Origin of the sequence: Shewanella sp. NKUCC06_TVS, assembly GCF_019345515.1 — a bacterium.
Taxonomy (GTDB): Bacteria; Pseudomonadota; Gammaproteobacteria; order Enterobacterales; family Shewanellaceae; genus Shewanella; species Shewanella oncorhynchi.
In genome coordinates this window covers 1-57,671 of sequence record NZ_JAHKQX010000010.1, presented here as the reverse complement: position 1 = coordinate 57,671, position 57,671 = coordinate 1, and the positions used below count along the sequence as shown (strand labels likewise).

55 protein-coding genes, 1 tRNA gene, 1 rRNA gene and 1 riboswitch are annotated in these 57,671 nt (G+C 45.5%); of the genes, 28 read left to right on the top strand and 29 right to left on the bottom strand.

Annotated features, from left to right (window positions below; all coding sequences use genetic code 11):
* The first annotated feature begins 304 nt into the window (after positions 1-304).
* Positions 305-469 carry a hypothetical protein gene (locus KO531_RS12535; RefSeq protein WP_219251328.1) on the top strand — a complete coding sequence of 55 codons (165 nt, stop codon included), beginning with the start codon at positions 305-307 and terminating at the stop codon, positions 467-469.
* 38 nt (positions 470-507) lie between these two features.
* Here the strand turns inward: KO531_RS12535 and KO531_RS12530 are convergent, their stop codons facing one another.
* On the bottom strand, positions 508-1,248 hold the full coding sequence (locus tag KO531_RS12530) for an EAL domain-containing protein (protein WP_028759552.1): 741 nt from the start codon (positions 1,246-1,248) through the stop codon (positions 508-510).
* Between the two features lie 230 nt (positions 1,249-1,478).
* Between KO531_RS12530 and KO531_RS12525 the strand changes: the two genes are divergently transcribed.
* The 4 genes from KO531_RS12525 (at position 1,479) to KO531_RS12510 (ending at position 6,494) form a co-directional block, all read left to right on the top strand.
* Positions 1,479-2,198 (top strand): hypothetical protein, encoded by a 720-nt coding sequence (locus tag KO531_RS12525; RefSeq protein ID WP_211085937.1) that lies wholly within the window; start codon positions 1,479-1,481, stop codon positions 2,196-2,198.
* A 23-nt stretch (positions 2,199-2,221) separates the two neighbouring features.
* Positions 2,222-2,710 carry a CS1 type fimbrial major subunit gene (locus KO531_RS12520; RefSeq protein ID WP_198572499.1) on the top strand — a complete coding sequence of 163 codons (489 nt, stop codon included), beginning with the start codon at positions 2,222-2,224 and terminating at the stop codon, positions 2,708-2,710.
* A gap of 104 nt (positions 2,711-2,814) precedes the next feature.
* Positions 2,815-5,283 carry a CS1-pili formation C-terminal domain-containing protein gene (locus tag KO531_RS12515; RefSeq protein WP_219251327.1) on the top strand — a complete coding sequence of 823 codons (2,469 nt, stop codon included), beginning with the start codon at positions 2,815-2,817 and terminating at the stop codon, positions 5,281-5,283.
* Complete coding sequence (locus tag KO531_RS12510) at positions 5,280-6,494, top strand: hypothetical protein (protein WP_219251326.1); 1,215 nt, start codon at positions 5,280-5,282, stop codon at positions 6,492-6,494. Before KO531_RS12515 ends, KO531_RS12510 begins: the two co-directional genes overlap by 4 nt.
* Before the next feature lie 2 nt (positions 6,495-6,496).
* Here KO531_RS12510 and KO531_RS12505 read toward each other — a convergent pair whose 3' ends face one another.
* A complete protein-coding gene (locus tag KO531_RS12505) occupies positions 6,497-7,135 on the bottom strand; it encodes a response regulator transcription factor (protein ID WP_168826430.1) in 639 nt (212 codons plus the stop codon).
* 163 nt (positions 7,136-7,298) lie between these two features.
* On the opposite strand from KO531_RS12505, the gene KO531_RS12500 reads away from it, so the two are divergent.
* Positions 7,299-10,658, top strand: a complete 3,360-nt coding sequence (locus KO531_RS12500) for a transporter substrate-binding domain-containing protein (RefSeq protein WP_251068940.1) — start codon at positions 7,299-7,301, stop codon at positions 10,656-10,658.
* A gap of 40 nt (positions 10,659-10,698) precedes the next feature.
* Here the strand turns inward: KO531_RS12500 and KO531_RS12495 are convergent, their stop codons facing one another.
* The 7 genes from KO531_RS12495 to moaA all read right to left on the bottom strand — a co-directional run bounded on the left by KO531_RS12495 (position 10,699) and on the right by moaA (position 15,643).
* Positions 10,699-11,802, bottom strand: coding sequence for an ABC transporter ATP-binding protein (locus tag KO531_RS12495; RefSeq protein WP_219251324.1), 1,104 nt, complete (start codon positions 11,800-11,802; stop codon positions 10,699-10,701).
* Positions 11,783-12,463, bottom strand: coding sequence for a molybdate ABC transporter permease subunit (gene modB, locus KO531_RS12490; protein WP_105251087.1), 681 nt, complete (start codon positions 12,461-12,463; stop codon positions 11,783-11,785). Before modB ends, KO531_RS12495 begins: the two co-directional genes overlap by 20 nt.
* Complete coding sequence (modA, locus tag KO531_RS12485; protein WP_219251323.1) at positions 12,463-13,266, bottom strand: molybdate ABC transporter substrate-binding protein; 804 nt, start codon at positions 13,264-13,266, stop codon at positions 12,463-12,465. Before modA ends, modB begins: the two co-directional genes overlap by 1 nt.
* A 79-nt stretch (positions 13,267-13,345) precedes the next feature.
* Positions 13,346-13,813 (bottom strand): molybdopterin synthase catalytic subunit MoaE, encoded by a 468-nt coding sequence (moaE, locus tag KO531_RS12480; protein ID WP_131525126.1) that lies wholly within the window; start codon positions 13,811-13,813, stop codon positions 13,346-13,348.
* A 1-nt stretch (position 13,814) separates the two neighbouring features.
* A complete protein-coding gene (gene moaD, locus KO531_RS12475) occupies positions 13,815-14,066 on the bottom strand; it encodes a molybdopterin synthase sulfur carrier subunit (RefSeq protein WP_006079756.1) in 252 nt (83 codons plus the stop codon).
* 23 nt (positions 14,067-14,089) lie between these two features.
* Entirely contained in the window at positions 14,090-14,566 is a 477-nt protein-coding gene (gene moaC, locus KO531_RS12470; protein ID WP_006079755.1) for a cyclic pyranopterin monophosphate synthase MoaC, read from the bottom strand.
* A 96-nt stretch (positions 14,567-14,662) separates the two neighbouring features.
* A complete protein-coding gene (gene moaA / locus KO531_RS12465) occupies positions 14,663-15,643 on the bottom strand; it encodes a GTP 3',8-cyclase MoaA (protein ID WP_219251322.1) in 981 nt (326 codons plus the stop codon).
* Positions 15,631-15,764, bottom strand: a riboswitch (molybdenum cofactor riboswitch). It overlaps the preceding gene by 13 nt.
* A 247-nt stretch (positions 15,765-16,011) precedes the next feature.
* Here moaA and KO531_RS12460 point away from each other — a divergent pair.
* Both KO531_RS12460 and KO531_RS12455 read left to right on the top strand, forming a co-directional pair.
* Positions 16,012-17,661, top strand: coding sequence for an electron transfer flavoprotein-ubiquinone oxidoreductase (locus KO531_RS12460; RefSeq protein ID WP_105251081.1), 1,650 nt, complete (start codon positions 16,012-16,014; stop codon positions 17,659-17,661).
* 348 nt (positions 17,662-18,009) lie between these two features.
* Positions 18,010-19,926, top strand: a complete 1,917-nt coding sequence (locus tag KO531_RS12455) for a methyl-accepting chemotaxis protein (protein ID WP_168826417.1) — start codon at positions 18,010-18,012, stop codon at positions 19,924-19,926.
* 76 nt (positions 19,927-20,002) lie between these two features.
* Here KO531_RS12455 and KO531_RS12450 read toward each other — a convergent pair whose 3' ends face one another.
* The 4 genes from KO531_RS12450 to KO531_RS12435 all read right to left on the bottom strand — a co-directional run bounded on the left by KO531_RS12450 (position 20,003) and on the right by KO531_RS12435 (position 23,853).
* Positions 20,003-20,359, bottom strand: coding sequence for a DUF4870 domain-containing protein (locus tag KO531_RS12450; protein ID WP_173242674.1), 357 nt, complete (start codon positions 20,357-20,359; stop codon positions 20,003-20,005).
* Positions 20,360-20,395: 36 nt separating this feature from the next.
* Positions 20,396-21,091 carry an MOSC domain-containing protein gene (locus KO531_RS12445; RefSeq protein WP_198572493.1) on the bottom strand — a complete coding sequence of 232 codons (696 nt, stop codon included), beginning with the start codon at positions 21,089-21,091 and terminating at the stop codon, positions 20,396-20,398.
* 135 nt (positions 21,092-21,226) lie between these two features.
* A complete protein-coding gene (locus tag KO531_RS12440) occupies positions 21,227-22,687 on the bottom strand; it encodes a diguanylate cyclase (RefSeq protein ID WP_105251077.1) in 1,461 nt (486 codons plus the stop codon).
* 314 nt (positions 22,688-23,001) lie between these two features.
* Positions 23,002-23,853 (bottom strand): PfkB family carbohydrate kinase, encoded by an 852-nt coding sequence (locus KO531_RS12435; protein WP_105251076.1) that lies wholly within the window; start codon positions 23,851-23,853, stop codon positions 23,002-23,004.
* 361 nt (positions 23,854-24,214) lie between these two features.
* Here KO531_RS12435 and KO531_RS12430 point away from each other — a divergent pair, with 361 nt between their 5' ends.
* Positions 24,215-24,397: a hypothetical protein gene (locus tag KO531_RS12430; RefSeq protein ID WP_105251075.1), complete on the top strand. Its 183-nt coding sequence runs from the start codon at positions 24,215-24,217 to the stop codon at positions 24,395-24,397.
* A 39-nt stretch (positions 24,398-24,436) separates the two neighbouring features.
* Here the strand turns inward: KO531_RS12430 and KO531_RS12425 are convergent, their stop codons facing one another.
* Positions 24,437-24,832, bottom strand: a complete 396-nt coding sequence (locus KO531_RS12425; RefSeq protein ID WP_198572490.1) for a hypothetical protein — start codon at positions 24,830-24,832, stop codon at positions 24,437-24,439.
* A 348-nt stretch (positions 24,833-25,180) separates the two neighbouring features.
* Here KO531_RS12425 and ovoA point away from each other — a divergent pair, with 348 nt between their 5' ends.
* A complete protein-coding gene (gene ovoA / locus KO531_RS12420) occupies positions 25,181-27,295 on the top strand; it encodes a 5-histidylcysteine sulfoxide synthase (RefSeq protein ID WP_198572489.1) in 2,115 nt (704 codons plus the stop codon).
* 141 nt (positions 27,296-27,436) lie between these two features.
* Here ovoA and KO531_RS12415 read toward each other — a convergent pair whose 3' ends face one another.
* Positions 27,437-29,392: a methyl-accepting chemotaxis protein gene (locus KO531_RS12415; protein ID WP_105251072.1), complete on the bottom strand. Its 1,956-nt coding sequence runs from the start codon at positions 29,390-29,392 to the stop codon at positions 27,437-27,439.
* Between the two features lie 357 nt (positions 29,393-29,749).
* Here KO531_RS12415 and KO531_RS12410 point away from each other — a divergent pair, with 357 nt between their 5' ends.
* The 8 genes from KO531_RS12410 (at position 29,750) to glnG (ending at position 37,141) form a co-directional block, all read left to right on the top strand.
* A complete protein-coding gene (locus KO531_RS12410; RefSeq protein ID WP_063884943.1) occupies positions 29,750-30,061 on the top strand; it encodes a pyrimidine/purine nucleoside phosphorylase in 312 nt (103 codons plus the stop codon).
* 279 nt (positions 30,062-30,340) lie between these two features.
* Positions 30,341-30,937 carry a TetR/AcrR family transcriptional regulator gene (locus KO531_RS12405; RefSeq protein WP_219251321.1) on the top strand — a complete coding sequence of 199 codons (597 nt, stop codon included), beginning with the start codon at positions 30,341-30,343 and terminating at the stop codon, positions 30,935-30,937.
* A gap of 172 nt (positions 30,938-31,109) precedes the next feature.
* Entirely contained in the window at positions 31,110-32,267 is a 1,158-nt protein-coding gene (locus KO531_RS12400) for an iron-containing alcohol dehydrogenase (protein WP_219251320.1), read from the top strand.
* Positions 32,268-32,326: 59 nt separating this feature from the next.
* Entirely contained in the window at positions 32,327-33,019 is a 693-nt protein-coding gene (locus KO531_RS12395) for a type 1 glutamine amidotransferase domain-containing protein (protein WP_219251319.1), read from the top strand.
* A 133-nt stretch (positions 33,020-33,152) separates the two neighbouring features.
* Complete coding sequence (locus KO531_RS12390) at positions 33,153-33,779, top strand: glutathione S-transferase (RefSeq protein ID WP_219251318.1); 627 nt, start codon at positions 33,153-33,155, stop codon at positions 33,777-33,779.
* A gap of 204 nt (positions 33,780-33,983) precedes the next feature.
* Positions 33,984-34,490: a DUF4124 domain-containing protein gene (locus KO531_RS12385; protein WP_131525137.1), complete on the top strand. Its 507-nt coding sequence runs from the start codon at positions 33,984-33,986 to the stop codon at positions 34,488-34,490.
* Between the two features lie 153 nt (positions 34,491-34,643).
* Positions 34,644-35,690, top strand: a complete 1,047-nt coding sequence (gene glnL, locus KO531_RS12380) for a nitrogen regulation protein NR(II) (RefSeq protein WP_105251067.1) — start codon at positions 34,644-34,646, stop codon at positions 35,688-35,690.
* A 38-nt stretch (positions 35,691-35,728) separates the two neighbouring features.
* A complete protein-coding gene (glnG, locus tag KO531_RS12375) occupies positions 35,729-37,141 on the top strand; it encodes a nitrogen regulation protein NR(I) (RefSeq protein ID WP_219251317.1) in 1,413 nt (470 codons plus the stop codon).
* A 137-nt stretch (positions 37,142-37,278) separates the two neighbouring features.
* On the opposite strand, the gene KO531_RS12370 is transcribed toward glnG, so the two are convergent.
* From KO531_RS12370 to KO531_RS12355, 4 genes are all read right to left on the bottom strand, one after another.
* A complete protein-coding gene (locus KO531_RS12370; protein WP_219251316.1) occupies positions 37,279-37,830 on the bottom strand; it encodes a porin family protein in 552 nt (183 codons plus the stop codon).
* Positions 37,831-38,039: 209 nt separating this feature from the next.
* The gene (locus tag KO531_RS12365) at positions 38,040-38,492 is read right to left on the bottom strand and encodes a hypothetical protein (RefSeq protein ID WP_219251315.1); all 453 of its coding nucleotides are present in this window, start codon (positions 38,490-38,492) and stop codon (positions 38,040-38,042) included.
* A 14-nt stretch (positions 38,493-38,506) separates the two neighbouring features.
* A complete protein-coding gene (locus KO531_RS12360; RefSeq protein WP_219251314.1) occupies positions 38,507-39,397 on the bottom strand; it encodes a cation diffusion facilitator family transporter in 891 nt (296 codons plus the stop codon).
* A 51-nt stretch (positions 39,398-39,448) separates the two neighbouring features.
* Positions 39,449-39,958 (bottom strand): Spy/CpxP family protein refolding chaperone, encoded by a 510-nt coding sequence (locus tag KO531_RS12355; protein WP_105251062.1) that lies wholly within the window; start codon positions 39,956-39,958, stop codon positions 39,449-39,451.
* 294 nt (positions 39,959-40,252) lie between these two features.
* On the opposite strand from KO531_RS12355, the gene KO531_RS12350 reads away from it, so the two are divergent.
* Complete coding sequence (locus KO531_RS12350) at positions 40,253-40,939, top strand: response regulator (protein ID WP_105251061.1); 687 nt, start codon at positions 40,253-40,255, stop codon at positions 40,937-40,939.
* A complete protein-coding gene (locus KO531_RS12345) occupies positions 40,927-42,312 on the top strand; it encodes an ATP-binding protein (protein ID WP_251068939.1) in 1,386 nt (461 codons plus the stop codon). Before KO531_RS12350 ends, KO531_RS12345 begins: the two co-directional genes overlap by 13 nt.
* An 84-nt stretch (positions 42,313-42,396) precedes the next feature.
* Here the strand turns inward: KO531_RS12345 and KO531_RS12340 are convergent, their stop codons facing one another.
* From KO531_RS12340 to KO531_RS12325, 4 genes are all read right to left on the bottom strand, one after another.
* Entirely contained in the window at positions 42,397-43,377 is a 981-nt protein-coding gene (locus tag KO531_RS12340; protein WP_131525142.1) for an MDR family oxidoreductase, read from the bottom strand.
* Between the two features lie 174 nt (positions 43,378-43,551).
* The gene (locus KO531_RS12335; RefSeq protein ID WP_105251059.1) at positions 43,552-44,070 is read right to left on the bottom strand and encodes an ankyrin repeat domain-containing protein; all 519 of its coding nucleotides are present in this window, start codon (positions 44,068-44,070) and stop codon (positions 43,552-43,554) included.
* Positions 44,071-44,247: 177 nt separating this feature from the next.
* Positions 44,248-45,768 carry a catalase gene (locus KO531_RS12330; RefSeq protein ID WP_275956703.1) on the bottom strand — a complete coding sequence of 507 codons (1,521 nt, stop codon included), beginning with the start codon at positions 45,766-45,768 and terminating at the stop codon, positions 44,248-44,250.
* Positions 45,769-46,050: 282 nt separating this feature from the next.
* Positions 46,051-47,952, bottom strand: coding sequence for a sigma-54-dependent Fis family transcriptional regulator (locus KO531_RS12325; protein WP_219251313.1), 1,902 nt, complete (start codon positions 47,950-47,952; stop codon positions 46,051-46,053).
* A gap of 380 nt (positions 47,953-48,332) precedes the next feature.
* On the opposite strand from KO531_RS12325, the gene KO531_RS12320 reads away from it, so the two are divergent.
* Positions 48,333-49,853, top strand: a complete 1,521-nt coding sequence (locus tag KO531_RS12320; protein WP_219251312.1) for an aldehyde dehydrogenase family protein — start codon at positions 48,333-48,335, stop codon at positions 49,851-49,853.
* A gap of 165 nt (positions 49,854-50,018) precedes the next feature.
* On the opposite strand, the gene KO531_RS12315 is transcribed toward KO531_RS12320, so the two are convergent.
* Together KO531_RS12315 and KO531_RS12310 are read right to left on the bottom strand one after the other, a co-directional pair.
* Positions 50,019-50,522 carry a hypothetical protein gene (locus KO531_RS12315; protein WP_219251311.1) on the bottom strand — a complete coding sequence of 168 codons (504 nt, stop codon included), beginning with the start codon at positions 50,520-50,522 and terminating at the stop codon, positions 50,019-50,021.
* An 83-nt stretch (positions 50,523-50,605) separates the two neighbouring features.
* Positions 50,606-51,070, bottom strand: coding sequence for a DUF2809 domain-containing protein (locus tag KO531_RS12310; RefSeq protein ID WP_219251310.1), 465 nt, complete (start codon positions 51,068-51,070; stop codon positions 50,606-50,608).
* 216 nt (positions 51,071-51,286) lie between these two features.
* Between KO531_RS12310 and KO531_RS12305 the strand changes: the two genes are divergently transcribed.
* From KO531_RS12305 to KO531_RS12275, 7 genes are all read left to right on the top strand, one after another.
* Positions 51,287-51,874, top strand: coding sequence for a cytochrome b/b6 domain-containing protein (locus KO531_RS12305; RefSeq protein ID WP_219251309.1), 588 nt, complete (start codon positions 51,287-51,289; stop codon positions 51,872-51,874).
* A gap of 53 nt (positions 51,875-51,927) precedes the next feature.
* Positions 51,928-52,374 carry a DUF1924 domain-containing protein gene (locus KO531_RS12300; RefSeq protein ID WP_219251308.1) on the top strand — a complete coding sequence of 149 codons (447 nt, stop codon included), beginning with the start codon at positions 51,928-51,930 and terminating at the stop codon, positions 52,372-52,374.
* A 103-nt stretch (positions 52,375-52,477) separates the two neighbouring features.
* Positions 52,478-53,041, top strand: a complete 564-nt coding sequence (locus KO531_RS12295; protein ID WP_219251307.1) for a diheme cytochrome c — start codon at positions 52,478-52,480, stop codon at positions 53,039-53,041.
* Entirely contained in the window at positions 53,034-53,300 is a 267-nt protein-coding gene (locus KO531_RS12290) for a PepSY domain-containing protein (protein ID WP_011787607.1), read from the top strand. The genes KO531_RS12295 and KO531_RS12290 overlap by 8 nt, the downstream gene beginning before the upstream one ends.
* Positions 53,300-53,959 (top strand): response regulator transcription factor, encoded by a 660-nt coding sequence (locus tag KO531_RS12285; protein ID WP_006079718.1) that lies wholly within the window; start codon positions 53,300-53,302, stop codon positions 53,957-53,959. Before KO531_RS12290 ends, KO531_RS12285 begins: the two co-directional genes overlap by 1 nt.
* Before the next feature lie 4 nt (positions 53,960-53,963).
* The gene (locus KO531_RS12280) at positions 53,964-55,280 is read left to right on the top strand and encodes a sensor histidine kinase (RefSeq protein ID WP_219251306.1); all 1,317 of its coding nucleotides are present in this window, start codon (positions 53,964-53,966) and stop codon (positions 55,278-55,280) included.
* A gap of 102 nt (positions 55,281-55,382) precedes the next feature.
* Positions 55,383-55,859: a GNAT family N-acetyltransferase gene (locus KO531_RS12275; RefSeq protein ID WP_219251305.1), complete on the top strand. Its 477-nt coding sequence runs from the start codon at positions 55,383-55,385 to the stop codon at positions 55,857-55,859.
* A 97-nt stretch (positions 55,860-55,956) separates the two neighbouring features.
* On the opposite strand, the gene KO531_RS12270 is transcribed toward KO531_RS12275, so the two are convergent.
* The 4 genes from KO531_RS12270 to rrf all read right to left on the bottom strand — a co-directional run.
* The gene (locus KO531_RS12270; protein WP_006079715.1) at positions 55,957-56,154 is read right to left on the bottom strand and encodes a hypothetical protein; all 198 of its coding nucleotides are present in this window, start codon (positions 56,152-56,154) and stop codon (positions 55,957-55,959) included.
* A 411-nt stretch (positions 56,155-56,565) separates the two neighbouring features.
* Positions 56,566-57,078 carry a DUF1993 domain-containing protein gene (locus KO531_RS12265; protein WP_063885021.1) on the bottom strand — a complete coding sequence of 171 codons (513 nt, stop codon included), beginning with the start codon at positions 57,076-57,078 and terminating at the stop codon, positions 56,566-56,568.
* A 379-nt stretch (positions 57,079-57,457) separates the two neighbouring features.
* Positions 57,458-57,534: transfer RNA gene (locus KO531_RS12260), tRNA-Asp, on the bottom strand.
* A 36-nt stretch (positions 57,535-57,570) separates the two neighbouring features.
* Positions 57,571-57,671 (bottom strand): 5S ribosomal RNA (rrf, locus tag KO531_RS12255); the annotation flags it as partial.

Below are 57,671 nucleotides of genomic sequence, written 5' to 3'. Positions count from 1 at the left end.
CAACAGAACCTAAATCGCTGATAAGCCAAACACTAAATCATTTTGTGGCTAATGTGTAAAGTCTACCTAATACCAGCTTAAACACCGATGGAAACAAGATTAAGCTTTGATCATCTGAGGATTTTTAAACATGACATTTTCAGTGATAACCCTCAATTTCGCCATTTAGAATCAAGAGGATTGAATTTTAGCGGGTATTTTAGTCTATCTGTGTCATTAAAAAGTGGGATTGGCAAATAAATCGCCCTCGACTAAAGTCAGATAACTTAGCATCAGGTAACGGTATTTTTTAATCGGAGCGAAAATGAAACCAGTCATACGATGGATAAGCTTAAGCTTGTTATTAATAGCAGCATTAAGCGCTTATGCCTATGGCAGCGCCACCTGTGCATTGGTGTTCATCATCTTAGGCATGCTATTGGAAGGGACATTTTGGATTGGATTACTCGGTAAGCGAAAAACGAAATAAACAGCCTCAGTTAATTTGCAGCTAGTGCGTGATTCGTCCTAACTATCCCAGTGTGAAATCGGCGCAGGCATAGCATGGGCATACCCCTGTTGATAATCGCATCCCAATAAGGTTGCCACATCAATGTGCGTCAAAGTCTCCACACCTTCACAAACAACCTGCATTCCTAATCGCTGTAAATACTCAACTAAGCTCGTCAACATACGCATTGAATGTGAAGAGCGACAAGCTTGCAGCAAAAGGGAACGGTCTAACTTGATGACATCATAGGGCAATACCATCATACGTAAGAAATTACATTCTTGGGTGCCAAAATCATCCAGTACGATGCTGGCTCCTCGTGCCCGTAACATTTCAATCAATTCATGCTGTTTATCGTCTAATAAAGTGTGTTCTAACACTTCAAACCAAATTTTGATGCACAGCACTTTTGCTTGAAGTAACAGCATTTGTAATAAATTTTGATAAGTCACACTATATGGCATGGGATTTAAATTAATGGACAGTATGCCAACGCCTTGATCGGCTAATCGAGGTAAGTCTTTGATAATCGACCTCAACATCCATATATCAATATGCAAAGAAGCATTTTTATCTAACAATAAAAAATCAATACCTGTATATGCATGACACTTGGCATCCCAACGGCGTGCAAGTGCTTCATATCCTATAACGGTTTTATCAACCCCGATAATAGGCTGATAAAAAGGCATAACCACATCAGACATAATGCAGCTTGCAATATCTTCACTCACTTTTTTACGCTTAACTGACAGCATAGATACCTACAGAATATTAATATATCTGACTTATTTTTAACTAAATTGGCACTCGCTTCTATCAGATAAATCCTAAAAACAAAAAATCACTGCACTTTAATTATAGGACTATTCCTATTAACGCATAAAAATCACCCATATAAAATACAGCTAAAATGTTTTTCCAATCTAACAGCAACATCAACCAAAAATGAAATCAAGGCAACTCAATACAAGGTAACTCAATAATAATGCGATTATATTTAGCGCTTTTTGGTATTATTTTTTATAGCTCTCAAGTTTATGCTGCGGCAGAAATAAGCATAGGCACCTTATTTGACTATATGCCTAGCAATAAAACCACTTATTTGAAAAAAATAATGAACATGGGCGATTCAACTGCATTTATTAAAATATCGATTAACGAAATAAAATATGATGAAAATGGCCTGCCCTATGAAGTACCTGAACAAGAGACAGAAAACCGCGCCTTGATAGCTAGCCCGTCTCGCTTAATTATTCCAGCCAAGGGAGTACAAGCAACGAGATTGTTATTCTTAGATAAAAAAGACACAGAACGTTACTTTAGAGTTCGCTTTGTACCAGTGCAGCCAAAAAACAATGATGGATTTGATGAGCAAAAAACTGAAAAAACGCATGAAGAACTCACTGCCGGAATACAAATACTAACAGGTTATGGGGCATTTTTATTTATCACCCCAGAAGAACCTAAATACTCGACTGAAATAACGGAAGACACAAATAACGCAGAAATAAAAAATAACGGGAATACAACTATTATTTTAGATTTTTTTGAATCATGTAACAAAAAAACCAAAGAGTGTTCCACAGCGACCAAATTGCACATCTTACCCGGTTCAAAAAAACAACTGGTAAAAAATAGTAACGAAAGCTATCACTTTCAATTGATTGAAGGTGATAAAACCAAAAGCATAGTTATTGGTAACTAATGCATCCCTAAAAGGAGACTGTAATGAAAATATGGAAGGCGGCCCCAATAACCTTATTAGTGGCCATGAACTCATTTGCGGCTGAAAAGATTGAACATCAAGTCACTGTGATTGCACAAATTCCGTCAGAGAACTTTTTTGTGCAACCAACAGGCAATGATAACTGGATCAACAGCCAGCAAAAGTTAGCATATAACGTCCATACAAAAAAGCTAGATCAATTAAATAAGCAACTAGAAGTGAAAAGTACCATTGGTGCTATTACGGGTTACTTATCAAACCCAGCCATTATCGCCAGTGGCAATGATAATATTGCACTAACAGTTAAAGTGGGCGGTATTGAACTGAAGACATCTGCGACAGAATTAGTCGATGTCGACAATGCTAAAACGGGTAAAACCCTTGCACTAGAGATCATTCCAACTGTCCCAGCAAGCGGCTATGTCGCAGGTAACTACCAAGGTATGGTCAATATGATTTTCGAATCTGAAACACCACCTAAAAAACCATAGAGATTTATTAAGTTAAATTTCAAAAAAGCTCCCGCAAAGGGAGCTTTATTAATTTTCAAGTTAACGACTCATGCTTTTCATTTTTTCGATATGAGGCAGCACACTTGTCATCTTTGATCCTGACGATTCTGATCGCAACGCTAATCTTTAGCTCTTGCTCTTTAGCTAATAATACGCCATCAGACTCACTCAAGCTGCTAAAGCAATATCAAGACTTGCCTGATGGATTTTATGAGCATTTTTTTAATGCCCCATTAACAGTAAGAATCACCATCGATAATAAATTGCTTGGCGAAGGTGAAATAGTGTTAGGACTCGATACCAGTGTGCAACTATTAAAACTCGTTGACGTGAGCGAAAGCGAGCTTGACGAACGTCAGCAACAATTATGGATAGCGCAATTAAACCAAAAACATAAGTTGGGTTTGTGCCCAAAAGGCTGTCAGGGCGGCATATTAGCGATTGAATATAATTTGGAGAACTCTCAATTATCTATTTTAACGGCCAATATCGAAAAACAACCATCAAGCTCGCACTACTATGCCTTGCCTGAACAGGGAAGCTACGGCGCGCTATTTCGACAACAACTCAATTGGAGTCAATCCAATGAGAGCGATTACGCAGGCCGTTATAATTTGCAAGCCCAAGCAAGTTTAGGCCAGTGGACCACACTGCTTGAAGGTGAAGTCACTCAAAATAACGATCAAGCACTAAACTCGGCTATTCAACAGTTGTATACAGAACGTCAAAACGAAGGACGCTTCTATCGACTCGGGTATTTCTCCCCTTATGCCCAAGGTTTAGTTCGTCAGCCCATCATTTATAGCGGCAGCTCACAAGCTGTGATGGGGGTGATGTTGGGTGACTCTAATCAGTTATTGGTCGATCAAGCCTATGCCAGTGCCACACCCATTTATGTCACTCCGAATCGTGCAGGTATGGTAGAAATCTACCAAAATGGGCAATTGATCAACTCGCAACAGATTAACGCAGGCTTACAAGCCATTGATACTAAAGTATTACCATCTGGCATATATGAAGTTGAAATTCGGATTCTAGAAGATGGCCAAGTCACTGAACGTCGTCGAGAAATCATTAACAAACCCATTCAATGGCAAAACACTGAAGAACCCTTTCGGGTGAACTTGTTTGCTGGAGAAAAGTTACAAGAAATAACGAATTGGGATGATGAAAGCAGACGCGGACTCAGCACGGGGGTACTCGCAAACTACTTATTAACACCGGCGATCATCCTTGGCGCTGCAGCTCAATTTATGGATAAAGGTTGGCACTACAGCATTTCGGCTGATTGGGACTGGAACCAACAACTGCGCTTTTTTGGTAATTGGGTGATGAATGAACAACAGGGCAGCGATTTTGATTTGCAAGCAGTTTATAGCTACAGGCAAGGTAGTTTTGTACTTAGCCATCAGCAACAACTCAGCCAATCGCAAAGCAGTGATATTACGAACTCTAATCCCAAAAAGACGAGTGCATCTCTGCAACATAACCTAGGAAGAGGTCACTCTATTTCCGCCTATTTGTCACATCAATCCGAGCAAGGTCAAGGTATTGACTTAGGTTGGCAGTACAACGGCAAACTCTGGGGACGCCAAATGAGTTGGAGTTTAAATGCGTTCGATCGTCCCGGCAGCATTAACACTTCAGGCCAGCGCGACCAAGGCGGAGCACTTTATTTCAGTATGAACTTAGGCGATCAAACGCGTCGAATGGGTGGTGGCTTAGGCAGCAGAACTTCACGTTCTGGCGGGCAAGAACAGCATGCCTATGTTGATTACCAACAGCAACTAGACTGGCGTGGCATTGAAACCATAGGGATGGGACTAAACACGGATAGCTATGGGGTTGGCGCAACCGCCAATAGCCGCTTTAGCAACAATATTGTTAGCGGGGATGCCTATGCACAGTCATCGTCCTATAACAGCGGCATCACCGGCGGTATCAACCTCGATAGTATGGTTGCACTAGGGCAACAGGGTGAACTCAGCATCTCAGGCCAAAGCCAAAACCACGATGCGGGCATGATAATCGATGTCATGGCTGATACCCCAGACATCCTTTTACAAGCAGAAGATGAGCACGGTGGCAGTGTCACCTTAAAGCCTGGGCGCAACTTAGTGCCAGTGACCGCCTATCGCAGTGGTAGCGTACAGCTCGCCATACAGGACTTTGATGACACACCTTCAGTTATCCAACCGAGCGTATTGCATTACCACCTCAATAAGGGCGGCGTCAGTTACCAACAAATCAGAGTCATGAAGACTGTCACTGTGATTGGCCGCTTAGTGAATCAACAGGGATTGCCGCTTAAAGGCGCGCTCATAGCCAACCATGCGGGGCGCAGCTTGAGTGAGGCCGATGGCTTTTTTGCCGTTGAAATGAGTGAACACCATCCGAGCTTGCAAGTGGAGTATCAAGGTATACAAGAGTGCAACCTTGAACTCGACTTACACCGAGTGAAACGTGAACAGAACCTATTGCTATTAGGCAATATCACTTGTAATACCCAAACATGGGCACAACAAACATTAACAGAGAACCTAGCCAAGTGAATTATCGTTACGCTTTATATGTTTTGATGGGATATCTACTACTCAGCCCATTAACAGAGGCCGCCACCATTCAGGTTACTGCTGAATATAAACCTGCACCCTATGATATTAATGGTAGTAAGTTTATTAATACCACCCCTTGCTCAGTATCAACAAACAGCTCAGGTCCTGAATTTTGGTGTAATGGCACAGCATCTTTAGACAAAGAACAAGCAATAAAAGTAGAGACTAAAATATTAGAAAAATTAATAAAGAATGATCAAAAACTCGAACATGCTATTACCTATCAGAAGTTTTCTGGTGAAAAAACAGTAGAGCTAATAAAAAAAGGGAGCAGCACAACACATAAAATGAAGTTCAAACTAACACAAATTGGGGCATCTCAAACTCCGAATGCAGTTAAAGAAGCTGGAAATACAGGATCATATTGGTTGAATAGCGTTCAAGGCGATTGCAATCTTAGATTGGAAATATGGGCAAGCATTGGTATTTTAGATTATTTTTATGATATAAAAAATGCTAACCAACAGTCTGGAGGCATTTGTTACAACAATAAATTTAACCCGAAATTCACATCATCAAAGAATGTCACCCTTCAAAGGATTTATATTGGTTATAAACTGCAACCTCCCGATCCTTTAAAAATGGAAAATGGCACTTATAAGGGCAGCTTAACCTTGAGCCTTGGACGCAATAAAGATCTCGACTTTGGTGATGCAACCTATTCAGACTCAAACGTAACCATAGAATTTACCTTAAGGGTCACGCATCAACTTAAGGTTGAGTTCCCTGCTGGTAGCAATAAAGTGATCTTGCAACCACCCAAAGGTTGGGCACCATGGATTAACAGCGGTAAAACACCCACCAACTTGAAAGCTGAATTGCCGTTTAAGCTTTGGTTTAGCGCACCATTTGATGTTTCATTGAGTTATTGCCAATATCAAAACAATGGCCAGTGCCAACTTAAAAACATTAAAAACAGTCACAAAACAAATATAGAAATCAGTTATATAAATGGTATAGGAAAATCAGTGCCGCTATCGACATCAAAGTACCATTTTACAAATACAGATGGGGAATATATCAATGTTGCAAGAAAGCTATTGTTTGAAATTAACAAAACCAACTTAACTGAAATGATGAAATATCCAGGAAGCACTTACCAAGGGGATGTAACTATTATGTTCGAGGCTGAAATCCCTCCATTTTAACATTAAAATAATCCCTGTTGCTGTGCATAATGAAACAATTCACTGTCACTTTTTAAACCGAGTTTTTGCATCGCATTGGTTTTTTGGGTACTTATGGTTTTTACACTGCGGTGTAAATAGCTGGCAACTTGAGTCACTGACATGCCGTTTGCCAGTAAACGTACCACTTCTATTTCTTTCAGTGAAAGTTCAACTGGGATGGTATATTGATTAATACCTTGTTCATTTAATAATTCACGGACAGTTTCGCCAATGTAAACAGAACCTAATAATACTTTTTTAACTGTTTTCTCTAATTCGGCAATGACTGATTTTTTTAATAATAAGCCTTGTATTCCAATCTGTAACAGCGCTTGTAATACACCTAAATTATGTACTTGGGTCAATACTATTATGGGTAAATTTGGATATTTTCGTCTTAGCTGTTTAATCATGGCCATACCATCGACATTGTCATCATTAGGCATACTAAAGTCTGTGATCAATAAGTCACATTCATGTTGTTCTAATGTACGCCATAATTCGGAAACATTATTTGCTTCAGCAACAATGTCACAACTTGGCTGCATTTCAGCCATCAAACTACGCACGCCAGTGAGTATAATAGGGTGATCGTCGGCAAGGATGATCTTAAAAGCCATATATAACTCCTCGTGATAATGTGAACTTATGGATGCCTTATCTATACTACTTGGCATCGGTGTTTTTTTCGAGACTTAATACACTTTGGTCATAGAGATGAGTGCGACTCAAAAATTGCGTTACCAACTTCTTTGCATCTTCAGTTGCTTATCCCTGCTATGCATGACTTTTATCACTCATGCCGAACAGCCCAAAACCACAACAATTAGAGTAGGCGTACTCGCCAATGGCTGGGGACCTTTTCAACAAATTAATGACCAGATAACAACGGGATTTAGTGTCGAACTCATACAACTGCTCGCCAAAAATCTTAATTACCAAATTGACTGGAAGGTTTATCCCAATTGGATGAGCCTCTATTCTGCTGGTTGTAATGGGGAAGTCGATGTCTTGCTTGACGCTTTTCGTACTGTTGAACGTACTCAATGCCTTATGTTTAGCCGCTCATACTACACCTCCCCCACTGTTGTCGTTATTCGTTACGACAGCCGATTTTTTCGCGATGTGAGTGAATTTGGCCAAGCTCGGATTGCCGTTGAAAAAGGATTCTCGACGGAGAAATTAGTCAAATTGCATTATCCAACCGTAACAGAAGTAACATTTTCTAATACAGAACAAGCACTTTCCTCCGTCATTGATAAAACGACCGATGCCTATATCGGTAATCTTCATGTTGCTAACCAATACATTAGCGCACACCCTGAACTTCTTATCGTTGCCCAAGCCCCCCTGATGATGGAAAACTTACATTTAGGGATCACGAAGAACAATAGCCTGCTTGTAACACAACTCGATAACGCCTTAATGGCTCTGAGTGTAGAAGAGCGCAATGCTCTCGAAGTGACTTGGCTAGGTATGGGCGATCTTCATTTTTTAGGCCACAGTAATTTTCTACTTAGACCCAATGAACGCGAATGGCTGGCAGGTTTACCTTCACTCAGAGTCGGATTTGTAAGTCATTGGATGCCATTCTCTTCGGTTAACAATAAAGGCATCTTGGTTGGTTTACTTGCTGATTATCTTGAACAGTTCAGAGAAAAACTAGGGCTTGATTATGCGGCACAAAAAACCAGAACGTGGGATGAAATCCAAAGCGCACTCGTTAATCATGAGATTGATCTCGCCATTATTCCAACACGATTGAAAGCACAATATCCAGACTGGCACATGAGCGAAGTGTTTACGTCTTTCCCTATTGTTATAGCCACTGCCCGCAACAGTCCGCGAATCGCGGGGCTGTCAGAACTGAACTTTCAACGCGTGGTCATCACAGATAATCTACTGCTGCCAAGCATTAAAAAAGCCTATCCGAATATCGATGTTGTAGTTTCAGCCAATCCTGACGAAGGTCTGACCTTAGTCGCAAAGGGCAAAGCAGCGGCTTACATAGGTAATTTGGCCGTTGTGACTATGCTCATCGACGACAAATTTGACGATGAATTACGAGTAGCAGCACCAACGCCTTATAAAGATGAACTCGCTGTTGCCGTTCGTGAACCTTATTGGCCACTTATCCCATTAATTAACCGTGTTTTCTCCAGTATGAGTGAGAAAGAAAAACAGCAGATCCGCAATACTTGGCTAGCCGTAAATTACAGCGAAGGCATCTCTTGGCACACCTTACTCAAAACACTACTGCCGATTGCGATAGGTTTACTGCTTTTCATTGGCGGCTTAACCATAGCCTATTTAAAACTCAGGCAAGAAATCAATAAACGGCGCATCGTCGAAAATGCTCTAGCCATCGCAAAAGAAAACGCCGAGCAAGCCACTAAAAGAAAAGCTGAATTTCTCGCAGCCATGAGCCATGAGATCCGCACGCCCATGAATGGACTCGTGGGTATGGCAGAGCAACTCAGCTTTACCCCTCTTGGCATAGAACAAAAACAAATGGTGCAAATCATTAGTAATGGCGCGGAAGAAATCCTCCAAATCATTAATAATATTCTCGATTTTTCTAAAATAGACATGGGAAAAATGCGTCTAGAATCGACACCAATACTATTGCGTGAAGTTCTCGATAGTACGCTTAATATGGTCATGAATGATTTACGCACTAAAGGCTTAAGCCTCTACTTACACGTTGACCAAGGCGTAGCAGCACGGGTAACAGGAGACAGTCTTCGCATAAAGCAAATCCTATTCAACTGGGTAAATAACGCCATTAAATTCACTGAACGCGGGTTTATTGAAGTCTCAGTCAAGCTTGAAGCCGAACAAGAAGGTCAACAATTACTGCTCATTGGCGTACAAGATACGGGTATCGGCATGAACACTGAGACTCAAGCGCGAATATTCAATATTTTTGAGCAAGCTGACGTCTCGACAACACGTAGCTATGGTGGTGCAGGTTTGGGCCTTGCCATTAGCCATACACTCGCCGAAATGATGGGCGGCGACATCATCCTGAATAGCGCCCCTCATTTAGGCACATTTATTGGTTTACGCATTCGCTTACCTGTGGTGGCTCAGAATGAATTTGATGAGCAATTACAGGGATTAAAAGCATATATCGCCATCGGCGATATAAAACTACGTCACACTTTATCTTGGCATTTAGCTTCATTAGGCATTGTATTAACAGAGAATAAAGCCAATGCAGACCTGTTGTTTACTGATAATGCTTCGGATGATCGGCAACACATACTCTGCACTCACTTTAATGAAGCACTGGGTTATAGATATCAAAATGAGCAATGTTTATTGAATGCTAACCCCTTAACATCGCAAGCTGTGAAGGATGTTTGTTACATCAACATGGGGTGGATTGATACTATCGTCTCAACCCCGCAAAGGGATATTCAATTTAAGTTTAACTGGCCAGAATGCAAAATATTATTAGTTGAAGATCATCAACTTAATCAGATATTGGTGCAGCGACAGCTGAAACAGTTACGCCTAACATGTGATATTGCAGATAACGGTGCCCAAGCGCTCGCCCTCATGCAAAAGACTCAATATGACTTAGTGTTATGCGATTGCCGCATGCCAGTGATGGATGGCTACACTTTTTGCCAACAAGTGAGATCGCAGGAAATCGAGGGGCAACATATTCCCATCATCGCACTCACGGCCAACGTGCTAAATGAGCAGAAGCAAAGGTGCATCGCAGTTGGGATGGATGACTTACTGGCAAAACCACTGCACTTAGATGAGCTGTATGAAATGCTTTTGAAATGGCTACCGTCTGCAAAACCAGCACTTATCGATATAAAAATATTAGAGGATGCCTTTGGTCGGGAAGAGACATTAAGCAAAATGCTATTAATGTTTAAAACTGAGCTCGAAACCTCACTTCAGGATATTCAACTTAAAACACCTCAACTTGCGGATAAGATCCATAGATGTGCAGGAACTATCAGTATGTTAGGGCTCACATCAATAGCAGAGCACGCTTGGATACTCGAAGAAAAAATGAGGCAACAGGGAAATAATAATGCTGAAGCGGAATTGGCTCAATTTCAAACGACAATAGCCCAATTGATAACTGAGCTAGATGCGATAATGCGAAATCGCACCTAAATGGTGGCTGGTTTACTCAGAGTTATCATGGTGGACTAAGCTATTCCAAAATATGAATTTGTTCGGATTTGAGTGCCACCGTAGTTTGCATCCCCTTAGTAAGAGCAAGCTTTTGGGCAAAATGCAGCGAGACTTCGGTGTTAAGTTGTAATGGGGTGCCAGTGACGTAGCAGATAAGCCGAACGGATTCGCCCATCACCAGCATAGCGTCGATCGTGACATCTAATTTATTAAAACTGCGGCATAAACGCCCTTTGGAAATCGAATTAAAACGAATACCTTGATTGGGGATAACCCAACGGACTCGACTTCCCACAGGGCGCTCTTTGCCATAGTCACAAGCAATAAGCTGCTCACCAAATTTAAGCCAAGTGAGATTTTTAGTGCTGTCTTGAAATACCACTTCACCATCAAAAATATTTCTTAGCCCCATCTGCCTAGCCACAGCTTCATTTCGTGGCCGCGACAATACCTCGAAAGGTGCACCTTGCTGTAGCATCTTGCCTTGGCTGATCAAAATCATCGAATCAGCCAGCAGTAAGGCTTCATTTAAGTCGTGGGTGACCATAATCACTGGGCAGAGTAACAGCTCTTTGAGGCGCGCAAGCTCAAGGTATAATCGCTCACGGGTTTCCCTGTCCACCGCAGAAAAAGGCTCATCCAGCAACAAAACCGACGGTTCACGGGCAAGCGCTCTGGCAAGCGCAACGCGCTGGCGCTGGCCGCCCGATAAATGCGCCGGTAATCTATCGGGTAATCCCTGTAGATTGACCCGTTCGAGCCAATCTTTCGCGCGCGGTATGCGCTCCGATTTGGGGATATGGTCAAGTCCAGCGACTACGTTTTCTAAGGCAGTGAGATTCGGAAATAAGCCAAAATGCTGCGGCATATAACCGATATGGCGTTGCTGCGGGCTTAAGGCGATACGCGCTTTATCATCAAACCAAGGCCGATCGCCAAAGTGGATTTGTCCCGTATCGGGATGATTTAACCCAGCGATCATCCGTAGCAGCGTGGTTTTTCCACCGCCAGACGGCCCTACCACAGCAAGTACTTCACCCGCTTTACAGCGAAAATCGGCGTTGAGTTTAATGTGTTTATGATTTTGGATCTGACACTGCAGATCAGCGATGATTTGCGCCACGCTGACCTCCTAAACGCCGCGATAGACTGGTTGTTAGTGCTAACGCCGTCACGGCAAACAGCAATAAGACTAATGACATAGTGCCAGCGGCATTAAAATCGAATGATTGCACACTGTCATAAATTGCAATCGAAATCGTCTTAGTCTCGCCAGCAATATTACCTCCCATCATCAGCACAACGCCAAACTCCCCAAGCACATGGGAGAAGCACAGAACTAATGCCGTTAGCACACCCGGCCACACCATAGGCAATTCAATTTTAAGTAGAATTTTAAGTCGACTCATACCGCAACAAGCCGCTGCGTCGCGAACATCATTAGGTACAGTTTCAAAGGCGCGTTGTATCGGCTGCACAGCGAAGGGAATATTGACTAAAACGGAGGCGATAACCAGACCAGAAAAGTGAAACACGAGTTGCTGACCCATGACTTGCTCAATCCATTGTCCGAGCCAACTTTGACTGCCAAGCCCCACCAGCAAGTAATAACCAATCACAGTTGGCGGTAATACTAAGGGCACCATGATCAGCGCCTCGACCCAAGATTTGCCGACAAATTGACGATAGGCTAATGCCCGTCCAGCCAATATAGCTAGAGGAATCAACACTAAAACTGTGATGCCACTCAGCTTGACCGATAACCAAAGTGCCTGCCAATCCATCATGGTTGCTCTGGCAATGAAAAACCATAATCGGCCAAAACACGACAAGCACTATCGGCTCTTAAATAATCGTAAAAATGCTGAGCAGTTTCACCCGCCTTGGCCATTAATGCCATACGCTGAAACAGTGGACTATGCATTTTTGCTGGCACTATGGCGTAATCGCTATGTTTGGCAAAAGTAGGAGACATAGCTAAAGAGAGCGCAATAATCCCGCCCTGGGTTGAACCACTAATCGCAAACTGCCCTGCTTGGGACACATTTTCCCCAAGGATCAATTTAGGTTGAATCGCATCCCACAACTGCACAAACTGCAATGCTTCTTTGGCCTTTTCGCCATAGGGAGCGTGATCAGGATTAGCAATAGCAAAACGGGTAATTTTTCCTGCAGCGAGTGCTTCGGCTAACCCCTTAAGTTCAGGATCAACGGACAAACGACCGGTTTTCGGTACAACAATAGCGAGTTGCCCTTGGGCATAAAGAACGCCGACATCGCGGGTAACGCCAGCACTATACAATTGCTGAATATATTTTTCATCCGCAGATAAAAATAATTCATAGGGCGCACCATTTTGGATTTGAGTAGCAAAATTGCCCGATGACCCATAGGATATTTTTACTTTTAGCCCAGTTTCATTGGTAAATTTTTGGCTAATATCATCGAGGGCAAAACGTAAATCTGAGGCAGCGGCAATTGCGGGAATCGCTGTATTATCAGCCGCTCGGCTGCTAGATGGCGCGACCGCCAAGCACCAGAGTAATGCAAAAACACAGGTATGGAAGAAACGGGTCAAACTCTGCATTGGGTCACCTTAGTGCAATATTCGCGCGGGACTTAAACTGGCAAGCTGCGTTGCGACTACGAGTATCTCTGCCACGCGACTAGTCTTTGTGTTGCCATAGCTTAGCCGCTTGTTCATCGGCATCTTTCGCTTCAACCCAACTTTTACCTTGCTCGCCCGCTTCTAATTTCCAGAATGGCGCTTTGGTTTTTAAAAAGTCGATTAAGAATTCACAAGCAGCAAAAGCGGCCTTGCGATGGGCGCTGGTTACGCCGATAAACACAATCTGCTCACCCAGAGCCATAGTACCGACACGGTGAATAACCGTCACTTTATTGAGCGGCCAGCGGCTACGCGCCTCGGCAACGATTTGTTCTAGCACGGCTTCGGTCATGCCAGGATAGTGCTCTAAGGTTAGGTCTGTCACCGCGGCGCCATCGTTAAAATCACGCACTTTGCCGACAAAAGTGACTACGGCACCATCGCTATCATCTTGAGCTAGCTGACGATATTCTTCAGAAACACTAAAATCGACCTCTTGCACTCGAACTGCGGGTAATAAACGCATATTAACCTCCTGTAACCGGTGGGAAAAAGGCGACTTCATCACCATCGTTTACAGGCGTATCCCATTGACTAATGGTCTGATTTACCGCCACCAGCAATTTGTCAGAGGTTAATACTTTAGCCCATTTGTCGTCGGTTGCCGCCAGCGTTGCCCGTAACGCTTCGGCAGTTTGAGTCTGCTCGCTCGCCTCTAGACTTAATTTAGCTGTGCCCAATAATTCTCGAACTTGAGCAAAAAACAACACGTTAATCATAGTCTTATCTCGTTTTTGATCCGCTAAACCTTAAAGTGTCCCGACTTGCCGCCACGCTTTTCCAACAGACGGACTTGGGAGATCACCATATCTTTTTGCACGGCCTTGCACATGTCATAGATAGTTAACGCCGCCACTGAAGCTGCTGTTAACGCTTCCATCTCTACGCCCGTTTTGCCGGATAACTTGCACAGGCTAGTAATACGCACGCGGTTATGTTCAGGTTGTGCCTCTAAATCGACTTCAACTTTCGTTAGCATCAGCGGATGGCAGAGAGGGATAAGGTCTGAGGTTTTTTTCGCGGCTTGAATGCCCGCAATACGCGCGGTCGCAAACACATCACCCTTGTGGTGGCTACCACTCATGATCATCTCGAGTGTCGTGCTCGCCATCTCGATAAAAGCTTCTGCACGGGCTTCGCGCTCGGTAACGGCTTTTTCAGTTACATCGACCATATGGGCATTGCCATCGGCATTAATATGGGTAAATACATTGCTCATCGGAGCGATCCTTTAATTGAGGTCAAAACAGGGTACAAGGGAAATTGAGCTTATACTCGCGCTAAATTGGCTATGGCAACAGACCTAAAATCAGGTCTAGCCGCCAATAGAGGCAAGATGCTGAGTGACACCTGTGATGCCTTGATGCAAGTAATGGGTTTCTTTCTTCTGGGCTAATTGACCGTGCAGACGCTCAATTAATTCCGCTTGCTGGTTAGAATGCTGTAGCAGATCACGTAAATCGACACCGGATTCCGTAAAGAGGCACAAGTGCAATTTACCCTTAGCAGATACCCGTAAACGGTTACAGGTAGCACAAAAATTATTGGCATAGGGCATGATCAAGCCGATACGGCCCTGATAATCGCTGCGGCTGAAATTTTGGGCTGGACCATCGGAGGCACTTGGCGTATCTAATTGCCAGCCATCTGCCAGTAACTGTGCTTTGATGTCGGCGCCCGCTAGGTGATGTGCTTCAAAATACTCACGACCAAGACCCGTTTCCATCAGCTCGATAAAACGCAGGTCGATTGGCGTGTGTTTAATCCAGTGTAAAAAACGTGGCAAATCTTTATCGTTTAAGCCTTTAAGCAGTACGGCGTTGATTTTTACTCGCTCGAAACCTGCTGACAAGGCGGCATCAATCCCCCGCATCACTTCATCAAACTTATTTTCGCCGGTGATCTGGTAAAACATTTTGGGATCTAAACTATCCACGGACACATTGATACGACGCAAGCCAGCATCGAACCATTCTTTGGCATGCTTTTCGAGTCGATATCCATTAGTGGTCGTCGCAATAGTATGAATGCGCGGGTTATCGGCGACGACACGAATGATGTCGGTAAAGTCTTTACGCAGGGTAGGTTCACCGCCTGTAATGCGAATTTTTTGGGTGCCGACGTGGCTAAATGCGGAGACTAAGTTTTCTATCTCATTGAGAGATAAGAATTTTGGTTTACCTTCAGGATGATAACCATCAGGGAGGCAGTAACTGCATTTGAAGTTACAAACGTCAGTGACTGACATCCGTAAATAGTGAAATTTTCGACCAAAGCTGTCTTGTAATTGAGACATGATCACCTTTCCAAGTGTGGGAGGTGAGAGCATTTCTTATCCCACCCCGGTGGCATTATTACCACGGCTACACCTCCATATCTTTCGACTTAGGCAGGCAAGCTCGGAGAACCGTCGTCGGTGATTATAGGCCGAAAGTACTCACTAGCTATACCCCTAAACAGGTATTTATTAACCTAGATCACGCTAGCGTGAATAATCTGTGACAGTCCTCACCTAAAGATTTGTATTGAATTAGACTAAACAGCAGCTTAATCCACTGTGACCTTATCTTATTTTCAGGTAAGGTGGTGCAAGCAATAAAACGCCCGTTTACAAACTACAACACTCGATAAAAATCGGGGAAACGTGAAGGAAGAGGTGAACTGATGGAACGCGAATCAATGGAATTCGATGTTGTTATCGTCGGTGCTGGTCCAGCTGGCTTGGCCACGGCATGTCGATTAATGCAAATATCACAGGATTCAGGTAAAGAAATTACCGTCTGTGTGGTAGAAAAAGGCTCAGAAGTGGGCGCGCATATTCTGTCAGGCGCAGTGTTCGAGACAAAAGTGCTAGACGAGCTATTCAGCGACTGGCGCGAAAAAGATGCCCCAATAAAAACCGCTGTCACCCACGACGAAATCTACCTACTCAGCTCAGCCACCGACGGCAGAGTCATGCCTAATGCTTTTGTGCCAAAAACCATGCACAACGACGGCAATTTTATTATCAGCGTCGGTAATCTGTCCCGCTGGCTTGCCAATCGCGCAGAAGAACTCGGTGTCGAAATATTCCCCGGCTTTGCCGCCAGTGAACTGCTATTTAACGCCGATAACAGCGTTAAAGGTATTTTGATTGGTGATATGGGAGTGGGTGCCGATGGCGAACCCAAAGACAGCTTTATGCCAGGCATGGAGTTGCACGCTAAATATACCGTTTTCTCCGAAGGTTGCCGCGGCCACTTAGGCAAGCAACTTATCGAAAAATACCATTTAGATAATGGTAAAACACCACAGCATTACGGTTTAGGCTTCAAAGAAATTTGGAAAGTCCCCGCCGAGCAACACGAACAAGGCAAAGTCGTTCACACAGGTGGCTGGCCATTAACCGAGGGCGCATCGGGTGGCGGCTTCCTTTATCACATGGAAGATAATCAAATTGCGGTCGGCCTTATTATTGATTTGAACTACAAAAATCCGCATCTGAGCCCATTTGACGAATTCCAGCGCTATAAAACCCACCCTGTGATTGCTAAGTATTTAACGGGTGGCGAACGCCTTAGTTATGGCGCCCGCGCGATTACTAAAGGCGGCTTAAACTCGCTACCTAAGATGAGTTTTCCTGGCGGTCTTATCATAGGCTGCAACGCGGGTACGTTGAACTTTGCGAAAATCAAAGGCACTCACACTGCGATGAAGAGCGGAATTGTTGCAGCAGAAACCTTAGGTAAAGCCATGATGGCTGGGGTTGAAGGCGGTAAAGATCTCGACTGTTACCAAACCCACCTTGAAGAAAGCTGGCTATACGAAGAATTGCATAAATCCCGCAACTTTGGTCCAGCGATGCACAAATTTGGTACCTATTTAGGCGGCGCATTCAACTATATAGATCAAAACTGGTTTGGCGGAAAGTTCCCTATCACACTGCGTGATGAGCACCCAGACTATGCGCAAATGGCACCTGTGAGCGCTTACAGCAAGATTGATTATCCAAAACCCGATGGCAAGCTTAGCTTCGATAAACTGTCCTCAGTGTATCTATCGAGCACTTATCATGAGGAAGATCAGCCCTGCCATTTACGTCTCAAGGACAGCAGCATTCCACTGGGCATTAACTTGACTCAGTTTAATGAGCCAGCACAGCGTTACTGCCCAGCAGGCGTGTATGAAATCGTCGAAGAGGCGGGTCAACCCAAGTTTGTAATCAATGCGCAAAACTGCATTCATTGCAAAACCTGCGACATTAAAGATCCGAGCCAAAACATCACTTGGGTTACACCGGAAGGCGGTGGTGGTCCAAACTACCCCAATATGTAACATTTGGATGATAAATGTAAATAATGGCGCTCAATGGAGCGCCTTTTTTTCACCTTTTACACGAATAGTTCACTTTTTTTGCTTGCCCTTACTCGCGACATTGGCCACAATTGCCACACAAAAAAGAGTTCGTTTTCAATCACCATCTCATTTCCATCTATACTCTACATAATTAGATCTACAGCAAGACCAACAGGTTAGGCCAAATAAGTGTTCTATACGCTGTTTTATTCGGCAACCGGCCTAGACTAAGGTTAACTTTTAACATTTCTGTCCGATAATCTTTTACCGTACAAGAGTGCGTTGACCGATAACTCAAAATAGTCCAACACAGGCATATTGATATTTATGATATTTAATAACCTCACCATTAAGCAGAAAATTCTGTTAACAGTGACATTTGCAGTACTGTTGTCGACCATACTCGTCGGCGTATTAAGCCAACGTAGCGCGAAAAATGTCGTACAACAAAGGATGTTAGGTTCGGAATTACCGAGCTTAATGATGCAAATTCGCAATAAGATCGATCTCGACATTTCCACTTTAATGAATGCTGCAGAGCAATTGGCCAGTAGCCGCATGTTACTGCAATGGCTCGAAGACGGTAGACCACAGGCCCAAGAACCCCAAGTCGTAGCCCAACTCAAAGACATCACTCGTCAGTATAAGCTAGCGCAAGCTTCCTACGCAGATAGACAAACTGCCGCCTACTACACTCAGGATGGTTTTCTGCGCGTGCTCACTCCTGCGCAGGATGGCTGGTTTTTTGGTTACCGAGACAGTGGCCAAGAACGTATGTTGAACGTATTTACTGAGGCCAACGGCGAAGTCAAACTCTTCATTAACTACCAACAACCCAATGGTCGCGGCTTAGTCGGGCTCGCTAAATCACTCGATGACATGGTGCGTTTGCTGAGCTCGTTTAAGATTGAAGAAACCGGTTTAGTCTACTTAGTGGATGCTAAAGGTGAGGTGAAACTCCACCCAGATACGAGCCAAATTGGTAAGAGCAGCCTAAGCAACTTATACAAGGATGCGAGTTCAAGCTCATTATTAAACCGCAGTGATTTCAATCTGATCAATACCAAAATCAATGGCGAAAACATGCTGGTTGCCAGTAGTTATATCGCATCTATGGATTGGTACTTAGTCGCACAGGTGCCAGAGGCCGAAGTGTTCGCACTATTAACCGAAGCGGCTTATCAGATCTTAATCTGGACGCTAATCATTGCAGCGGGCTTTATTGTACTCGCCATCGTGGTGGCAGGTTCAGTGAGTCGTCCAATCGCCCAAGTTGCCGCCATGTTCCACGACATAGGCGAAGGTGAAGGTGACTTACGCCAACGTCTACCAGTCAATGGTGAGGATGAAATTGCACAGCTCGCTAAAGGATTTAACAGCTTTATCAGTAAGATCCAAGATTCGGTCATCGAAGTGGCACAAACCAGCGAACAGCTCGGTTTCTCGGCTAAGGATGTGTCGAATCAGGCACAGCAAACCTTAGAAGACAGCCACGAGCAGAAAGATCGCACTATGATGGTGGTAACGGCCATTAATGAAATGGGCGCGACGGTTAACGAAATTGCCAGTAATGCCGCCCAAGCTGCGGTTGCCGCGAGAGATGCAGATACTGAAGCCAGCAGCGGCCAAGTTGTGGTAACCCGTGCCCGCGATACCATTAACCAATTGTCAAAAGACGTTGGCCAAGTGGGTGAAGTGATTGAGTCCCTCGCGACCCACACTAAATCCATCGGTGGTATTTTAGATGTGATCCGCGCTATCTCTGAGCAGACTAACTTGTTAGCACTTAACGCGGCCATTGAAGCAGCACGTGCCGGCGAAGCTGGACGCGGATTTGCTGTCGTAGCCGATGAAGTGCGTAACTTAGCCTCACGCACAGCAGCATCGACTAATGAAGTGCAAGGCATGATCGACAAGCTGCAATCGGAAGCCAGCCGCGCGGTTAATGCGATGGCCCAGAGTCGTACCCGCTCCCACGAAGGCGTTGTGGCCGTCGATGAAGCCAGCAAATCGTTAATTGGCATTAGCGATCGCATTGGTCTTATCAGCGACATGAACATTCAAGTTGCTGCGGCAACGGAAGAACAATCCACAGTTGTGGAGGACATCAACCGTAACGTCACTGAAATCAATGACATTACTCAACGTACTGCCAATACTGCACAAGCGGCGGCACAGGCGAGTTTAGCCTTGAATCAACTGTCACACCGCTTAGATACCTTAGTGGCCAAGTTTAAGGTGTAAAACCTTAAAACTTACGCCATAAAAAACGCCTTAGATGTTTCCATCTAAGGCGTTTTTCTTTAACTCGCAGAGGCAATTAATCCATAGCAATAAATTTAATCGTTAATGGATAGCGATACACTTTACCTTCGCTGGCCTTAATAATCGCCAGCACAGTACACACCAGATCGAATATACCCAGTAAGATCAATAAAATGAAACCTATTCCGACCAAAGCTAATACGGCACTGATGATCACATAAATCAACAGGCTCAATTTAAAGTTCAAACAACTACGGCCACATTGATCGACAAATGCGGACTCTTCACGCTTCATCAGCCAAATGATCAAAGGACCAAGAATAGAGCCCAACGGCACTAAGTATCCAATAAAACTTGAGGCGTATACCAGTAAGCCAAAATCTTTATCACTTTTTGTAACGGGTTCAATCATAGGTCATCCCTGTTTTATCATTTTGAATATAAAGCCTTATTTTCCACTCGGCCCATATAAACGCATTTGCCAATCTTCTACTGTCTGTAATGCTAAGCGGCGTTGTAGGCTATTAACCCAACTCAGCGCTAATCCCTCGCAGGAAGCTAAACGATCATAGGCACTGGCATTAAACGTTGGCGAGAAATAGAGTGACATGGCCTCGGCAACACTGATATCAGTACGACGCTCAACTAATTCAATCCTATCGTTTAACTGAATAATCCCTGGGGTTAAGATTCTATAAAACCAACCACATAATTGGCTTTGCTGCATAGCGAGGGCGAATTCTCTGTGGCCAAATTGCAGATTCAATTTAAAACAAGGTGAACGCGGCTGAGTCACTTGCACTTTTACTGCGCCAATTTGCAAGATATCGCCAATATTGACTTGAGTTTCGTTCAGTCCAACTGTGCTAATGTTCTCTCCCATGCTGGGCGCATCTTCGAGCTGGGTGATTAAGTCCCAACGACGATATTGGCCGTAGTGCTCGCGGGGGAAATGATGTAGCACGCGATCAAGGCCGCCATGGTGTTTTGGATCGGCCTGCGCGTCCCCTTCAACATGGTCGATATGCACTAACAGTTGTTGAGCCGCTTGCTTACCATCAATCCCCGTAGCAACACCGGACATTTCTTGAAGATGAGTTCCTAAGTACAATCCAGACAACTTATTAATCAACAACTTTGACATCTGCAACTCCAAATCAATGACCTATCGCGCATTACTGTCAGAGTGTAAACCGCGATACGCCAATAATACAATCAACCCGCGCCATAACCCACAAAGGTAGGCTAAACATTGCTGCCAAGAAGAACCGAGTAGAGTCTATGAATGATTTAACACCACTTGATTTCGGCCCGCTTCTTTTGCCTGATACAAGGCCAGATCGGCACGTTTGATAAGGTCCTCTGCGGGCTCTTGCACTTGATGCTCAGCAACACCAATACTGGCAGTAATAGAAATGTGTAATCCATTCACTTTAATTTCCCGCTGGGAAATGAGGTCACGGATCTGTTCTGCCAGTTCTGCCGCTCGAGATAAATCCATCTCAGGGAGTAAAATTAAAAACTCCTCACCGCCCCAGCGACATAAAATATCCTGTTGTTGTAGTAAACCACGCAGCATATTAGTCATGGTTTTTAATACTAAGTCACCAATCCCATGCCCATAACTGTCGTTCACTTTTTTAAAGTGGTCGATATCCAGCAAGAGTATTGAAATCGGCGATTGTGTCAGCTTAGCTTTATCTAACGCCTGCCTAAAGTACTCATCAAACACCTGACGGTTAGCGGCGCCAGTGAGCTTATCAGTAGACGCCATAATTTCTAGTTTGCGCTGATAACGACCTAAGGTCATGTTGGAGATGAATAAAATACCTAGGGTCACCATTAGGCTTAACGCCAAATTACCCCAAAACGTATTTAACAGTTCCCGCTCTTGTGGCGCATCCTCCTGCTCAACAATCAAATACCACTTAAACTCAGGAACTAAGCGACTATTGAGATAAACCGTTTTCCCGTTTTTCTGATAGCTGAAGGCGGCACTTGGGCTGGTTAAAATACGCGTAGCCAAATTATCAAGCCCTACGTTCGTTTGCAGCGAATCCGTACCGTCATATTGATCGCCATGCAAAGTGACATTACCTTGCCGATCGGTAAAGAACACTCGGCGGTTATAACGCTTTTGATATAACTCAATTAAGGCTTTAACCTTTTCAACCGCCAACCCCACACCGGTAACACCAATAAATTTCCCTTCAAAATCAAAAACTTTATAGTTAACAAATACGGTTGTCTTACTGCGGTCTGCCGTATCGGCATCAATATTGACCTCATAATGTTCAGATTCAGGTAAAGAACGCACTCGAAAATACCAAGCATCGTCAGGCTCTACATCTTGGATTTGTTTTAAAATGCCCGTGGAATGGTAATAATTTCGACTTTTCTCAGACACAAAAAAGCTAGTGACTGTACCGTATTTCTCTTGGATTTCCTTAAGGTAACGAATGAGTTTTTCGGGCTCTTGCTCATGACTTAAGGTCCAATCCCGAACAAAGGTATCCTGCGCCATCAAGGATGAAATAAAGATGGGTCGTAACAAATCCTGTTGAATTTCTGAATAAATATTGTCACTTGTGAGCGGTAAGGTATTGCTCTCTATTTGTTGGCTCAGTGAATCATGAGCCACTTTGTAACTGATACCGCTGGTCACTAAAAAGGCGACCAAAAGCAAAACAGACAGAAGCCAAATAAATTTATTTTTATCATTCCAAGCGTTATTGCCCATTCTCAACTCCAAAGACTACAGAACACCTTGAGTGGCTTATTATTTTAATTTAACGATAACTATTTTAGTTGAATAAATGTTAACGCAATTGCGCCATGGCCGCACAAGATTTCTGTCGTATTGGCGTTCTACGATGGAATAACTTTATTTTGAGCAAAAAAATGCCTCGTTGGGGAAACGAGGCAAAAAACATACTAACCAATAAATGGGAGAAAAGTACAAGAAAACGTTAAGGGACAAGCTATGCGCCACAAGACATACTCTAGCAAGGACGTATGACAAAAAGATGACTCAAACTGCTCGCCCGCAGATTTTCATGCGATTTGCTTCGCCTCTAAATACTGTTTTAGTGCCTCACCCGGAATAGAACTATCAGTTGCCACCGCAAATGCCGCCCAAATCGCCCCTTCTGCCATGGCCTCAGTAATCGACTGGCCGATGCAGAGACTGTGGATCAACCCTGCCGCATAGGCATCACCCGCGCCAGTGGTATCAACAACTGTGGCAGGGATAGCTGCAACATGCTGCACTTGATCATGCGTGTAAACCTTAGCCCCATTGATACCATCGGTGACAATAAAGTAACGCAGACAATCGCCGCCAATGCTTTTGCCATATTCCCAAGATGCGCCATCACAACGCCCCTGAATATCACTCATGGAGGCCAATAAAATATGACAAGGTCTCTGTCTGTCGTCCTTAGCTAATTGCGCGACCACAAGACAATGTTCTAAAGCTGTTTTTGCCCAGCTGACAGAGCCTTCAGCGGAAGTATTAAAATACAACGCGTCCCATTGCTGCCATTTCGGCGGTACAGATAATTCAAATATGGGTCTTTGTGGCCGAATAATGGTGCGCTCGCCATCTGGCGTCATTACAAGCAGCATTTCGCATGTATTGCCGGCGCGGCGCTGCACTAAACGACAATCGAGACCTTGCGTACTGGCTTCTGCAATGAGCCAATCCCCCATGTCATCACGGCCCACTTGACTCACCAACGCGACGCTATGCCCTGCCCAGACTAAACCTAATCCGGTATTTGCCCCACCGCCGCCGAGCCTTTGGCCGCCATCTTGATAATGGAAACGTCCACCCGTTTTTAAAGGTTTATCAAGCAGTAAGATTCGATCACAGTTGAGATTGGCAACTAACAGAATATTAGCCATTACACGGCTCCAAAGGGCAAAAAAGCATCAAGGCCAGAAGATAAAAACAAAGAAATATCAATCTAGAGCAAAATGCTCACAGGCACAATCCAATCATCAAGATAGAAACACTATAAGGATATGGCAGCGCCTTGATGTAAGCATTTGTCCCGAAGAAGACGAGGAAAAAAGTTATACACCCATACGGTATAACACAGCTGTTAACTCTAACACTTTGTTTAAAATCGATTTATAGAAAAGATAACGTCTCAGGACAAAATGAAGCGTAACCATTTTGAAGCCGACTCGATTAATTATCAGTAGACATAGTTAAAATGCATGCTGGATACATATATTAAATTTATGAATGGAATCAAACGCTATGCTAATGGAAATATGGGATACCGCCGAAGAAAAATCTGAGCAGCTACGCCGTTATCAGCTCTGTATAGAAGAATTTAATGAATTGAATTTTCACGATGTTTATATTGCAGAAATCAAACAAGAATACCAACAACTTGCTGAACAAGTAAAAGTGCAGTCAACCTCGGATCCCGAGCGCTAACTGCACTTTGCCATCTAGTTACTCACGATAAACCTTCAATTACTTTATTGGCGTCAATGGTGATAAAGACGCAAATTGTACTGTTAATGTCCAATCTGTAATGACCATATCTGAAGGCTGCCAACTGTCATCAACCCACTCATAAACCAAGCCAGGGTTTTCCTCTGCGTTGACTAACAAACGCCGTCCATCTTGCAACACAAGCGTATAATCGAGCCCCTGCGCATCGACACTTTCAATGTCCCCCAAGACATTGTGCTTAATGGCCGAAATAGTTCCGGTTGCCTTAACGGCATCGTTTTCCTTTGCACCGCTGTAAAACTTTAACGCCTCGTTTGCGGCAGTCTTGTGAAAAACAAACTCCTCAGTCACACCCACTACGATCGACGGATCAAGCTCATACCAGGCGGGTATCCATAATGCGTTAATTGTCATCCCGTTATATCCTGCATAATAATTTTACGGACGGGATCATTCTGCCTTAACCCCGACAGAGAAAATACTCTTCAGGGATAAAATAATTTTAATCCCTGTAAGGGATAGCATCACTTTCTTTGTAAGATAATCCCAAACCAGAGGGTCATACCTGAGATGCTTTAAGCTCCAGCACTGATGTTGGACCCAATTGGTCTTTCTGTTAGTTTGTAAAACACTTTGCCTCAAACCGACACATTAAGCTGACAAAGTGATCCTGAGCTCAGTAATCGCGTATAGAGTCACACACGATAGATTAATCTTCCCATGCTTGCACCGCAGGCCGATAAATACGGAGTTTACTTGTCTATGGATAAGCCCATAACGCAACCCCCTCAAACCCTTAAGCTCATTGGTGAAACTGAGGCCGGAAAGCGTCAAGAGCTTAAGCAATACTTTAATCAGACATGGGCTTTATACGAATCTCTGTATGATTTGATCCAAGAAGATAGCGCCTATTACCTCAAAGCCGAGCGGCTGCGCCATCCGTTAATCTTTTACTTTGGCCATACGGCCACTTTCTATATCAACAAACTCAAACTCGGTAAATTTCTCGATGAACGGGTAAACGACAACTTCGAATCCATGTTCGCCATTGGTGTCGATGAGATGTCTTGGGATGATTTGAACGAACAACATTATCCGTGGCCGGATGTGGCAGAGGTGCGAAGCTATCGCCAACAAGTTAGTGCTGTCGTCAATCGTGTTATCGATGAAATGCCTCTAGCGTTACCTATCACTCAAAATAGCCCAGCTTGGATAATTTTGATGGGCATTGAACATGAGCGTATTCATTTAGAAACCTCATCGGTGATCATCCGCCAACTGCCGCTGGAATATGTCGCGCCCAACCACCTCTGGCCTGCGTGCCAAGACACCGCCCCTGCCGAGACTAACAGTTTATTGGCTGTAAAAGGGCAAAAGGTGACCTTAGGCAAAACAGAACAAGACCAAACCTACGGTTGGGACAATGAGTACGGCCATAAAATATTTAACGTTAACGACTTTAAGGCTGCTAAATTCTTAGTCTCGAATCAAGAATATCTCGCATTCGTCGAGGCTGGCGGCTATCGCTCACCCCAATTTTGGAATGAAGAAGGCCAAGCTTGGCTTGCCTATACCCAAGCACAAATGCCGCGTTTTTGGCGCTTAAGACAAGATAAATGGTGGCAACGTAACTTAGTGGAAGAAATTCCGCTGCCATTAAACTGGCCTGTTGAAGTGAATCAACTCGAAGCTAAGGCCTTCTGTAATTGGAAAGCCGAACAAAAGCAAAGCAATATACGTCTATTAACTGAAGCTGAGTGGTACATCTTACGTGAGAATGTGCCCGCCGATGCGCCCGATTGGCATGAAGTACCGGGCAATATTGCTTTGGCTTATTACGCCTCTTCTTGCCCAGTGAATCGCTTCGAACATAATGGCTTTTTCGATATTGTCGGTAATGTTTGGCAATGGACAGAAACCGCAATCGACGGTTTTGACGGTTTCGCCGTACACCCACTTTACGATGATTTCTCCACCCCAACCTTCGATGGCAAACATAATCTCATCAAAGGCGGCTCGTGGATCTCTACGGGTAATGAGGCAATTGCTTCATCACGCTATGCGTTTCGTCGACATTTTTATCAACACGCGGGCTTTCGCTATGTGGAATCCACCCAAAATCCAGCTCAAATGGCCGAGGTCAATGTGTACGAAACGGATGAACTGATTTCCCAATACCTTGAATTCCACTATGGCGCCGAATATTTCGGGGTTGCTAACTTCTGCGTCAATGGTGTGCAGCAAGCGCTGAGTGAAATTCAATTGACTCATACAGCTAAAGCCCTTGATATCGGCTGCTCCGTTGGTCGCGCGAGTTTCGAGCTGGCAAAAGTGTTTGATCATGTTGATGGTATCGACTTCTCGGCGCGCTTTATTCAACAGGCCTATGCGCTGACAGAACAAGGTGAAAAACGTTACACCATACGCACCGAAGGCGACTTACAGGAATTTAAGAGTGCGAGTCTCGCAAAACTGGGATATGAGCTTGAGGCGAAAAAGGTCAACTTTATGCAAGGTGATGCCTGTAATTTAAAGCCCATCTACACAGGTTATGATTTGGTTTATGCCTCAAATCTTATCGACAGGTTGAACGAGCCTAAACACTTTTTAACCAGTATTGCCCAGCGAATTAATCAAGGTGGATACCTTGTGATTGCCTCGCCATACACTTGGCTTGAAGATTATACGCCCAAGGATAAATGGTTAGGTGGCGTTAAAGTCAAAGGAGAGAACTTCACCACCTTAGATGGTTTGACCGAAACCTTGATCGGCCAATTTGAGCTGGTCGCAGTGAAGGAAATCCCCTTCGTGATCCGCGAGACTAAACGTAAATTCCAACATTCCATCTCAGAAATGACAATTTGGCGTAAACGTTAATGCTCACTTATGGGATAACCAACTGAAGTCCTGATAAAAATATCCGCCAGAAATCCATTTCTGGCGGATGTGTAACATCCAGCTCAGTCACATTTACAGCACCAACTAAGGTGAGAACACTGTAAATGCAGCGAAAAATATCTACACCTTAAACTGTGCCGTTGTTAAACCAAGCTGATTTGCTAACCCCAACAGACTCCGCGTACTCGCTGCCACTTGGCTGATAGCAGCACTATTTTCCTCCGCCGCCACGCTTAAGCCAGCAATCCCCTGCGCAATCGTCGCCGAAACCGTTGTTTGTTCTTCCGCAGCGGTTGCAGTTTGAATCATTAATGCCTTTAAGGTTTCTAAGCGCAAAGCAATATCATCCACCGCGGTCTGCATTCCATCCGCATCTTCTGCGGTTTTAGAGGCTTCAGTGGAACAAGTCACACTATGCAACGCCAGCACACCTGACTGTTGCTGAATACCTTTTAACACTTGCCCAATATCCTGAGTTGCTAATTGAACCTTCACTGCTAACTGACGCACCTCATCGGCAACCACAGCAAATCCACGACCATGCTCGCCAGCTCTCGCTGCTTCAATCGCCGCATTAAGAGACAAGAGATTAGTTTGTTCCGCAATCGCATTTATCACAGCCAATACTGAGCCGATTTTCTGACTATCCGCCTCAAGACTGCCCACCTGTTGATGAATAGTTGCAAAACTACTCAAGGTCACTTTTAAGCTTTTACGAGTACTGGCCAAGTTTTGCGAAAGAATTTCACTCGAATGGGTACAGGCGGACACTTCATCGGAGGATCTCATCGTATTCGTGCTGATTTCAGCTGCGGCATAACTCATTTCTTCAACTGCAGTAGCCAACATATCGGTTTCTTTGGCCTGCATCTGAATACTGCAATCGGCTTGTGTCATGGCGGCAGAATTTTGTTCGGCGGCAGATTCAAGTTCATGCCCAACGCCCACCAGCTGACTGATGATTTCTTTGAGCTTAGTTTGCATCCGCGCCAACCAACTCATCAGGTGATTATCCGTTTGAACATGCGGTAAATTATGAGTTAAATCGCCAGAGGCGATCATACTGGTCAAGTTACACATGTCCTCAGGCTCACCGCCGAGCGGCTTTAATACAAACCCTGTAACTAACTTAGCGGCAGCGAACGCCAACACTAAGGCTGCTGCACAAACAGATAAGCCGATAAACATCATACGGTAGGCGGGAGCTGCTATTTCACTCACATCAATTTCAGCCATCAAACCCCAACGTAAACCGAGCTCAACGACAGGAGAATAAGCGGATAAAACGGGATTATTGTTATAATCATTCACTTGCATCACACCCGATTTACCAGCCAGCGCCTCCTTTACCGCCAGCGTATCAACACCATTCTGAGCTACCGTTCCCGCAAACGAAGCCGTAACAGTGCGATTAATGGGGTCGAGAAAGGAATCAGAACGCATACGATTATTTGGGCCAATAAGATAAGTTTCACCACTTTGCCCCATACCCTCACGAATTTGCATAACTCTGTTGATGCGATCGATTGATACTTGAGCCGCCACCACCAATCTTTGTTGATTAAACTGAATCGACTGGCCAATAAATGCCGCCGGTTGACCGTTTGAAGGCGCGTATGCGGAGAAATCTTGTAGTAATACTGTGCCCGCCGATCCCAATGCCTTATTGAATAACTGTGCTAATCCCGAATCATGGAAGGGTCCAGTACGCAAATTGGTGCCGAAATCAGACTCCTTCGCCACTGTATATAAAACGGTGCCGTCGTCACTAATAATAAATAGGTCATAAAAACCGAGGGATTTATTTAATGACTGCAAGGTTTGATCTATGTCAGTAAGAGTATCGAGGCTTTTTTGGCTGGCAATTACGGCGCTGACGGCCTGCAGGTTATCGGAAAAGTCCTGAAACATGCCAACAATCTGCCGTTGCTTGATCTCACGCACAGCCACTAAACGAGACTGAGCCTCGGCAAACAATTCATCGCGAGCAATGTAAGTCACTATTGCGGTGGCAAATATGAGGGGTAATAGGACAATCAATAAACTGATAAGCTGAATTTTACGAGTAAAACCCATGGTGAGACTCCTTGTCGCGCGTCGAATTCCATTCCTTCAATCTTTGCAGAATCAAACCTGCCTTAAAACTATAGGAGAAGAATCTCAGCTAAACAAAGCGGTGCCGACTATTTTCATCAAAAGTTCACTAAAATGCCGACAACTCATTATTTTTAAGTAAAAAAATGATTAACAACTTTAAATGACAGCCACGCCATACCGACCATTTCAAATAAAATGATATAGTGGGAAATAAGCGATAAACCGAACGTTAGCATCAACTGATATTGAATGCGCACATCCATGCGACAATGATGCATTGAAATTTATTAAATATGCATATAAATTCATATCAAGCCAATTTATAGAGGATTAATAATGAGTTTACTCGAGCAAGTGTCAGTATCTAAAAAAGCCAACATCTACTTTGATGGCAAAGTGGCTAGCCGTAGCGTATTTTTTGCCGATGGCAGCAAGCAAACCTTAGGTGTTGTATTACCAGGGGAATATGAGTTCTCAACCTCCCAAGGCGAAATCATGGAAGTGACTAGCGGCCGTTTTGAGGTGTTACTTCCAGAAACAACGACTTGGCAAGAATTTAGCGAAGGAACTCAGTTTGAGCTGGCTGCAAATGTTAGCTTTAAAATTCGTAACACAGCCATTGCCGAATATTGCTGTAGCTACCTCTAATCATCTCGATTGAGTGGCAGTACGATTAATATTTCACATCAATCGTGAATCGAATGCTCACAGTGACGGTTTATCTCAGCACTGTGAGTATGTTGTCCACCCGACCATTTCACCATCAGAATGCCTTATCCGTCTAACATTTATCAATTTGGCAATTTTATTAACTTGGCTCAAGGCAGCGCAAAAGTCACAATGCAAAGCATACTAAATCGAATATGTTGAAATCGTCGATAAAAACAACACTAGACGACCGGTCTAATTTGATTTATCCTAACCCCCATGAAAATTGAAACTCAATCCACTCGCCAGCATATTCTCGACATCGGCTACAAGCTGATCGTACGCAAAGGCTTCTCCAGCGTCGGCTTATCCCTACTGCTGCAGGCGGCCGAAGTGCCAAAAGGCTCGTTTTATCACTACTTCAAATCCAAAGAACAATTTGGTGAAGCGCTTATTACTGATTATTTTGAAAAATATCAATTAGATTTAGACGCATTATTCAATGACTCAACACTGACAGGCCATCAACGCTTGATGCAATACTGGCAACAATGGTTGCACGTACAAGCCGATGGCTGCGTAGATCAAAAGTGTCTGGTCGTGAAACTCAGCGCCGAAGTGGCCGATTTATCCGAAGCCATGCGTGTTGCCTTACTTAAAGGTTCCGCCGGCATCATAGAGAGATTAACGACTTGTGTTCAAGTGGGCATACTCGACAGTTCAATCGCCCAGCAAGATCCGCAATCAACCGCAGAAATGTTGTATCACATGTGGTTAGGCGCCAGCTTAATGAACAAGTTGGGCCACAGCCCTGCGGCACTCGAACGTGCACTCGTAACGACTGAATCCATTTTAACGCCTAAAACGGCCCTTTAACCTAATACCGACTCAAAACTAATATTTGCTGATATCGATCAGCCCAGATTTTTAAAGAATACATTTTCACGCCCAAAAATTAGACGACTGGTCTACTAATTTAACGGGCTATTAATTAATGCAGCTCAATTAACGCTGCTCATTTAAAGTAATAATAGGAATAACATCATCCATGCTAAATTTTAACTATTACAACCCGACCCGTATCCGTTTTGGTAAAGACACTATCGCCGAAATTGATTCTCTAGTACCGAGCGATGCTAAAGTGATGATCCTCTTTGGCGGCAGCAGTGCTAGAAAAACAGGCACGTTAGACGAAGTTAAACAATCATTGGGTAATCGTTTCGTTGTCGAGTTCGATGGCATTGAGCCAAACCCAACCTATGAAACCTTAATGAAAGCCGTCGCCCAAGTGCGTGAGCAGAATATCAACTTCCTCCTCGCGGTTGGCGGTGGTTCGGTTATCGATGGCACTAAATTTGTGGCCGCTGCAGCGGTATTTGAAGGCGAACCTTGGGACATTCTCACTAGCTGGGGCGCAAATGTAACTCAAGCTATACCTTTTGGCTCAGTGTTAACCTTACCTGCGACCGGTTCCGAAATGAACAACGCCAGCGTAGTGACCCGCAAATCACTGCAAGCTAAGCTGCCATTCCGTAATGACTTGGTTTATCCACAATTCTCAATACTTGATCCGACGAAAACCTTCACCCTACCAGAGCGCCAAGTGGCCAACGGTGTTGTCGATGCTTTTGTACATATCACAGAGCAATACCTCACTTACCCAGTTAACGCCGCCGTGCAGGACAGATTTGCCGAAGGTCTTTTACAAACCTTGATTGAGCTTGGTCCACAAGTGCTAGTTCAACCCGAAGATTACGACATTCGCGCGAACTTAATGTGGGTTGCCACTATGGCACTCAACGGCACGATTGGCGTCGGTGTTCCACACGACTGGGCAACCCATATGATTGGCCATGAACTAACTGCACTTTACGATATCGACCATGCGCGCACATTGGCAATCGTACTGCCTGCTCTGTTGAAATGTACAAAAGAGGCTAAGCGCGAAAAGTTACTCCAATACGCAGACCGCGTGTGGCATATCAACACGGGTACAGATGACGAGCGCATCGATGTCGCTATTGCAAAAACCAAGGCTTTCTTCGAAGCCATGGGCATACCGACACATTTATCTGCCTATGATCTCGATGCCAGCCATGTTGATACCGTAGTGAAGCAGCTTGAACTGCACGGCATGGTGGCACTCGGCGAACATGGCAACATTGACCCAGCCATGAGCCGTAACATTTTGACCTTAGCCCTATAACGTCAAATGAACTAAACCCAAAGCTCACACGTATTGATGTGAGCAACTTAGGTAAAGGTATGAAAATGAATATATTAATGGTACTCACGTCGTATGATAAACTCGGTGATACCGGTTTAAAAACAGGCTTTTGGCTCGAAGAATTTGCCTCACCTTTTTATGTTTTTAAAGATAAAGGTTTTGACATTACCTTAGCCTCGCCACTGGGCGGTCAACCACCACTCGATCCAAAAAGTGATGAGCCAGACTTTCAGACCGAAGCCACTGCGCGCTTTAGCAAAGATCCTGAGGCTCAAGCACTGCTAGCGAATACCACTCGCTTAAGTGAAATCAATGCAGCCGATTATGATGCGGTTTTCTATCCGGGCGGCCACGGCCCACTGTGGGATCTTGCCGAAGATAAGCATTCTATCGCCTTAATTGAACAGTTTTATCAAGCCAATAAACCCCTAGGGCTCGTATGTCATGCGCCTGCTGCATTGCTGCACCCTAAAACCAGTGATGGCAAGCCATTGGTCAGCGGCAAGCGTGTTACCGGTTTCAGCAACTCTGAAGAAGAAGCCGTGCAACTCACTCATGTCGTGCCATTTTTGGTTGAAGACATGCTGCAGAAAAATGGTGGCAATTATGTCAAAGGTGATGACTGGACAAGCTTTGTCGTCGCAGATGGCCATTTGATCACAGGCCAAAATCCGGGATCATCCGAAGCCGTAGCCGAAACCATAGTTGCGCAATTGAACGCGAGAGGCTAAGCGATAAATACGCGACGCTCAGCTTGAAATGAACAAAGACAGGCGCACAAGTGTGCTAAATGCGTTAAAAAGAGCTGTCGCACCATAATAGTGCGACAGCCAAAATGTACTCTCACTGTCCAAAGGAAAGCCCATGATCACCTTGCACCATCTCAATAAATCACGCTCTAAACGTATCATCTGGTTGCTAGAGGAACTCGGTCAACCCTATGAAATTAAAAGTTATCAACGTGATAGCCAGACTTTTCTCGCGCCACCCGAACTTAAGCAAATTCATCCGTTAGGTAAATCACCCGTTATCGAAATGGACGGTCAAGTGATAGCCGAATCGGGTGCGATCACCGAATATCTTATTGAAAAATATGCGGCGGATACCTTAGCCCCCGCCAGAGACAGCGCAGACTATGTCAGTTATCTGCAATGGCTACACTTTGCCGAAAGCTCAGCCATGCTGCCTTTGTTACTGCGTATGTTCGTGCAAAAGGACGGTTGTAAAACCAATTTCCTTGAAGGTTATGCGGCGATAGAAGTCAGTAAGATAAGCCATTACTTCAATGATATGTTGGCCGATAAAACCTATCTTGTTGCAGACAAGCTCACGGGTGCGGATATCATGATGTCCTTTGTGGTAGAACTACTGGCGAACAGTGGCGATCTCGCGAAATTTGAACATATTCAACGCTATGCCACTCAATTATCCCAACATGCCGCTTGGGTCAAAGCGAGTGAGATCGAGAAACAACTCGATGCAAGCCTGTAATTGATGGATAGAATTCGGGCACATGTTAGTGCCCGAGCTTAACCCACTTTAACTAACCCCTGTTTCTGCCGCCCCATTTTCTGTCGACTTTATACCTTCTCTGTGATGACATCCTTAACCACTTAGTGCAACAAACACCATGATTTTTGATGTCAAAGAGACTAATCTTGATTAACTCTATCTCAAGGCTACAGGGACTTTAGCATGCGTTCACTCACACTCATCGGCTTAGTGCTATTTAGCATGTTAGCGCAAGCGACTGTTTATAAATGGGTCGATAAGGATGGCAAAGTCCATTACTCCGATGAGCCGCAGCCAAATGCCCAAGTCGTTGAGCTAAAAGATAAGACCTTAAATCAAATTGCCCTTCCTCTGCCCAAAACAGACTTAAACAGCTCAGTTCAAGCAATTGAATCTATTCAATATCAAGTCAATATTACCTCTCCGACCGAAGAGGAAACCGTCAGAGATAACAATGGCGATTTCGACGTCGTTGCGACTATCACCCCAGAGCTAAAAAGTCAGTATTTGATGGCCCTCAAGCTCGATGGCAACCCCGTCGGTCAGCCGCAAATTGGCGGTACCTTCAAACTCAAAAACATCGACCGAGGTGAACATACCTTAGTCGTTGACGCTTTGACTCAAAACGGCAAAGTCTTTGCATCAAGTTCACCAAGAAAGATATTTCTTCATCAAGCAGCTAAGCGTTAATGTCACTATTTGTATAGTAAAAGTTAGTATAAAAACTTTAAATACATGAAGTTAGATTAACTCCTCCTGACTAAACCGTTTGATGAAGACAAGTTGCAGCTTGCACCAGATTGGTGCACCATAGTGGTGCAACCCTATTTCTAGGAATGGTCGATGGATAAAGAGACACTGCTCAATCATTTAGTTACCGCTGTACTTGTCATAGATAAGGATCTCAAGCCTTGTTATGCCAACGCAGCAGCAGAGCAATTATTAGGTGTTGGTAGCCATAGACTCGTAGAACAAACTTTGCCTGAGCATTATCAAATCCTCGGTGTCGACGCCAAGCTATTAATGGATGCAGTAACAGCCGGCCAAGGCTTAACGGTCAATACGGCAGCACTAGTCACGCTCGATGGCCAACATCATACCGTTGATTTAACCCTTATTCCCCTCGATGATGAGGCAGAGCTCAGCCTGCTCGAACTGCGCCAAGTCGACCAACAAAGACGCATTCATCAGCAACTGAGTCAAGATGCACAGCAACAAGCGGCGCAGTTTTTGGTGCGCAACTTAGCCCATGAAATCAAGAATCCTTTAGGCGGCCTTCGCGGTGCGGCGCAGCTATTATCGCGGGAGCTGGATGATCCGGCGCTGAAGGAATTCACTACGCTCATCATAGAGCAGGCCGATCGGCTGCGTAATTTAGTGGACCGTCTGCTCGGCCCTCAAAGGCCGACACAGCACAGTCTGCACAACATCCATCAAGTGGTGCAAAAGGTCTATAAGTTAGTTGAAATGGCGCTGCCCGCTAACATTCAGCTCAAACGGGATTACGATCCATCCATTCCCGATATCGAGATGGATCCTGACCAAATGCAGCAAGCTGTGCTGAACATTTTACAAAATGCGGTGCAGGCGCTTGAGCATACGGGCGGCGAAATTTTGATCCGCACTCGCACTCAACACCAAGTCACTATAGGTTCACAGCGCCACAAGCTAGTGTTAACCCTATCGATTATCGACAACGGCCCAGGTATACCACCTGAGCTAATGGACACATTATTTTATCCCATGGTGACAAGCCGTGAGCAAGGTTCAGGTTTAGGCCTCTCGATTGCTCATAATATTGCCCGTTTACACTCGGGAAGGATCGATTGCCTCTCCAGCGCAGGGCACACAGAATTTATCATTTCATTACCAATTTTAAGCGCTAAATAATTTCGACTGTACCTACCCATACCGTATGAGGAAGCAAGATGCGAATTAGTGAACAAGTGTGGATCCTCGACGATGACAGCTCGATACGCTGGGTACTCGAAAAGGCACTGCAAGGTGCTAAGCTCAGCACCGCCAGCTTTGCCGCCGCCGAATCCCTGTGGCAGGCATTAGAAATATCGCAACCGCACGTGATAGTGTCGGACATCCGTATGCCCGGCACGGACGGTTTAAGCCTGCTCGAACGATTGCAGGTGCATTATCCCCATATTCCCGTGATCATTATGACAGCGCACTCAGACTTAGACAGTGCAGTCAGCGCCTATCAAGCGGGCGCATTTGAGTATCTGCCTAAACCCTTCGACATCGATGAGGCGATCTCTCTGGTCGAGCGCGCACTTACCCATGCCACTGAACAGAGCCCTGCACCCACGCAGGAAACCCAAGTCAAAACACCCGAAATCATAGGTGAAGCGCCAGCGATGCAGGAAGTGTTTCGCGCCATAGGCAGACTTTCACGCTCATCGATCAGCGTGCTGATCAATGGTCAATCGGGAACGGGTAAAGAGTTAGTGGCTGGCGCGTTACACAAACACAGCCCACGTAAAGACAAGCCATTTATCGCGCTGAACATGGCAGCGATCCCTAAGGATTTGATCGAATCTGAGCTATTCGGCCACGAAAAAGGTGCCTTCACTGGCGCAGCCAATGTGCGCCAAGGTCGCTTCGAACAAGCAAACGGTGGCACGCTCTTTTTAGATGAAATCGGCGATATGCCGTTAGACGTACAAACACGGTTACTCAGAGTGCTCGCCGATGGCCAATTCTACCGCGTTGGAGGTCATAATGCGGTACAAGTCGATGTGCGTATCATAGCGGCGACCCACCAAGATCTTGAATTATTAGTACAAAAAGGTGGCTTTAGAGAGGACTTGTTCCATCGCCTCAACGTGATCCGCGTGCACTTGCCGCCACTATCACAAAGACGGGAAGACATTCCCCAACTTGCCACCCATTTCCTCGCCTCGGCAGCGAAGGAAATTGGCGTAGAAACTAAGATCATGACCAAGGAAACCGCGGTAAAACTCTCCCAATTACCTTGGCCCGGTAATGTCCGACAACTCGAAAACACCTGTCGTTGGTTAACCGTAATGGCATCGGGGCAAGAAATTTTACCCCAAGATTTACCGCCAGAATTACTGAAAGACCCTGTGAGTGTCACCCACACGGCGAAAGGCAGCCAAGATTGGCAATCGGCACTGACTGAGTGGATAGACCAAAAACTCTCGGAAGGCAACAGCGATCTGTTAACTGAGGTGCAGCCCGCATTCGAGCGCATACTGCTAGAAACTGCGCTGCGCCATACTCAAGGCCATAAACAGGAAGCGGCGAAACGTTTAGGCTGGGGACGAAATACCTTAACGCGGAAATTAAAAGAACTGTCGATGGATTGAGTAGATAAAATAACGTTCTCATCAAGGCTAACTATACAAACGCATTAACCTTAAGCAACAAAAAAGGGATATTCACATATCCCTTTTTTATATCTAGATTGTGCTAACTAACATGACGACCACTAGCCCAAGCAGAATTAGAACTGATAATGCAGACCCACAGCAAACTGTTTAATATCAGTATCGATATCTATAGAGTTGTGACGATCTGCTTCTAGATCACCCGTAGTCACATCGTAGCTTACGCGGATATTTAAGTGCTCTGTTACCGCAGCATTAACGCCAACACCATAGGTCCAACCAAAACCGGTGAAGTCTTCATCATCGGAGCCGTCATCAATCACCAGCGCCATAGAAGCGATGCCCACTTTCGCATAAGCAGAGAAGATATCATTGATTTGTGCGGTAAATTTAGGCGTGAAGCTTAATGCGCCGGCACCTATATCAACATCTCTGTCGCCAAGATCTCCAGTGGCGAACAGGTTGGCTTCTAAACCAAACCACTCATTGAAGTTGTAACCACCGTAAACGCCAAAGCCAGTACCCGACTCTGATTCATCTAAAACATCGACAGTCACTTTATTGAGGGCTCCGCCCACATAAAAGCCAGTTGTGTCGGTGGCAGCAGATACTTGAGTCGCCACAAATGCAGACAATAAAGCAGCGGCAACAATTGATAATTTTTTCATCATAATTCCCTAATGATTTAACGAAAGTATTAAACGGCGTGGATATTACAATAAGCAGATCTGGGGTGTCATCGTTTAAATGAGCAAAACACTAGCCGTACAGCATTTATTCAGCTTGAGTCAAAAACGAAAGCTATAGTTGATATTTATAGAGGGAAATCATACTCACTTTAGACATTATCTTTTTATATCTAAAATCATTAACGGCTTTAACTTAGCACCCGCAACAATCCTATAAAACTTGCATATAGCCAACGGATGAGGGAACGACGCCTTCTCACATCCAAACATTCGGATACGACAACTCTGCCAGACGCCACACAAGTAATACGTGTACGCCAAAGAAATAATGGCCAGACATGGACTCGATAAGCTTGGTTAGCAATGTCGAGATCAATTTTCTGCGGTAAGTAATAAATATGTTTACGCAGGACTAACTGACTCCAAGCCCCCGCTATCACAGGAGATACGGTACTATCCGCTTGATTTACTATCGAAGGTTTCTGTTCCATCAGGAGCGTGATTTCTGTACTCATAGGAATGCTAATGTCAGAAATCACAGATTCGGCTATCAACTCAAAGCGAGTCGATAGCCTATGATAGCGGCATATCAATCGAGTGGAATGATCCCATCTGTGACTTTGCTTCTGCATCCATGCCATAGCTTGCCCTTAATTTATGTTTCGTTTACGTCAGGTTTAACCGGATCTTGGTGAATAATCACCTCAGCATCTTCGAAGGCGGCTTTGACTCTTATCCCTGTTGTATCGGCAATATTGTGGGCTTCATTCAAACTCAAATTGCCATCGAGTTCTAAATGAAATTGAATAAAAACAGTTTTGCCTGCTTGACGAGTGCGTAAATCATGCAGCCCTTGCACCCGTGGATCTTCCATCGCGATTTGCGTGATTTGCTGGCGAGTTTCTTCGTCTAGCTCTCTGTCTAACAAGGCTTGAATTGAGCGATAACCTAAGCCAAAGGCTTGATGACCAATATAAAATGCAATCATTACCGCAAATAAACCGTCAGCCCACCACCAACCGTATTGCGCTAATACTAGTGCCAACAATACCGCACCATTAAGGAATAAATCTGATTTATAGTGCAGCGAATCAGCTTCAACCACAGTACTTTTTGTCGCCGCTAATGCGCGTTTCTGCAACATGACTAAAGCTAACGTCATCACAATCGCTATGATAGAAACAACTACACCTATGGTGGCATTTTCAACCGGAACAGGTGTTAATAGACGCTCGCCACCATAGAAAAGTAATAAAAATGCGGAGCCCATAATAAAGGCGGATTGCGCTAGAGACGCTAACGGCTCAGCCTTACCATGGCCATATCTGTGGTCATGATCCGGCGGCACAAGCGCGTAACGAATGGCAATAAAATTGATAATAGAAGCGAGAGCATCGGCAAAGGAATCCGTCAAAGATGCCAACATACTGGCAGAGCCGGAATAAAGCCAAGCGAACATCTTGATAAGAATAAGGATCAAAGCGGTAGCCACGGAAGCGCGGCTAGCCAGTTTGACCCAAAAATCGTATTGGGAAGTTTGAGTCATAAGGGATCTATCTTGGGAAGCTATGACCCTATTGTATATCAGCTAAGACGCTTAACCGCGAGGTTCTTTACCAGCTTGTGCTTCAAATCGCGCTTTAAACTTAGCTTGCTGCTCTGGTGTCAGCAGATTAAATATTTGATTATGCAGCTTCATACGTTCAATGGCTTGAGTTTGACGCTGCTCTTGCTGCGCACTCATCAGTGCCTTTGCTTGTGTTTCATCAAAACTAGGCGCGGTAATTAAGGCCTGCATCTCAGTGCGATGGGCCAAGCGTTCCTCTTTCGTTGGACGATTATCAGCGCGCGTGGCTTTCTGATCGGCAAACAACTTTTTGACGTCAGCTTTCTGGGCATCCGTTAAATCGAGCCCTTCAAACATACGATGCATGCCACCGTGGCCCATATGTCGGCCGCCATGTTCCATGCGGTCGCCTTTATGGAATTCAGATTTAGAGAAGTCGCAGCCAGCATCCTTAGGTGCAGCATTAACTGCCGTCGCGAAAACCGCAGAACTCGCTAGAATGGCAAACAGGCTCGCTTTCAAAGGTGATAATGTTTTCATAGTGTTAACCTCGATGGTTCAACTTTAATATGGCAAGTAATAAGACACAGTGACGACCCTTTTAAGCCGAGTCACTTTCGACCCTTCCAGTCTAACCCCCTATATGTAAGTGAGGACGTTGCCTGAGTAAATCACTGTAAAGTTGCGGCAATAACTAACAGATTCTCTATTCTTTACTTTGGCTTACATTGCTACACAGCAATTGACATCAAAACAGGTATACTCAGCCAAAGCGCTAAAAGTGCCTATGATAAACAGGCATACGAGGCCACATTACAGAGATTAAGGAACAGTATGAGTCGGATATTATTAATCGATGACGATCTGGGGTTATCTGAGCTACTAGGGCAACTGCTCGAGTTAGAAGGGTTTCAATTAACCTTGGCCTACGACGGTAAACAAGGTTTAGATCTGGCACTGACCGCAGATTACGATCTGATCCTACTCGATGTCATGCTGCCTAAATTAAACGGTTTTGAAGTGCTACGCGCACTGCGCCAACATAAACAAACCCCAGTATTAATGCTGACCGCTCGCGGCGATGAAATCGATCGCGTGGTTGGGCTTGAGATAGGCGCCGACGATTACTTGCCAAAACCATTTAATGACAGAGAATTAATTGCCCGTATCCGCGCCATTATTCGCCGTTCGAACTTAACAACCCAAGAAATCCATGCCGCCCCCGCCCAAGAGTTTGGCGATCTGCGCTTAGATCCATCGCGCCAAGAAGCTTACTGTAATGAGCAATTAATCATACTCACAGGCACCGAATTCACTCTGCTGCACACCCTAGCACTGCACGCTGGAGAGTTGATGAACAAGGAAGAGTTAAACGAGAAAGTGCTCGGCAAAAAACTCATGCCCTTCGACCGCAGCTTAGACATGCATTTATCGAATCTACGTAAAAAACTCCCCGAGCGTAGCGATGGTCGGCCAAGGGTGAAAACCATCCGTGGCAAAGGTTATATTTGGCTTCCATAACGGCGGTATCGACTGTGCCTAATCGTTTATTTATCAAATTATTGCTCGGATTTTGGCTTTGCAGCTCGCTAATCATTGCCTTAGTGGGTCTGTTACCATTGCTGCAACAAAATCACGACCGTGCGCCACTGCCACCTCACCTTGAAAAAGTCCTATCGACTATAGCTAAGCGCATTCAAGAAAACCCCGCCTTACTGGAATCCGATTTTCTTCGGCGCTGGGAAAGACACAGAGACATGGAAGGCAAACCTCTGCGGGTCTATCTTGTCAACAGCCAAGGCCAAGTGATCAACACCCACAGGGTGAGTCGCGGTGTGCGCAGCTTTATGCTGATGGCAGATGAAGAAAAACAACCGATTAGCCATCAGTTTAAAGATGAGCTGGTGTTTGGCCCCTTTCAATTCAATCTGGGCGCCGAGATGTATTCACTTTATGGCCGCTTACCGGATAACCATCCACGGCCTTGGTTCTTCTTCTTCGCCGAAAATAAGTTATTAACCTTAAGCCTAGCGATTTTCCTTTCGGGATTATTATGTGGCTTGCTCGCGTGGCATTTAGGTAAGGCATTAAATTCACTTAAAAAAAGTGCGAATGCCCTCGCAGAGGGCGACTTAAGTCACCGAGTCGATAAGTCCACCACTCAGCGCAACGATGAAATTGGTCAGCTCGCCACGGCTTTTAACAGCATGGCCGACTCCATCGAAGCTATGGTTAATAATCAGCAGCGGCTCATGGGGGATATTTCCCATGAACTACGCACCCCATTGACGAGGCTACAGTTATCCCTTGCCCTCGCCCGTAAAAAAGGTCAGCAGACCACCGAAACGGAACGCATAGGTTATGAAGCTGAGCAACTCGAAAAGCTTATCAGTGAATTGTTAGAGCTCTCGCGGGTCAAGCTCAGTACTAACGAAACTAAAGTACATTTAGGCTTGGCTGAATCCCTGAGCCAAGTATTGGACGATGCGGAATTTGAAGCAGAACAGCAAGGTAAAAGCATTACTATCGATATCGATGAAGAAATTGAGTTAGCGCATTTTCCTAAATCACTTTCCCGCGCGATTGAAAACCTGCTGCGTAACGCGATCCGTTATGCCGCAAGCGATATTCACCTGCAGGCGAGTGCGACGGCTGATCAAGTACAAATTACCATAAAAGACGATGGTCCAGGCATAGATGCCGCCGAACTCGATGCCATTTTTAAACCTTTCTACCGCCCCGACTCGGCAAGACAAAGAGAAAGTGGCGGCTGGGGACTTGGGCTGGCAATCACTGAAGCGGCGATCACCGCCCACAAAGGTAAGATTAAAGCCGAGAACCGTATACCAACAGGCCTTAAAGTGACGATTACACTACCGAAAAAGCCGATATGAAGAACAAGTATAGGAGGCAGAACTAATTAGTCGTAATTGGCAACACCTCAGTGTTGCCATCGTGTTAAAACGTAGGAAACGGGATTACAGCTTAACTAATACACGTCCAGTGACTTGGCCTTGGATAATTTTATTCGCAAAATCAGGCACCTCTGCCAATGATATCTGCTGACAAGCTTGCTGATAAAAATGTTCGGGTAGTGCTTTAATCACAGCTTCCCACGCCGCTTTTCGCTTCTCAAATGGGCAAGAAACGGAGTCGATTCCCAGTAGGCTAACACCCCGTAAAATAAACGGCATAACGGTTGTTGGTAATGCAAAACCGCCCGCTAAACCACAGATAGCGGCTGCGCCACCGTATTGCATTTGCGCTAATGCTTTGGCGAGGATTCTGTTGCCAACGGTATCGACCACACCCGCCCAGCGCTGCGCCTCAAGCGGCTTAGCATCTTGTTCAAGTTCACTGCGATCAATCACTTCTGCGGCGCCAAGCTCCTTCAATAAAGGCGCATTCTGTTCAACTCGACCACTGCAGGCAGCCACACGATAGCCAGCATTGGCGAGCAAAGTCACCGCCACAGAACCCACACCACCACTGGCACCTGTGACAAGAATATCCCCACTTTGCGGTGTTATCCCAGCCTGCTGCAGCGCTTGCACGCACAACATCGCCGTAAGCCCGGCCGTGCCTATCATCATGGATTTAGCGGCATCACAACCTTGCGGCATGGGCACCAGCCAGTCGGCTTTAACTCGCGCTTTTTGCGCCATACCACCCCAGTGGTTTTCACCCACACCCCAGCCCGTCAAAATCACCTGATCGCCAACTTGGTATCTTGCATCCGTCGATTCGCGCACCACGCCCGCAAAATCGATGCCTGGTACCATAGGAAACTGACGAATGATTTTGCCAGCACCGGTCACAGCTAAACCATCTTTATAATTCAGCGAGGAATAGGCGACATCAACCAAGACTTCCCCTTCAGGTAAATCAGCTTCTGTGATCTGTGAAACTTGAGCAAACGTACGTTTATCTTCTTGCGTCAGTAGTAAGGCATCAAACATAAATCGCTCTCCGAAGGCCAAATCGTATTAAACGATATTCAAAAAGTTACCATAAAAGGCATAGACATCATTAACAAGCAGACTTATTGCTAATAGTAAATGCTGAGATCTAAACAGATTAAAGATAATGACCAAAAGTGATCGAGCGCAAGGAGATAGCAAGATCTAGCATCTTTATTGCTTTAAACTCGCCTGCTGTAAAGCGCCGCTTTGACCCCAGTAGCGGGCAAACTCAGTCAAGGTCATTCCGGCATTATTCGTTAGGTTCGCATCGCATTCTTTCGCGTATAGCCGCTTTACGATAGTGAATTCGGCCTTAATCACTGCGCCCATCATTGCCGTATTACCACGCTTATCTTGCAAACAAGCATTAGCACCATGCTCAAGCAATAAATCCGTTGCAGCCTCTTGGCCGTTATAGGCCGCCACCATTAGCGCGGTATAGGTTTGACTATTTCTCTGGTCAATAGGGAAGCCTGCATCGAGAAAATGCTCAAGCACTGTGATATCGCCGGTACGCGCTGCAGCAAAAAAGTAGTCCACCAGCAATTGTACTTGTGCGGTATCGGGCTCGTCCGTTTGACTGACAGTTGCGGGTGTAACCAATGGCGCTTGAAGCGAACCCGCCCCCATTGCCACCGACATACTCAGGGCCACAATAATCAATAATAAGATAGCAATAGTGTGTTTCATCAATGGCTCCCAGCACAGCTAAAATAGAGATTTAAACAATGAGACGTGACGAAATGCCCGCAAGACGCCCTCTTAAACTGGGCAGAAAAGAGCTTGTTTACGTCTTGCGGGACTTACTGGGTTCGGACTGTTAACGCGCAAATCTCTGCGACCAAAATAGTCCTAAAAATAACAAAATCAGATTGAACGTTGTTTAACGTCAGCCAAATCACCCTTTACGGCCTTGGTTAAACGCTCACCAAACTCTGGATCTGCACGATAAAAGTGACTGAGCATCTGATGTTTCACATTGGTATCGTTCACTTTACCTAAGTCACCGGCCAAGTTAGTGATCAGATCTGCTCTATCTTGCTTGCTCAAGCTGCGATAAAAGACGCCCGCTTGGCTAAAGTTATCCTGCTTGCTAATAGCCGTTTGTTGCACAGTCCCCGTCAGCGCAGTTGTTACCGCACGATAACGATTATCTTCGGCCAAGGCTAAATGTACGCTCGGTTGATAGTTCACATCGGACTGGGTATACCCCATATTGCCCGCACCTTCTTGGTTGTGGTTTGCCACCGCCACTAAGGGTTTATTAATCGGCAATTGCGACAAATTCGCGCCGAGTCGATACAGCTGAGTATCGGCGTAGGAGAACATGCGGCCTTGCAGTAATCTGTCTTCCGAAGGCTCAATCCCTGGGATCAAATTCGATGGCGCAAATGCCGCTTGCTCAGTCTCTTGGAAGAAGTTTGCAGGCATGCGGTTCAGCGTCATAGTGCCCACTTTTTGTTCTGGCACATCTAGCCACACCTTAGTGGCATCTAACGGGTTGTAATCAAACTTATTAAGCTCAGTCGGGTCGAGTAATTGAACGTACAGATCCCACTTAGGATAGTTACCCTTGTTGATCTCACTATAAAGATCATCGGTTAAATGGTTAAAGTTTTGCCCTTGGACTTTAACCACTTCATCGGGACGTAAGCCTTTAACACCTTGCAGACTCTTCCAGTTAAATTTCACGTATTTAACTTGGTTATCTCGATTCACAAATTTGTACGCATGTACACCGAAACCGTCCATTTCACGATAACTGGCAGGTACACCTAAGTTACTGTAAACCAGAGTCAACATATGGGTTGAACCCGCTTCGTGACTGAAAAAATCGAAGAAACGATTCGGATCTTGCATATTGGTCACTGGCGATGGTTTGAGTGAATGCACCATGTCAGGAAACTTGATCGCATCGCGAATGAAGAATACGGGTAAGTTATTACCGACTAAGTCCCAGTTACCTTGGTCCGAATAAAATTTGGTCGCAAACCCACGGGGATCACGCAGCGTTTCTGGCGAACCTTTCGAGTGGATCACAGTAGAAAAGCGCACAAATACGGGCGTCACTTTACCTTTTTGTGCAAAGGGTGCCGCTTGGGTTAGGTTACTAAAATCGCCACTCGATACAAACTCACCATGGACACCTGTGCCTCTGGCGTGGACGACACGCTCAGGAATACGTTCACGGGCAAAGCGTTGTAGCTTCTGGATAAGCTGCACATCTTGCAATAACACGCTGCCATTACTGCCCGCTGTGGTCGAGTTTTGGTTATCACCCACAGGTGCACCATTGTCACGTGTCAGGGTATTTGTTGGTAAAGTTTGAGCCTGCACATTCAATGTCAGACCCATAGAAATAATTAAAAGGCTTTTAGTAAGATGCATAACAGTTCCTCTTCTATGCATAACGCCAAGCTCTTTTCTGCCTGCCCGCAGTATAGTTCTGAATTTGTAATTAGAAGAAACTATCTTTATCGATTATATGAATCAATAAAACCTATTAGACATAAATTGGCAACAACAAAAAGTCACATTGTCAGATACTGAAGCTAGAGATTGTGGACTAAAACCTCTCGGTTTTAGTCTATTGCGAAGTGGATAAACGTGGGGTGATTAGGAGATATTTGGCGATTGATTGAGCTTCGTAACAAGAGCCGTAAGCTAGCATTAATCCTTAAGCCCCATCTGTTTTAATCGACGGTACAAGGCATTACGGCTGATCCCTAAACGCTTAGCGCATTGGCTCACATTGCCATTACAGGCTTGGTATGCCTGCAGCACATTGCTATAAATCGCCTCATTTAGGGAATCCGATTGAACCTTTGTGACATTTGGCTCCACAGCGAACTTACCACTTGGCAGGGGTGATGCAGAACGTTGACGGCTTACCTCTTTAAATTCATCACATAAAGATGCAGCTTGTAACAGGTCTCCTTTTAACGGCTCGCATGTGAGTTTGGCTGCCAGATAATCGGGTAAATGTTGCCAATTGAGGGTATTGTCCCCTTCTGCCATTAAACACGCGACTTGCATGAGGTTATCCAGCTCACGCAAATTCCCCGGCCAGTCGTATTGCATCATTTTCCCTAACAGTTCTGGGCAGATATCCTGCGCAGCGATACGATGTTTACGATGCAATTTATGGATAATACGCTCGATATCCAGCCGCTCGCGCAGTGCAGGTAACCGCACTTGTAGACCATTTAATCGATAGAATAAATCCTGCCGAAACAGCCCCTGCGCCACTTGTTGCTCTAAATCCATATGGGTCGCGGCAATGATTTGGATATCGACTTTAAAACTTTGATTACTGCCAACGGGCACCACTTCGCGCTCCTGCAATACCCTGAGTAAACGACTCTGTGCCGCCAGCGGCATTTCACCTATTTCATCTAAAAACAAAAAACCGCCGTGAGCTTGGCGAATTTTGCCGATAAATCCAGTGCGGTTCGCCCCAGTAAAAGCGCCAGCCTGATAACCAAAGAGTTCAGATTCGACTAACTCTGCAGGCAATGCCGCACAGTTCACCGCCACTAAGGGCTCGCTGCGACGCGCACTCTGGGCATGGAGCTTTTTAACAAACTGCTCTTTACCGACGCCAGTTTCACCAAGCACTAACAGCGGAATTTGCTTGGTGATCACCTTATTGGCATGTTGCCAAGCCCGTTCTAATTGAGGATCGCGAAACCGCACGCCCAGTTGAGTGAGCGATTTATTGCTCATCGCTACCCGGCTCTTGTTGCTGGGAATGTTTAAGGGCTGAGTCTGTAAATGCAAAGCTAAATGTTGATTAAAGCCACCCGCACGGCTCCAATTATCGCCTAAGTACTGTTCGACGGCATCGCCTACCTTGGCATGATTAAGCAATTGTTTCGCCATGGGATTACAACCCACGATGCGACCATCGCTATCGGCAATCACTATGCCCTGCCAACCCGAATTCAACAGGTTTGGCTGCGCTGCTAAATCGATTCGATAATGACTATCGGGCAGATGGCACAAAAGCGCGGTCTCGACCTGCTGCGCCAAACTGGACACTAACATCAGCGTCTGCTGGGTGTGCCTTTGCTGCTCGCTGGTGATATCAATCACCCCGAGCATCTCACCTTGGGGGGAAAATATCGGGCAAGCAGTGCAACTCATAAAACGGTTCTGGCGAATAAAATGCTGCTCACCCACCACGGATACCGCTTGTTTGGCCGTAAGCGCCGTCCCTATCGCATTAGTGCCCTTATGCTGCTCAAGCCAATTCACCCCAATATCCAGAGCTACATCCGCCAGTTTTGTGGAGTAACGGCTCACGCCCCAATGCCTAAGTACATAACCCTCGGCATCGGAGAGCAGGAGTCGGCTATTAGAATGCGCCATCAACTGATTGAACAAAGGCAAGGCATGGGATTGCACTAATGCGATGAGCATTTGATATTGCTCATGTTTCTGCTTTAGTTCACTAGCATCGAGCCTGAGTTCCTGGGGTAACTGAAATTCTGACAAGCCAGCGCCAATGCTGCGCTGCCACGAATCGGCCAACCACGCCTGTGTCGATGGTAAATGCGGTTTAACTGTCATAGCCGTGTCCCCCGAGCTGTGTTCCGTTTCGGCACAATTGCTGTGTGCCACTCAATGACAAAGTAACCACAGGACACACTTCTCTCCCTGAGTGCCCATACTTATTCAAATCTGCAAAATTAGCTTTTCATCATACTGTTAGCACAACAAGTGTACAACTCCTGCCAGTTTGGCACTCTCCTTGCGATGCTCACTTGGTATGCAAGCCTAAGGTGTTGCATAAGAGAACACTAAGCCAATCAATAGGATTGGCTTAAAGCAAAACGAAAAATATTTAAAAAGGCATCCAGCAGAGATGCATCAACAAGACTCCCTTGCTGAAGCCAAGAGCGTAAAAATCGCCAACGCCCAGCATGCCATCCACAAGAAGGAATGATTCTATGATTTATGCTCAACCCGGAACCGCAGGCGCAATCGTTAACTTCAAAGAAAAATACGCCAACTTTATCGGCGGAAAATGGGTCGCCCCAGTCAATGGCAAATACTTCGACAATCGCTCCCCCGTGAATGGCCAAAACTTTTGCCAAATCCCGCGATCCGATGCACAAGATATTGAATTAGCATTAGATGCCGCTCACGCAGCGAAAGAAGCATGGGGTAAAACCTCAGTCACCGAGCGCTCAAACCTGTTACTGCGCATTGCCGATCGCGTCGAGCAAAATCTCGAATACTTAGCCGTTGCCGAAACCTGGGAAAACGGTAAAGCGGTGCGTGAAACCTTAAATGCCGACTTGCCCTTATTCGTCGATCACTTCCGCTACTTTGCGGGTTGTATCCGCGCACAGGAAGGCAGCGCTGCCGATATCGATGGCAACACAGTCAGTTATCACTTCCCAGAGCCTTTAGGCGTGGTCGGCCAGATCATTCCTTGGAACTTTCCACTCTTAATGGCCGCATGGAAAATCGCACCTGCGCTAGCGGCGGGTAACTGTGTGGTACTCAAGCCTGCGGAGCAGACGCCAGTCTCGATTCTGGTCTTGCTCGAACTGATTGAAGACCTATTACCCGCGGGTATTCTTAACGTAGTCAACGGCTTTGGCGCCGAAGCTGGACAAGCTTTGGCCACCAGCAAACGCATCGCTAAATTGGCCTTTACGGGCTCCACCGAAATTGGCTATCACATTTTAAAATGCGCCGCCGAATCCTTAATTCCATCAACCGTTGAGCTTGGCGGTAAGTCGCCTAACGTGTTTTTTGCCGATGTGATGGACCATGAAGACGAGTATTTAAATAAGGCCGTCGAAGGCATGTTGCTGGCCTTCTTCAACCAAGGTGAAGTCTGTACCTGCCCATCACGAGTGTTAATCCAAGAGTCGATTTTTGATCGCTTTATCGAAAAAGTGCTCGCCCGTGCGCAAACCATTAAGCAAGGCGATCCCTTAGATACCGACACTCAAGTTGGCGCTCAAGCCTCTAAAGAACAGTTCGATAAAATCTTAAGCTACTTAGCCATAGGTAAGGCTGAAGGTGCAGAAGTGCTACTGGGCGGCACACTTTGCCAACTCGATGGCGGCCAAAGTGAAGGCTACTACATCAGCCCAACCATTATGAAAGGCCACAATAAGATGCGTATCTTCCAAGAGGAGATCTTCGGCCCTGTGATTTCGGTCACCACTTTCAAAGATGAAGCCGAAGCCTTAGCGATCGCGAACGATACTGAGTACGGCCTAGGTGCTGGTGTGTGGACACGGGACATGAACACGGCTCAACGTATAGGGCGTGGCATTCAAGCTGGCCGCGTGTGGATTAACTGTTACCACGCCTATCCTGCCCATGCTGCCTTTGGTGGTTACAAAAAATCCGGCATCGGCCGCGAAACCCATAAGATGATGCTCAACCACTATCAAAATACCAAGAATCTCTTGGTGAGTTACGATGTGAATCCTTTAGGTTTCTTCTAAGGTTTTGGTGTTCAAACAAGCTGATGTGAGGAAGCTTTTATTAGGTTTTTAAACGTCTTTGCAAGCAAGCTTATAAAACTTTCCGCATGAGTAATCGATACAAGTGATAAACATGAAAGGGCGAATAGCCCTTTCTTTTTTAACTGAATTTAATTCAAACCTCACTCAGTTTATATTATCAATCCGCGCTAAACGCTGAGCTAATTCAGCAAGAGATGATGCTGTTTGTGGATCGCTTTGTGGATCGACAACTTCAACCAGTTTAAGTTTTGGCTGAAAAGGTAACCAAGAACTGCCCGTTGTCATCACTAAATCCAGCACAAACTGACCGTAATAGTGCAATCTCAGTCGGTTATCCGTCATAGGCCAATGGGCATAAAGCAGAAAAGAATCGTACATTTGCGCCAAAGAGGTTGTCGCAATGAGCTTAAACCCTTCATCAAGCAGACTAAACTCGGTCGATTCTTCGAAGGGACAATCGAAAGAAGTGATGACCAAATACCCCAAGGTTTTATTGGATAAAACGCAGCGATATTGGCCTTCAATCACTAGCCCTGCAATAAAGGAGTGAGTAGGTTGACCATTGAAATACAGAGGCATTTTCAGTGGATTAGGCTCAAACCCATCGGCATGCTCTGTTAGCAGTGAAAACCCCGTTATCGGCTGCATCCCTTACCCCACTTATCTCGTCTACCTATCTCGCCTACTTATCCGCGAAAACACACGTCACGCGGCTCTTGCGGATTCAAATACTAGGACTGGCGGCTTTTCCAATAACAGCCCAGTAAGATCAAATAGCCGACAAAATACGCCACGAGATCGAGTGGATCAAAATGGCTACCTATTACTATCCGCGCCAATCGATTTTCACCCAAGCCCAGCTTATCGACTAAGCCCCAATACTGGCCAAACTCGATGGCAAAGGCAAACAGCAATACCACAAACGCCAGCCAAGGAGTTTGAAAAAAGCGTTTAATACCCTCGCCTGTGTTTTGTGCTAGGGGCTTTTCTACTGGGCTGGCAACCGGAACGACAGCCCGCACCATGCAAAACAGTAAGATCACCACCAATACATCGCCCACAAAACCACGAATAAAACCCGCAGGTGCATATAAGGCGATTAAGACTTCGGTCAAAAATAATAAAACGGCATAAATACAAAAGGATTTACGACTCGGATTGCGGCTGATGAAAGCGCGAATAACGGCGGTAGACATAAATAAGTTAATCCCTTCACTCGGTTGAGATGGCAGAATTTACCGTAATACCAATAGGTTAACAAGTGAGTTTTCGTTGACATTTAATACTCGCCACACGAGCAAGCGCATCACTCACCCCCATCAATTCGATAAATGTTCGCGCCTCAAAATTTAAGCGAGGTTTAAGTTTGGGTTAAGTAGCCTACACCTAAACCCACTTAGGAGCGTCACACCATGTCATCAAACACACTGCAAACCATCAAAGTCTGGGACCTGTTGATCCGCATATTCCATTGGTCACTCGTCGGTTTTTTTACCTTAGCCTACCTCACTGAAGGCGAAGACGAGTGGATGACCATCCACAGTTACGCAGGTTATAGCATCTTAATTTTACTGGTGTTTCGCCTGCTGTGGGGCGTGATGGGTACCCACAATGCGCGCTTTAGCAACTTTATCACTCGCCCTAAAGAAGTGCTGGTGTACCTCAAAGGGCTCATCACAGGCAAAGCCAAAGACTACATAGGCCATAACCCCGCTGGAGCAATGATGATAGTGGCCTTGATTGCCAGCATCGCCATCACGGGATTCTCGGGCATGGCGCTGTACGCTACCGATGGACACGGCCCATTAGCCACAAGCTTTTTCGCCACTTGGCCCGAAGGCGCCATAAAAGAAGTCCATGAATTCTTTGCCAACTTCACTGTGTTCCTCGTAGTTATCCATGTTGGCGGCGTCATCGTCAGCAGCCTGTTACACAAAGAAAACTTAGTCAGAGCCATGGTCACAGGCAAGAAACAACGCCCTGTGGAACAAAAAGATTAATCCATTAGCCACTTTGTTTAGCAATAAGACATCCAGCCCAAAAGGAATGCCCTATGAACAGATTAACCAGACACACGAATAAAAGTCGCCTTGCCATTGTCGCAATTTCCACCTTGCTGCTGACTAGCCTCAGTGTTAGCGCCGCCAACAGTAAAGTGCAAAGCCTGCCACTTAGCGCCGAGCGCATCGGCACGCAACTGCAACGCTATCAAGCCCAAGGCGCGGGACCCTTTACCGCCGCCGCAGGACAAAAGCTTTGGCTACAGGACATGGACGGCCGCAGCTGCGCCAGTTGCCATACCGCCAAAGTCACTGACATGGGGATGCACCAAAATACCCGTAAACCCATTGACCCTATGGCGCCGTCGATTACCGCAGATCGGTTAACTGACTCAGCCAAAATCGAGAAATGGTTTACCCGTAACTGTAACTGGACCTTTAAACGCGACTGCACGCCGCAGGAAAAAGGCGATGCCTTACTCTGGTTAAGCCTGCAATAACCGCCAAATGTCGACCGTATCACTCATTCAATTAGCTCATTTAATTAGATCAATTAATTTCAATACCTTCCACAGAAGGTAACGGCACAAAAAGGAAGATGTCATGACTCAACAAGCACACCCTATTAGCTGGCTCCTCGGCTCATCACTCACAGCCGCGGCATTAGCCATTGGCGTTATCGGCATCAGCCTAACTTTAACTGGCACAGGCTATGCCGACGATGGCCGCGAGCTCAGCCGCGCCATTCCACAAAATGCGGAATATACGGCAGAATGTGGCAGCTGCCACATGGCTTATCCCGCGAACTTACTCCCCGCCGACAAGTGGCGCGCCATTACCGCAAATCTTGATAATCACTTTGGTGACAACGCCAGTCTAGATCCTCAAGTCACTGCTAGAATTGAGGAATATCTGGTTCAACATGCCGCGCAAAATGGTAAGGTGATGAAAAATAGCACGCCGCTGCTCGTAGGTTCTGGGCCGCAGAAGATCACAGAACAGGCATTTTTTATTGGCAAACACGATGAGATCCCCAGACGTATGGTGCAAGATAACCCCAAAGTCGGCTCATTCAGTCAATGCAGCAATTGTCACAACCTCGCAGAGAAGGGCATATTCGATGAAGATACCGTTAATATTCCTGGCTTTGGCCGTTGGGATGATTAGCAGCCCAAGCACTGATGCCCACGACGATGATCTTTCCAGCAAGGTGGTCGAGTGGGTTAAGGAGGGCAAGGTTTTACCCTTCGACACCATAATGCAACGCTACGAATCACGCCTACAGGGACGGCTGCTGGACTTAGAAGTCGAACAAAAACATGGCAGGATCATCTACGAGCTCGAGATCCTCCGTGACGATGGCATAGTGTATGAAATCAAAATTGACGCCAAAACCGGCGAGTGGCTAAAGGAAAAGGTCGACTGATGCGTTTGCTATTGATTGAAGATGATACCGATCTGGTCGCGCGCCTCATTCCCGCCCTTAACAAGGCGGGTTATACCGTCGAGCACGCCGATAACGGTATCGACGGTGCCTTTTTAGGCGAAGAAGAAAACTTCGAAGCCGTGATCCTCGATCTCGGTTTACCCGGCAAACCCGGTTTACAAGTCCTTGGCCAATGGCGACAAAAAGGCTTGGCTATGCCAGTGCTTATTCTCACCGCCCGTGATGCGTGGCACGAACGGGTCGACGGCCTCAAGGCGGGTGCGGATGATTACCTCGGCAAGCCTTTTCATATTGAAGAACTACTCGCAAGGCTCGAAGTGTTGATCCGCCGCCACTTTGGCCGTGCCGACAATGTGTTGCAGCATGCAGGCGTCTCCCTCGATGTCGACAAACAAGCCGTCACCAATGTTGATGGTGAAGTGATAGAACTGACTAAGATTGAATATCGTCTGCTGCATTACTTAATGGTCAATCCCAGCAAGATCGTCTCTAAGTCAGAGCTCAGTGAACGCATTTACGAAGAAGATCAAATCAAAGACAGCAATGTCATCGAAGTGTACGTCAACCGCCTGCGCCAGCGCTTAGGCAAGGATTATATCGAAACCCGCCGCGGCCAAGGTTATCGACTCAAGGAGTAAAGGCGTGTATTCACTCAAGGGTTATCTGACGCGCAATCTGCTGATCACGCTCACCTTTGCCATGGTGCTGTTATTATATTTTCTATACCAAGGCATCCAAATATTAACCCAAGACTTTGTCGCTTCGCGTCTACAACACGATGCCGACAGCCTGATCTCCGCCCTGAATCACAATCCCGATGGCACATGGGCGCTCACCACCGACCGTTTACCCAATGTGTACCACAGGGTTAATTCTGGGCATTATTTTGCAATTCAAATCGGCGAGCAAACTCTGCGTTCACGCTCCCTATTCGACCATAACGTGAACATGCCTAAACTGACCGCTGGTGAGCAACACCAAGCCACTGAGTTTGTCAGCAAAGAGCATTGGCTGATGTTCAGTCAGGCCGTTATCAAAGATGATCAATTAGTTACCCTGTGGGTGACAGAAGATATTAGCTCGCTTGAACAAACCCAAGTGCAGTTTTTAGCCTTTGCCAGCGCAGCCGTGTTGCTCACGATTGTCATTCTATTAATAGCACAGTATCAATTACTTAAACGCGGTTTTAAACCCTTAGAGCAGATGCCAGAAGCTATCCGGCAAATGCGCATCCAAGGGCAAGAAATCAATCCTGACCAAGTGCCAAGCGAGATAGTCCCACTGATCGAAGAGATAGATCGTTTAGTCAATCAATTGGGCCAGCGAGTACAACGCTCCCGTAATGCCTTGGGTAACTTAGCCCACGAAATGAAACGTCCGTTACAAGGGCTGCAGTCCTACCTAGAAAGCCTTCTACTAGAACAGCGGAGCGAGGGCAGCAAGGTGCTCGCAAACCTGCACCACATCATCGAGAGAGAGCTTAAGCGCACTAAGATTGTCGGCCTGTCCACTCCAGGGCGTTATACCGTACTCGATGACGATCTTGCGCCGCTGATTCAAGTAATGCAGCGCATTTACCCAGACCGCATTATTCACAGCCATTACACGAGCGGCTTAGTAATGCCGTTTGATCGGGATGACTTACTCGAACTCTTAGGCAACTTGCTGGATAATGCCTGCAAGCATGGTCGCAAAAATATTGAGATCCATATCAGTCAGCAGAATGTGCCAACCACAGGCTATGGGATAGAAGTGAGTGATGATGGCGAAGGCGTCTCCGATGCCGCGCTGTCCGTTATCATTGAGCGCGGCATTCGGCTAGATGAAAGCATCCAAGGCCATGGTTTAGGATTGTCTATCTGCAAAGATATCGTCGACAGTTATCAGGGCGAACTCGGTTTTAGCCATGCGAAACAAGGCGGACTTAAAGCCAGCGTATTTCTGCCGATCCCGAATTAAACGGTATACTCACTCGGCCTGTGACCACTAAGTTCATGCAAGCCAATAGAGGGTATAATTTGCCCATTCAAACCCCTTTCACCAATCAGTCTAGAGATTTATATGAAAGTTATCGACCTAAAATCTGCCCCGCAACACATTCCACAATTGGCGGAGTGGCATCATCAAGCATGGGCACATTTGAGTTCTGCGGATGCTTCAGTCACTACATTGATTGAGGAAATGAACGAGTATTTAACTGACGCCGCCATCCCCAAGATGTTTATCTGCGAACAGGCAAATCAAGTGATGGGATCATCTTCATTAATCATCGCAGATATGGACAGCCGAACTGACTTAAGCCCGTGGCTCGCCAATGTGTATGTGAATGCAGACCATCGACATAAAGGATTAGGTAAGTTGCTCGTCAATGCCGTCGTTGAGCATGCTAGAGCGATTGGTTTACAGAAAATCTATTTGTTTACTGCAGATAAAGCCGATTTTTATCGAACGCAGGGTTGGTCAATGATTTCACATGAAGATTATAAGGGCGAGATGGTCACGATAATGGAGTATGAATTGAGTCAGCAAAGTTACTAAGTTAAGAGAGCAAGCTCCACGACGGACGTCGTGAAGCTGTACATGCTGGCTAAATATCTAGATGTGATATCCAATACTTAGCGACAAGCCAATGGCTTTAGTCAATTTCAATATCCACACCGAAACGATTGGATAATTGGCGTTGCTCGTGCAGAATTTCAATTCGGCGGCGAGTGTCTTGGGTCAACTTGTCTTTGAGGCGCAAACCACTGGTAATGGCGGCTTTTTTGGCTTTCTTGCTCTTAGTTGTCGTTGCATCAGTTGGACTCTCGACGGCTTGAGATTCGATAGACATAGCTAACTCCTTTAATTAGAACCTTAAATAGGCTCTTCCAGTAAATCCCTGCTCAAAACGAACAAACAGGTCATCTTTATAATGAGTCAATTCGCCATTCACTATTTAAGTAATAGATAATTTGGCGACTCATAAACTTACGGCCCATATCATTTACCTAAGCCAACAAAATTAAATCACATGCTAACAGGATAAAAATAATCGAGACGTAAGGTCGAAATGAAAAACTGAGTATTGATTGACTTCATCAGCGTAACAGAACCCTAACGAGTCCTAAATTTCCAGCGACAAAGCGGCATAACATAGGTAGAGAAAGAACAGGTGGTAATGCAGAAAGGTTGGTAAGCTCAAGCGGCAAAGCGCTGCTGCGCAACAATTAGGCTACGCAACAGTACTACATCTAGCCTAGATTTACGACTTATATGGCATAGCGCCGAGGTAATCTTTCTTGCCAATTTCAACACCGTTGTGGCGCAAAATCGCGTAGGCTGTTGTTACATGGAAGTAAATGTTCGGAATAGCATGCTCAATGGCAAACTCATAACCTGTAAGATATTTTCCTTCCCATCGTGGTTGTGAGACATGGATCGTGGCCGCATTAGCAAAATCATCCGCTTTAAACGTTGCTAAATAATCCAAAACTGAGCTAATACGCGCTTGCAACTCAGCCAGCGTCGTCTCGCTATCATCATGCTTTGGTACTGTATCTAAGTTATCAGTCAAACGTGCTACGCCAATTTTGGCAGTATCGCAGGCAATTTGAACTTGGCGAATAAGATTGAATTGATCCGGCGCTAAACGTGAGTTTAATAGCACCGCCATATCAACTTTCTTGAGGTTTGCGAAGCATTCGCCTTTTTCAAGAATAACGCTTAAATTTTTCAGCATCTTGCTAAATTGTACAACCGTTAAATCATAAAGCATGGCATAGACCTCATTGATGGACGCTACAAAACTGCAGCACTTAAGACGATCTTGGGGCAAATTACTCAATTTCAATCATTCTTGGAATTTAAGTATCTGCTTAATAATAAATACTTCAATATAAACGATATTAAGTCAATTAGGACGAGAAAAAGATAGACGTTACCAGTAGGCATAGAGCGTCAGCTACAAGCCAAGAGATTAAAATTATCTCGGACTGATCCGAATAACAATAACGTACACTCGTAGGAATTGGGATGGCCGGCTATGACGATAACCACATACTTCGAGCCCAAAGCATGTGCGTCACTGACACGAATTATCCGCGACACCATAACGAAAAAAGCCTCATCTTTCGATGAGGCTTATCTCTTAATGTTGGCGGAGCGGACGGGACTCGAACCCGCGACCCCCGGCGTGACAGGCCGGTATTCTAACCAACTGAACTACCGCTCCTTTAGCTTAACGTCTACACGTTAACCTAAATTAGGCGCTTGGCGATGACCTACTCTCACATGGGGAGACCCCACACTACCATCGGCGCGTTTGCGTTTCACTTCTGAGTTCGGGATGGGATCAGGTGGTTCCACAAG

Bases quoted from the DNA above. Each gene is read 5' to 3' on its own strand.
- KO531_RS12435 (WP_105251076.1), bottom strand. From the start codon at position 23,853: ATGGCTAATATTCTGTTAGTTGCCAATCTCAACTGTGATCGAATCTTA.
- KO531_RS12535 (WP_219251328.1), top strand. From the start codon at position 305: ATGAAACCAGTCATACGATGGATAAGCTTAAGCTTGTTATTAATAGCA.
- KO531_RS12270 (WP_006079715.1), bottom strand. From the start codon at position 56,154: ATGTCTATCGAATCTCAAGCCGTCGAGAGTCCAACTGATGCAACGACA.
- moaD (WP_006079756.1), bottom strand. From the start codon at position 14,066: ATGATTAACGTGTTGTTTTTTGCTCAAGTTCGAGAATTATTGGGCACA.
- KO531_RS12365 (WP_219251315.1), bottom strand. From the start codon at position 38,492: ATGGCATGGATGCAGAAGCAAAGTCACAGATGGGATCATTCCACTCGA.
- KO531_RS12320 (WP_219251312.1), top strand. From the start codon at position 48,333: ATGATTTATGCTCAACCCGGAACCGCAGGCGCAATCGTTAACTTCAAA.
- glnL (WP_105251067.1), top strand. From the start codon at position 34,644: ATGGATAAAGAGACACTGCTCAATCATTTAGTTACCGCTGTACTTGTC.
- KO531_RS12460 (WP_105251081.1), top strand. From the start codon at position 16,012: ATGGAACGCGAATCAATGGAATTCGATGTTGTTATCGTCGGTGCTGGT.
- modA (WP_219251323.1), bottom strand. From the start codon at position 13,266: ATGCAGAGTTTGACCCGTTTCTTCCATACCTGTGTTTTTGCATTACTC.
- KO531_RS12295 (WP_219251307.1), top strand. From the start codon at position 52,478: ATGACTCAACAAGCACACCCTATTAGCTGGCTCCTCGGCTCATCACTC.
- KO531_RS12445 (WP_198572493.1), bottom strand. From the start codon at position 21,091: ATGTCAAAGTTGTTGATTAATAAGTTGTCTGGATTGTACTTAGGAACT.
- KO531_RS12500 (WP_251068940.1), top strand. From the start codon at position 7,299: ATGACTTTTATCACTCATGCCGAACAGCCCAAAACCACAACAATTAGA.
- KO531_RS12455 (WP_168826417.1), top strand. From the start codon at position 18,010: ATGATATTTAATAACCTCACCATTAAGCAGAAAATTCTGTTAACAGTG.
- modB (WP_105251087.1), bottom strand. From the start codon at position 12,463: ATGGATTGGCAGGCACTTTGGTTATCGGTCAAGCTGAGTGGCATCACA.
- KO531_RS12520 (WP_198572499.1), top strand. From the start codon at position 2,222: ATGAAAATATGGAAGGCGGCCCCAATAACCTTATTAGTGGCCATGAAC.
- glnG (WP_219251317.1), top strand. From the start codon at position 35,729: ATGCGAATTAGTGAACAAGTGTGGATCCTCGACGATGACAGCTCGATA.
- KO531_RS12285 (WP_006079718.1), top strand. From the start codon at position 53,300: ATGCGTTTGCTATTGATTGAAGATGATACCGATCTGGTCGCGCGCCTC.
- KO531_RS12340 (WP_131525142.1), bottom strand. From the start codon at position 43,377: ATGTTTGATGCCTTACTACTGACGCAAGAAGATAAACGTACGTTTGCT.
- moaE (WP_131525126.1), bottom strand. From the start codon at position 13,813: ATGCGTTTATTACCCGCAGTTCGAGTGCAAGAGGTCGATTTTAGTGTT.
- KO531_RS12415 (WP_105251072.1), bottom strand. From the start codon at position 29,392: ATGGGTTTTACTCGTAAAATTCAGCTTATCAGTTTATTGATTGTCCTA.
- KO531_RS12360 (WP_219251314.1), bottom strand. From the start codon at position 39,397: ATGACTCAAACTTCCCAATACGATTTTTGGGTCAAACTGGCTAGCCGC.
- KO531_RS12530 (WP_028759552.1), bottom strand. From the start codon at position 1,248: ATGCTGTCAGTTAAGCGTAAAAAAGTGAGTGAAGATATTGCAAGCTGC.
- KO531_RS12325 (WP_219251313.1), bottom strand. From the start codon at position 47,952: ATGACAGTTAAACCGCATTTACCATCGACACAGGCGTGGTTGGCCGAT.
- KO531_RS12425 (WP_198572490.1), bottom strand. From the start codon at position 24,832: ATGACAATTAACGCATTATGGATACCCGCCTGGTATGAGCTTGATCCG.
- KO531_RS12330 (WP_275956703.1), bottom strand. From the start codon at position 45,768: ATGCATCTTACTAAAAGCCTTTTAATTATTTCTATGGGTCTGACATTG.
- KO531_RS12355 (WP_105251062.1), bottom strand. From the start codon at position 39,958: ATGAAAACATTATCACCTTTGAAAGCGAGCCTGTTTGCCATTCTAGCG.
- KO531_RS12390 (WP_219251318.1), top strand. From the start codon at position 33,153: ATGATCACCTTGCACCATCTCAATAAATCACGCTCTAAACGTATCATC.
- KO531_RS12430 (WP_105251075.1), top strand. From the start codon at position 24,215: ATGCTAATGGAAATATGGGATACCGCCGAAGAAAAATCTGAGCAGCTA.
- KO531_RS12335 (WP_105251059.1), bottom strand. From the start codon at position 44,070: ATGAAACACACTATTGCTATCTTATTATTGATTATTGTGGCCCTGAGT.
- KO531_RS12315 (WP_219251311.1), bottom strand. From the start codon at position 50,522: ATGCAGCCGATAACGGGGTTTTCACTGCTAACAGAGCATGCCGATGGG.
- KO531_RS12350 (WP_105251061.1), top strand. From the start codon at position 40,253: ATGAGTCGGATATTATTAATCGATGACGATCTGGGGTTATCTGAGCTA.
- KO531_RS12450 (WP_173242674.1), bottom strand. From the start codon at position 20,359: ATGATTGAACCCGTTACAAAAAGTGATAAAGATTTTGGCTTACTGGTA.
- KO531_RS12275 (WP_219251305.1), top strand. From the start codon at position 55,383: ATGAAAGTTATCGACCTAAAATCTGCCCCGCAACACATTCCACAATTG.
- KO531_RS12300 (WP_219251308.1), top strand. From the start codon at position 51,928: ATGAACAGATTAACCAGACACACGAATAAAAGTCGCCTTGCCATTGTC.
- KO531_RS12505 (WP_168826430.1), bottom strand. From the start codon at position 7,135: ATGGCTTTTAAGATCATCCTTGCCGACGATCACCCTATTATACTCACT.
- moaC (WP_006079755.1), bottom strand. From the start codon at position 14,566: ATGAGCAATGTATTTACCCATATTAATGCCGATGGCAATGCCCATATG.
- ovoA (WP_198572489.1), top strand. From the start codon at position 25,181: ATGGATAAGCCCATAACGCAACCCCCTCAAACCCTTAAGCTCATTGGT.
- KO531_RS12410 (WP_063884943.1), top strand. From the start codon at position 29,750: ATGAGTTTACTCGAGCAAGTGTCAGTATCTAAAAAAGCCAACATCTAC.
- moaA (WP_219251322.1), bottom strand. From the start codon at position 15,643: ATGTCTCAATTACAAGACAGCTTTGGTCGAAAATTTCACTATTTACGG.
- KO531_RS12265 (WP_063885021.1), bottom strand. From the start codon at position 57,078: ATGCTTTATGATTTAACGGTTGTACAATTTAGCAAGATGCTGAAAAAT.
- KO531_RS12370 (WP_219251316.1), bottom strand. From the start codon at position 37,830: ATGAAAAAATTATCAATTGTTGCCGCTGCTTTATTGTCTGCATTTGTG.
- KO531_RS12440 (WP_105251077.1), bottom strand. From the start codon at position 22,687: ATGGGCAATAACGCTTGGAATGATAAAAATAAATTTATTTGGCTTCTG.
- KO531_RS12525 (WP_211085937.1), top strand. From the start codon at position 1,479: ATGCGATTATATTTAGCGCTTTTTGGTATTATTTTTTATAGCTCTCAA.
- KO531_RS12310 (WP_219251310.1), bottom strand. From the start codon at position 51,070: ATGTCTACCGCCGTTATTCGCGCTTTCATCAGCCGCAATCCGAGTCGT.
- KO531_RS12400 (WP_219251320.1), top strand. From the start codon at position 31,110: ATGCTAAATTTTAACTATTACAACCCGACCCGTATCCGTTTTGGTAAA.
- KO531_RS12395 (WP_219251319.1), top strand. From the start codon at position 32,327: ATGAAAATGAATATATTAATGGTACTCACGTCGTATGATAAACTCGGT.
- KO531_RS12290 (WP_011787607.1), top strand. From the start codon at position 53,034: ATGATTAGCAGCCCAAGCACTGATGCCCACGACGATGATCTTTCCAGC.
- KO531_RS12305 (WP_219251309.1), top strand. From the start codon at position 51,287: ATGTCATCAAACACACTGCAAACCATCAAAGTCTGGGACCTGTTGATC.
- KO531_RS12405 (WP_219251321.1), top strand. From the start codon at position 30,341: ATGAAAATTGAAACTCAATCCACTCGCCAGCATATTCTCGACATCGGC.
- KO531_RS12385 (WP_131525137.1), top strand. From the start codon at position 33,984: ATGCGTTCACTCACACTCATCGGCTTAGTGCTATTTAGCATGTTAGCG.